Annotated in this window: 53 protein-coding genes and 1 pseudogene (1 of these 54 only partly in view); 29 read left to right on the forward strand and 25 right to left on the reverse strand. The window is 67.6% G+C overall.

Annotated elements, in window-relative coordinates; genetic code table 11:
• Positions 1–32: 32 nt before the first annotated feature.
• Both VQ067_RS05005 and VQ067_RS05010 read left to right on the forward strand, forming a co-directional pair.
• Positions 33–464 (forward strand): hypothetical protein, encoded by a 432-nt coding sequence (locus VQ067_RS05005; RefSeq protein ID WP_003114329.1) that lies wholly within the window; start codon positions 33–35, stop codon positions 462–464.
• Positions 465–536: 72 nt separating this feature from the next.
• Complete coding sequence (locus VQ067_RS05010; RefSeq protein WP_003093163.1) at positions 537–1,298, forward strand: YdcF family protein; 762 nt, start codon at positions 537–539, stop codon at positions 1,296–1,298.
• A 49-nt stretch (positions 1,299–1,347) separates the two neighbouring features.
• On the opposite strand, the gene lnt is transcribed toward VQ067_RS05010, so the two are convergent.
• From lnt to miaB, 5 genes are all read right to left on the reverse strand, one after another.
• Positions 1,348–2,883: an apolipoprotein N-acyltransferase gene (gene lnt, locus VQ067_RS05015; protein WP_009313380.1), complete on the reverse strand. Its 1,536-nt coding sequence runs from the start codon at positions 2,881–2,883 to the stop codon at positions 1,348–1,350.
• Between the two features lie 185 nt (positions 2,884–3,068).
• Complete coding sequence (locus tag VQ067_RS05020; protein WP_003093161.1) at positions 3,069–3,908, reverse strand: HlyC/CorC family transporter; 840 nt, start codon at positions 3,906–3,908, stop codon at positions 3,069–3,071.
• Positions 3,905–4,387, reverse strand: coding sequence for an rRNA maturation RNase YbeY (gene ybeY / locus VQ067_RS05025; protein ID WP_003093160.1), 483 nt, complete (start codon positions 4,385–4,387; stop codon positions 3,905–3,907). The genes VQ067_RS05020 and ybeY overlap by 4 nt, the downstream gene beginning before the upstream one ends.
• The gene (locus VQ067_RS05030; RefSeq protein ID WP_003111486.1) at positions 4,377–5,399 is read right to left on the reverse strand and encodes a PhoH family protein; all 1,023 of its coding nucleotides are present in this window, start codon (positions 5,397–5,399) and stop codon (positions 4,377–4,379) included. The genes ybeY and VQ067_RS05030 overlap by 11 nt, the downstream gene beginning before the upstream one ends.
• 168 nt (positions 5,400–5,567) lie before the next feature.
• Positions 5,568–6,908, reverse strand: coding sequence for a tRNA (N6-isopentenyl adenosine(37)-C2)-methylthiotransferase MiaB (gene miaB / locus VQ067_RS05035; RefSeq protein WP_003093158.1), 1,341 nt, complete (start codon positions 6,906–6,908; stop codon positions 5,568–5,570).
• 128 nt (positions 6,909–7,036) lie between these two features.
• Between miaB and VQ067_RS05040 the strand changes: the two genes are divergently transcribed.
• Positions 7,037–7,369, forward strand: a complete 333-nt coding sequence (locus VQ067_RS05040; protein ID WP_003093157.1) for a DUF1820 family protein — start codon at positions 7,037–7,039, stop codon at positions 7,367–7,369.
• Positions 7,370–7,384: 15 nt separating this feature from the next.
• Here VQ067_RS05040 and VQ067_RS05045 read toward each other — a convergent pair whose 3' ends face one another.
• The 4 genes from VQ067_RS05045 to VQ067_RS05060 all read right to left on the reverse strand — a co-directional run bounded on the left by VQ067_RS05045 (position 7,385) and on the right by VQ067_RS05060 (position 10,900).
• Complete coding sequence (locus VQ067_RS05045) at positions 7,385–7,933, reverse strand: tetratricopeptide repeat protein (protein ID WP_003093155.1); 549 nt, start codon at positions 7,931–7,933, stop codon at positions 7,385–7,387.
• Positions 7,934–8,141: 208 nt separating this feature from the next.
• The gene (gene hemL / locus VQ067_RS05050; RefSeq protein WP_003093150.1) at positions 8,142–9,425 is read right to left on the reverse strand and encodes a glutamate-1-semialdehyde 2,1-aminomutase; all 1,284 of its coding nucleotides are present in this window, start codon (positions 9,423–9,425) and stop codon (positions 8,142–8,144) included.
• Between the two features lie 37 nt (positions 9,426–9,462).
• Complete coding sequence (thiE, locus tag VQ067_RS05055; RefSeq protein WP_023085572.1) at positions 9,463–10,092, reverse strand: thiamine phosphate synthase; 630 nt, start codon at positions 10,090–10,092, stop codon at positions 9,463–9,465.
• A 10-nt stretch (positions 10,093–10,102) separates the two neighbouring features.
• Positions 10,103–10,900, reverse strand: coding sequence for a hydroxymethylpyrimidine/phosphomethylpyrimidine kinase (locus VQ067_RS05060; RefSeq protein WP_003100335.1), 798 nt, complete (start codon positions 10,898–10,900; stop codon positions 10,103–10,105).
• 210 nt (positions 10,901–11,110) lie between these two features.
• On the opposite strand from VQ067_RS05060, the gene ladS reads away from it, so the two are divergent.
• The 6 genes from ladS (at position 11,111) to VQ067_RS05090 (ending at position 18,611) form a co-directional block, all read left to right on the forward strand.
• A complete protein-coding gene (ladS, locus tag VQ067_RS05065; RefSeq protein ID WP_003093145.1) occupies positions 11,111–13,498 on the forward strand; it encodes a hybrid sensor histidine kinase/response regulator LadS in 2,388 nt (795 codons plus the stop codon).
• 105 nt (positions 13,499–13,603) lie between these two features.
• A complete protein-coding gene (locus VQ067_RS05070; protein ID WP_003093144.1) occupies positions 13,604–14,251 on the forward strand; it encodes a TetR/AcrR family transcriptional regulator in 648 nt (215 codons plus the stop codon).
• Positions 14,248–15,897: an acyl-CoA dehydrogenase family protein gene (locus tag VQ067_RS05075; RefSeq protein ID WP_003122024.1), complete on the forward strand. Its 1,650-nt coding sequence runs from the start codon at positions 14,248–14,250 to the stop codon at positions 15,895–15,897. The genes VQ067_RS05070 and VQ067_RS05075 overlap by 4 nt, the downstream gene beginning before the upstream one ends.
• 11 nt (positions 15,898–15,908) lie before the next feature.
• Complete coding sequence (locus tag VQ067_RS05080; RefSeq protein WP_003118262.1) at positions 15,909–16,340, forward strand: PaaI family thioesterase; 432 nt, start codon at positions 15,909–15,911, stop codon at positions 16,338–16,340.
• 54 nt (positions 16,341–16,394) lie between these two features.
• Entirely contained in the window at positions 16,395–17,894 is a 1,500-nt protein-coding gene (amn, locus tag VQ067_RS05085; protein WP_003119204.1) for an AMP nucleosidase, read from the forward strand.
• A 150-nt stretch (positions 17,895–18,044) separates the two neighbouring features.
• Complete coding sequence (locus VQ067_RS05090) at positions 18,045–18,611, forward strand: SEC-C metal-binding domain-containing protein (protein WP_023083995.1); 567 nt, start codon at positions 18,045–18,047, stop codon at positions 18,609–18,611.
• On the opposite strand, the gene VQ067_RS05095 is transcribed toward VQ067_RS05090, so the two are convergent.
• Positions 18,569–19,654, reverse strand: a complete 1,086-nt coding sequence (locus VQ067_RS05095; RefSeq protein WP_003106059.1) for an MBL fold metallo-hydrolase — start codon at positions 19,652–19,654, stop codon at positions 18,569–18,571. The genes VQ067_RS05090 and VQ067_RS05095 overlap by 43 nt on opposite strands.
• A gap of 138 nt (positions 19,655–19,792) precedes the next feature.
• Here VQ067_RS05095 and VQ067_RS05100 point away from each other — a divergent pair, with 138 nt between their 5' ends.
• A complete protein-coding gene (locus tag VQ067_RS05100) occupies positions 19,793–20,362 on the forward strand; it encodes a pseudouridine synthase (RefSeq protein ID WP_003114324.1) in 570 nt (189 codons plus the stop codon).
• A gap of 33 nt (positions 20,363–20,395) precedes the next feature.
• On the opposite strand, the gene VQ067_RS05105 is transcribed toward VQ067_RS05100, so the two are convergent.
• The 3 genes from VQ067_RS05105 to VQ067_RS05115 all read right to left on the reverse strand — a co-directional run bounded on the left by VQ067_RS05105 (position 20,396) and on the right by VQ067_RS05115 (position 21,779).
• A complete protein-coding gene (locus VQ067_RS05105) occupies positions 20,396–20,788 on the reverse strand; it encodes a globin (protein WP_033991272.1) in 393 nt (130 codons plus the stop codon).
• Positions 20,789–20,888: 100 nt separating this feature from the next.
• Complete coding sequence (locus VQ067_RS05110) at positions 20,889–21,098, reverse strand: DUF2788 domain-containing protein (RefSeq protein ID WP_003093125.1); 210 nt, start codon at positions 21,096–21,098, stop codon at positions 20,889–20,891.
• 201 nt (positions 21,099–21,299) lie between these two features.
• Positions 21,300–21,779, reverse strand: a complete 480-nt coding sequence (locus tag VQ067_RS05115) for an Lrp/AsnC family transcriptional regulator (protein ID WP_003106063.1) — start codon at positions 21,777–21,779, stop codon at positions 21,300–21,302.
• Positions 21,780–22,256: 477 nt separating this feature from the next.
• On the opposite strand from VQ067_RS05115, the gene VQ067_RS05120 reads away from it, so the two are divergent.
• Entirely contained in the window at positions 22,257–22,940 is a 684-nt protein-coding gene (locus tag VQ067_RS05120; protein ID WP_052150398.1) for a DUF6515 family protein, read from the forward strand.
• Here the strand turns inward: VQ067_RS05120 and fieF are convergent.
• Both fieF and VQ067_RS05130 read right to left on the reverse strand, forming a co-directional pair.
• Positions 22,933–23,829, reverse strand: coding sequence for a CDF family cation-efflux transporter FieF (gene fieF / locus VQ067_RS05125; protein WP_033991267.1), 897 nt, complete (start codon positions 23,827–23,829; stop codon positions 22,933–22,935). The two genes, VQ067_RS05120 and fieF, sit on opposite strands and share 8 nt — an antisense overlap.
• Positions 23,830–23,917: 88 nt before the next feature.
• The gene (locus tag VQ067_RS05130) at positions 23,918–24,334 is read right to left on the reverse strand and encodes a hypothetical protein (RefSeq protein ID WP_003093116.1); all 417 of its coding nucleotides are present in this window, start codon (positions 24,332–24,334) and stop codon (positions 23,918–23,920) included.
• 141 nt (positions 24,335–24,475) lie between these two features.
• On the opposite strand from VQ067_RS05130, the gene hrpB reads away from it, so the two are divergent.
• A complete protein-coding gene (hrpB, locus tag VQ067_RS05135) occupies positions 24,476–26,992 on the forward strand; it encodes an ATP-dependent helicase HrpB (protein ID WP_033991266.1) in 2,517 nt (838 codons plus the stop codon).
• 10 nt (positions 26,993–27,002) lie between these two features.
• Here the strand turns inward: hrpB and VQ067_RS05140 are convergent, their stop codons facing one another.
• The 3 genes from VQ067_RS05140 to VQ067_RS05150 form a co-directional block, all read right to left on the reverse strand.
• Complete coding sequence (locus VQ067_RS05140; RefSeq protein ID WP_003093113.1) at positions 27,003–27,410, reverse strand: hypothetical protein; 408 nt, start codon at positions 27,408–27,410, stop codon at positions 27,003–27,005.
• Positions 27,411–27,433: 23 nt separating this feature from the next.
• Positions 27,434–28,168 (reverse strand): substrate-binding periplasmic protein, encoded by a 735-nt coding sequence (locus VQ067_RS05145; RefSeq protein ID WP_015502380.1) that lies wholly within the window; start codon positions 28,166–28,168, stop codon positions 27,434–27,436.
• 89 nt (positions 28,169–28,257) lie between these two features.
• Positions 28,258–29,397: an endonuclease/exonuclease/phosphatase family protein gene (locus VQ067_RS05150; protein ID WP_003110387.1), complete on the reverse strand. Its 1,140-nt coding sequence runs from the start codon at positions 29,395–29,397 to the stop codon at positions 28,258–28,260.
• A 61-nt stretch (positions 29,398–29,458) separates the two neighbouring features.
• On the opposite strand from VQ067_RS05150, the gene VQ067_RS05155 reads away from it, so the two are divergent.
• Entirely contained in the window at positions 29,459–30,295 is an 837-nt protein-coding gene (locus tag VQ067_RS05155; RefSeq protein ID WP_003093110.1) for an SDR family oxidoreductase, read from the forward strand.
• A 6-nt stretch (positions 30,296–30,301) separates the two neighbouring features.
• Here VQ067_RS05155 and VQ067_RS05160 read toward each other — a convergent pair whose 3' ends face one another.
• The 4 genes from VQ067_RS05160 to VQ067_RS05175 form a co-directional block, all read right to left on the reverse strand.
• A complete protein-coding gene (locus VQ067_RS05160) occupies positions 30,302–30,736 on the reverse strand; it encodes a VOC family protein (protein WP_003137714.1) in 435 nt (144 codons plus the stop codon).
• Between the two features lie 66 nt (positions 30,737–30,802).
• Positions 30,803–31,459 (reverse strand): hypothetical protein, encoded by a 657-nt coding sequence (locus tag VQ067_RS05165; protein WP_003093108.1) that lies wholly within the window; start codon positions 31,457–31,459, stop codon positions 30,803–30,805.
• Between the two features lie 83 nt (positions 31,460–31,542).
• Positions 31,543–32,637, reverse strand: a complete 1,095-nt coding sequence (gene sfnG / locus VQ067_RS05170) for a dimethylsulfone monooxygenase SfnG (protein ID WP_003137716.1) — start codon at positions 32,635–32,637, stop codon at positions 31,543–31,545.
• A 157-nt stretch (positions 32,638–32,794) separates the two neighbouring features.
• Positions 32,795–33,376 (reverse strand): cysteine hydrolase family protein, encoded by a 582-nt coding sequence (locus tag VQ067_RS05175; protein ID WP_003137718.1) that lies wholly within the window; start codon positions 33,374–33,376, stop codon positions 32,795–32,797.
• Between the two features lie 99 nt (positions 33,377–33,475).
• Here VQ067_RS05175 and VQ067_RS05180 point away from each other — a divergent pair, with 99 nt between their 5' ends.
• The 3 genes from VQ067_RS05180 to VQ067_RS05190 all read left to right on the forward strand — a co-directional run bounded on the left by VQ067_RS05180 (position 33,476) and on the right by VQ067_RS05190 (position 36,188).
• On the forward strand, positions 33,476–34,192 hold the full coding sequence (locus VQ067_RS05180) for a DUF2076 domain-containing protein (RefSeq protein WP_016254299.1): 717 nt from the start codon (positions 33,476–33,478) through the stop codon (positions 34,190–34,192).
• Positions 34,193–34,257: 65 nt separating this feature from the next.
• Entirely contained in the window at positions 34,258–34,761 is a 504-nt protein-coding gene (locus VQ067_RS05185; protein ID WP_003093104.1) for a LabA-like NYN domain-containing protein, read from the forward strand.
• Between the two features lie 77 nt (positions 34,762–34,838).
• Entirely contained in the window at positions 34,839–36,188 is a 1,350-nt protein-coding gene (locus VQ067_RS05190; RefSeq protein WP_003118269.1) for a DEAD/DEAH box helicase, read from the forward strand.
• A 22-nt stretch (positions 36,189–36,210) separates the two neighbouring features.
• Here the strand turns inward: VQ067_RS05190 and VQ067_RS05195 are convergent, their stop codons facing one another.
• Both VQ067_RS05195 and VQ067_RS05200 read right to left on the reverse strand, forming a co-directional pair.
• Positions 36,211–37,452: a TIGR03862 family flavoprotein gene (locus VQ067_RS05195; protein WP_003110392.1), complete on the reverse strand. Its 1,242-nt coding sequence runs from the start codon at positions 37,450–37,452 to the stop codon at positions 36,211–36,213.
• 292 nt (positions 37,453–37,744) lie between these two features.
• On the reverse strand, positions 37,745–38,374 hold the full coding sequence (locus tag VQ067_RS05200; RefSeq protein WP_003093094.1) for a response regulator transcription factor: 630 nt from the start codon (positions 38,372–38,374) through the stop codon (positions 37,745–37,747).
• Between the two features lie 281 nt (positions 38,375–38,655).
• On the opposite strand from VQ067_RS05200, the gene rocR reads away from it, so the two are divergent.
• The 7 genes and pseudogenes from rocR (at position 38,656) to VQ067_RS05235 (ending at position 48,077) form a co-directional block, all read left to right on the forward strand.
• The gene (rocR, locus tag VQ067_RS05205) at positions 38,656–39,834 is read left to right on the forward strand and encodes a two-component system response regulator cyclic di-GMP-specific phosphodiesterase RocR (protein ID WP_003106013.1); all 1,179 of its coding nucleotides are present in this window, start codon (positions 38,656–38,658) and stop codon (positions 39,832–39,834) included.
• Positions 39,835–39,935: 101 nt separating this feature from the next.
• On the forward strand, positions 39,936–43,574 hold the full coding sequence (locus VQ067_RS05210; RefSeq protein WP_060853376.1) for a transporter substrate-binding domain-containing protein: 3,639 nt from the start codon (positions 39,936–39,938) through the stop codon (positions 43,572–43,574).
• Positions 43,575–43,788: 214 nt separating this feature from the next.
• A complete protein-coding gene (locus tag VQ067_RS05215; protein WP_003110394.1) occupies positions 43,789–44,379 on the forward strand; it encodes a GNAT family N-acetyltransferase in 591 nt (196 codons plus the stop codon).
• Between the two features lie 26 nt (positions 44,380–44,405).
• On the forward strand, positions 44,406–44,984 hold the full coding sequence (locus VQ067_RS05220; protein ID WP_003110395.1) for a GNAT family N-acetyltransferase: 579 nt from the start codon (positions 44,406–44,408) through the stop codon (positions 44,982–44,984).
• 2 nt (positions 44,985–44,986) lie between these two features.
• Positions 44,987–46,581: pseudogene (locus VQ067_RS05225) on the forward strand (SagB/ThcOx family dehydrogenase).
• A gap of 33 nt (positions 46,582–46,614) precedes the next feature.
• Entirely contained in the window at positions 46,615–47,484 is an 870-nt protein-coding gene (gene tesB, locus VQ067_RS05230; RefSeq protein ID WP_003093084.1) for an acyl-CoA thioesterase II, read from the forward strand.
• Positions 47,481–48,077, forward strand: coding sequence for an HAD family hydrolase (locus tag VQ067_RS05235; protein ID WP_003107576.1), 597 nt, complete (start codon positions 47,481–47,483; stop codon positions 48,075–48,077). The genes tesB and VQ067_RS05235 overlap by 4 nt, the downstream gene beginning before the upstream one ends.
• A 123-nt stretch (positions 48,078–48,200) precedes the next feature.
• Here the strand turns inward: VQ067_RS05235 and VQ067_RS05240 are convergent, their stop codons facing one another.
• The gene (locus VQ067_RS05240; protein ID WP_223198316.1) at positions 48,201–48,527 is read right to left on the reverse strand and encodes an HU family DNA-binding protein; all 327 of its coding nucleotides are present in this window, start codon (positions 48,525–48,527) and stop codon (positions 48,201–48,203) included.
• A 324-nt stretch (positions 48,528–48,851) separates the two neighbouring features.
• Between VQ067_RS05240 and VQ067_RS05245 the strand changes: the two genes are divergently transcribed.
• The 6 genes from VQ067_RS05245 to VQ067_RS05270 form a co-directional block, all read left to right on the forward strand.
• The gene (locus VQ067_RS05245) at positions 48,852–49,772 is read left to right on the forward strand and encodes an acyl-CoA dehydrogenase (RefSeq protein WP_074241126.1); all 921 of its coding nucleotides are present in this window, start codon (positions 48,852–48,854) and stop codon (positions 49,770–49,772) included.
• A gap of 204 nt (positions 49,773–49,976) precedes the next feature.
• Positions 49,977–50,990 (forward strand): taurine ABC transporter substrate-binding protein, encoded by a 1,014-nt coding sequence (gene tauA, locus VQ067_RS05250; RefSeq protein ID WP_033991258.1) that lies wholly within the window; start codon positions 49,977–49,979, stop codon positions 50,988–50,990.
• Positions 50,991–51,054: 64 nt separating this feature from the next.
• Complete coding sequence (locus VQ067_RS05255) at positions 51,055–51,846, forward strand: taurine ABC transporter ATP-binding protein (RefSeq protein WP_015649523.1); 792 nt, start codon at positions 51,055–51,057, stop codon at positions 51,844–51,846.
• Positions 51,836–52,654 (forward strand): ABC transporter permease subunit, encoded by an 819-nt coding sequence (locus tag VQ067_RS05260; protein ID WP_003114312.1) that lies wholly within the window; start codon positions 51,836–51,838, stop codon positions 52,652–52,654. The genes VQ067_RS05255 and VQ067_RS05260 overlap by 11 nt, the downstream gene beginning before the upstream one ends.
• A gap of 106 nt (positions 52,655–52,760) precedes the next feature.
• Positions 52,761–53,594, forward strand: a complete 834-nt coding sequence (tauD, locus tag VQ067_RS05265; RefSeq protein WP_023100829.1) for a taurine dioxygenase — start codon at positions 52,761–52,763, stop codon at positions 53,592–53,594.
• 162 nt (positions 53,595–53,756) lie between these two features.
• Positions 53,757–55,283, forward strand: partial view of an OPT family oligopeptide transporter gene (locus VQ067_RS05270; RefSeq protein WP_003132610.1) — the 5' portion only. 510 nt of this gene lie beyond the right edge of the window; only the first 1,527 of its 2,037 coding nucleotides appear in the window; the start codon lies at positions 53,757–53,759; its stop codon lies beyond the right edge, outside the window.

The raw sequence follows: 55,283 nt of genomic DNA on the forward strand, positions 1-55,283 counted from the left end.
TGGCTGCCCAGTGGTACCTTCAGAGGTGTTCGATGGCTGAGCTGCAACGCGCGAGTGTGACGGGAGGTGGGCTGTACGAGAGGCTGCTGCAGCGTCTCGCCCTGGCTCTGGATGAAGCGGATACGGCCGAGCGCCTGCGTGACGAGCATCCCACGGAGCTTGAGTTGCGTGGTTTGAGCGAAGCGGAGATGGGGCTGATACGCGCCTATCTCGACCAGGACCTGCACTGGTTGCGCGGCTGGCATGCGGCCGCCGAGGAGCTGGCGCTGCTCGAGCGCCAGCCCGGCAGGACACCCCGGCCGCCCCGGCCGCAACCGCCGGCGCCGCGTCGGCACGTCTCGTTGAAACAGCGGCAACTGCTCTGTGCGCTCTGCGGTGCGCCGGTGCAGTGGAGCAAGGGGCATGGCGTGTTGCCGTGCGGCCATTGCGGCTCGCAACTGTTCCGTTCGGGCAACGGCCGCTAGGGTCTCCTTCCGGGAAGTTTCGCCAGGCGTCGCGCAATCCTTTAGATTGCCTCTTCCGACAGGGAGGGGGCGATGCCGATCCGTTATTTCTTCAAGCAACTGCTGCTGCCGCCGGGCGGCCTGTTGCTGCTGCTGTTTTTCGCTTTCTGGTGGCGCACCAGCCGACCGCGGCTGGCGCGGCTGTGCGGTGTCTGCGGGTTCTTCGGTCTGTGGCTGATGAGCATGCCGCTCAGCGTGGAGTGGATGGGGCGCTGGCTCGAAAGCGAACCGGCCCTACTGGCGGAGGATCTGCCGGGCCTGGCGCAGCGCGCCGACGCCATCGTCATCCTCGGTGCCGGCCGGCAGACCAACGACCCGGCCTGGGGCGACGATGCGCCGAGCCTGCTGGCGGCCGAGCGGCTGCGCTATGCCGCGCGGCTGGCCAAGACCTCGGCGCTGCCGGTACTGATCAGCGGCGGGTTGCATTACGGACGCCCGCCCAGCGAGGCGGCGCTGATGGCCAATGCCCTGCTGCAGGACTTCGGCGTGCCGACGCGCTGGCAGGAAGGTCTCAGCCGTACCACCTGGGAAAACGCCACCCTGAGCGCCCCGCAGTTGCGCGAGGCCGGCGTGCGCCGGGTGGTGCTGGTGACCCAGGCCTGGCACATGCAGCGGGCACGCTGGAGCTTCGAGCGCCAGGGGTTCGAGGTGATCCCGGCGCCGGTCGGCTTCCTCGGCGGGGCCAACCTGCGGCCCTTCGGCGGCTGGCTGCCGGAAGCGCAGGCCTTCTGGCAGAGCGGCATGCTGCTGAACGAGGCGATCGGCCTGGTCGGCTATCGCCTGTTCTACCGCTGAGACGCAACCGGCGCCGCAGGGGCGCCGGTCTATCCAGGAGGGGCTGGCTTCAGCCGAACAGGCGTCGCTCCTGCGGGCGCAACTGGCGGCCGAGCAGAGCCCATAGCAGCAGCACGCCGGCCAGCCCGGCCAGCGGCCAGACGCGGTATTGCAGATAGGGCGTCAGGCCCTGCATGGGAATCACCTCGCCGCGCAGGATGCCCTGCTGGAACTGCGGGATCTGCCGGACGATCCGGCCATAGGGATCGATCAGGCCGGTGACGCCGTTGTTGGTCGCGCGGATCATCCAGCGACCGCTTTCCAGGGCGCGCATCTGTGCCATCTGCAGGTGCTGCAACGGGCCTATGGAAGTGCCGAACCAGGTGTCGTTGCTCACTGTCAGCAACACCTGGCTCTGCGCCGCGAGCGCGGCGGCGAACTCCGGGTAGACCACTTCGTAGCAGATGTACGGGGCGATCTCGTAGCCCTTGGCCTTGAGCAGCGGCTGGTCGGCCGGGCCGCGAGCGAAGTCGGACATCGGCAGGTCGAAGAAGGCGATCAGGCCGCGCAGCAGGTCCTGCAGCGGCACGTACTCGCCGAACGGCACCAGCTTCTGCTTGAGGTAGGTGCCCGTGCCTTCGCCGACCACGGTGATGCCGTTGAAGTAGCGACTCTTGCCGTCGGCGAGACGTTCGCGCACCGGGACCCCGGTGATCAGCGCGGCGTTCTTCTCGTCGGCGACCTGGCCCATGGCGCCGAGGTAGCCGCTGGCCATGTCCTGGAGAATCGGCACCGCGGTTTCCGGCCAGACGATCAGGTCGACGTCCTGCTGCGGCAGGCTCAGGTCGCGGTAGAGGTCGAGTTGTGCGCGGACCTGATTCGGGTCCCATTTCAGCTCCTGGGCGATGTTGCCCTGGATCGCCACGACCTTCAGCGGTTCGCCGGCCGAATGGGTCCAGGCGTGGCCCTTGAGATAGAGGCCGGCCGCCCACGGGCCGAGCAGCAGGACCAGCCCCAGAAGCAGGCTGGCACCGTGCGGGAAGAGGCGCGGCAGGTTCACCAGCAGGGCCGCGCTGAGGGCGATGACGAAGGAGGACAGCCATACGCCGCCCACCGGCACCAGCCCGGCCAGCGGTCCCTGCAACTGGCTATAGCCGGCGTAGAGCCAGGGGAAACCGGTAAGGAACCAACTGCGGAACAGCTCCAGTGCCAGCCACAGGGCGGCGAACGCCAGGGCGTCGCCCAGCGGCGCGTTGTCGCGGCGCAGGCAGCGCGCCCACAGCCAGGCCGGCAGGGCGAAGAAGAAGGCGACGCCGGCGGTGAAGCCGAGCATGAGGAAGCTCGCCAGCGGCACCGAGGCGGCGCCGTAGTCATGGATACTGACGTAGATCCAGCTGGTGCCGGCGCCGAACGCGCCGAAACCGTACCACCAGCCGCGCCACAGGGCGGACTTGCCGGGAAGGCCGCGCAAGCCGAGATAGAGCAGGGCGATCGAGAGGATCGCCAGCGGCCAGTAGTCGAAGGGCGCCAGGGCCAGGGGTGTGAGCGCGCCTGCGGCGAGTGCCAGCAGGTGTCCGGGCCAGCCGGGACGAGAAATCCAACGCATCGAATGTCCTTAGAGCCTGTTCAATGTCCGACTGCGCAGACCGGGGCCGCCTTCGGCTGCCGGACGGCAACGTCCGCGGCGACAGGGGAGTCTGGCGCAAGGCGCAAGAGTAAAGGAGGGGCTGGCGAGACGCCAGAAGGACGGCGCGGGAAGATGCCCCCTCCGCCGCGGCGGAGGGGGCGCGCTCAGTTCTGCAGGGGAGACAGGCGCAGCAGATGGACGCGGCGGCTGTCGGCGTTGAGTACGCGGAAACGGAACTCGCCCAGCTCGACCACTTCGTTGCGCTTGGGCAGGTGGCCGAAGGCGCTCATCACCAGGCCGCCCACGGTATCGAATTCCTCGTCGGAGAATTCCGAGCCGAAGAAGTCGTTGAAGGCGTCCACGGGGGTCAGCGCCTTGACGATGAAATCGCCGCTGGGCAGCGGCTTGATGTAGCTGTCCTCCTCGACGTCGTGCTCGTCCTCGATATCACCGACGATCTGTTCCAGCACGTCCTCGATGGTCACCAGGCCGGCCACGCCGCCGTATTCGTCGATGACGATGGCCATGTGGTTGCGGTTGGCGCGGAATTCGCGGAGCAGCACGTTGAGGCGCTTGGATTCGGGGACGAAGGTAGCCGGACGCAGCAGTTCCTTGATGTCGAAGGGACGCTCGTCGTTGTGCAGGATCAGTGGCAGGAGGTCCTTGGCCAGCAGTACGCCCATGACGTCGTCGAGGCTTTCGCCGACCACCGGGTAGCGCGAGTGGGCGGCTTCGATGATGGCCGGAAGGAATTCCTTCGGCGTCTGGGTCGAGCGGATGCTCATCATCTGCGAGCGCGGCACCATGATGTCGCGCACCTGCAGGTCGGCGACCTGGATCGCCCCCTCGACGATGGACAGCGCCTCGCTGTCCAGCAGCTTGTTGTCGTGGGCATCGCGCAGCAGCTCGAGTAGCTCCTGGCGGTTTCTCGGCTCGTGGGCAAAAGCCTGGGTGATCTTGTCCAGCCAGGACTTGTGCCCGTTGCTCGATCGGTCTTCGCTCATTTTTCCTTGCTCGGTGGCTCTTCGTCGTCGCAGGCGTACGGATCGGGATGTCCCAGTTCCGCCAGCAATTCACGTTCCAGTGTTTCCATTTCTTCCGCTTCGGCGTCGTCGATGTGGTCGTAGCCGAGCAGGTGCAGGCAGCCGTGGATCACCAGGTGGGCCCAGTGGGCCTGCAACGGCTTGCGCTGTTCCAGGGCTTCGCGGGCGACCACCGGGGCGCAGATCACCAGGTCGCCGAGCAGCGGGATATCGAGAAGCTCGTCCGGGACATCGGCGGGGAAGGACAGCACGTTGGTCGCGTAGTCCTTGTGCCGGTAGGTGCTGTTCAGTTCCAGGCCTTCGGCCTCGTCCACCAGGCGGATGGTCAGCTCCGACTCCGGACGCTGGCGTAGGGCCAGTTCGCACCAGGCGCGGAACTGTGCTTCGGAGGGCAGGTCCGGGGCGGCGCTGGCGACCTGCAGGTCGAGCTCAAGCGGCATCGTGACCGCCCTTGCCCGTTCCCTCGACCGGCCGCACCTGGCCTTGCTGGCGGTTCTCATGGCGCTCGTAGGCTTCGACGATACGCTGCACCAGCGGGTGGCGGACCACATCCTTGGGCTTGAAATGGGTGAAGCTGATGCCGGGGACGTCCTGCAGGACCTCGATCACGTGCTTGAGGCCGGAGCGGGTGCCGCGGGGCAGGTCGACCTGGGTGACGTCGCCGGTGATCACCGCGGTGGAGCCGAAGCCGATCCGGGTGAGGAACATCTTCATCTGCTCGACTGTGGTGTTCTGGCTCTCGTCGAGGATGATGAAGCTGTTGTTCAGCGTGCGCCCGCGCATGTAGGCCAGCGGCGCGACCTCGATGACGTTGCGCTCGATCAGCTTGGCCACGTGTTCGAAGCCGAGCATCTCGTAGAGCGCGTCGTAGAGCGGGCGCAGGTAGGGGTCGATCTTCTGCGACAGGTCGCCGGGAAGGAAACCGAGCTTCTCGCCGGCCTCGACCGCCGGGCGCACCAGCAGGATGCGGCGGATCTGCTCGCGCTCCAGGGCGTCGACGGCGCAGGCCACGGCGAGGTAGGTCTTGCCGGTGCCAGCCGGACCGATGCCGAAGTTGATGTCGTGGTCGAGGATCGCCTTGACGTAGCGCTGCTGGTTGGCGCCGCGCGGGCGGATGTGCGCCTTGCGCGACTTCAGGGTGACCTGCGGCGCGCTCTGCAATTCCTCGAGGTCTTCCAGGCCGGACTCCTGCAGGTACAGGTGCACGGTGTCGGGAGTGAGATCGGTGCCGTTCTGCGCCTCGCGGTAGAGACGCTGCAGCAGGCGTTCGGCGACCTTGGTCCGGCGCGGTTCGCCGGCCAGTTCGAACTGGTTGCCGCGGTTGCGGATCTCGATGTCGAGGCGTTTCTCGATCTGGTGGAGATGCTCGTCGAACTGCCCGCAAAGTGTCGCGAAGCTGCGGGCGTCGAACGGCTCGAGGATAAAGCGATGAAGTTCCTGGGGGGCGTTCAAGGTGTTCTGTCGTACTCGCCAGTGGCTGATTGATAGGGAAGAGAATAACCGCTGGATATCGTCGCGCAAAGTTGCCGTATCGCGGCGGCGCTTTCCCGGTTCCCGCTGAAACGTTGGTGCACCGTGGCGGCGGGAAGGTTCAGCGAGCCCGCCGTACGGTCGTCGGCCTCAATGCAGGGTGCTGTCGATCAGGGTACCGCGCAGCGAGTGCGGCAGCGCGTCGTCGATGTGCACCTGGGCGAACTGGCCGATCAGGCGTGGATTGTCGCAGCGGAAGTTGACGATCCGGTTGTTCTCGGTGCGCCCCTGGAGCATGCCCGGGTCCTTCTTCGAGAAGTCGGTGACCAGGATCCGCTGGGTGCTGCCGACCATGCGCCGGCTGATCTCGTAGCCTTGCTGGTGGATGCGGCTCTGGAGGATCTGCAGGCGCTGTTTCTTCACTTCTTCCGGCAGGTCGTCGGCGAGGTCGGCGGCGGGCGTGCCGGGCCGCGCGCTGTAGATGAAGGAGAAGGAGAAGTCGAAGCCGACGTCCTCCACCAGCTTCATGGTCTGCTCGAAGTCCTTCTCGGTTTCGCCGGGGAAACCGACGATGAAGTCGGAGCTGATGCAGATGTCCGGTACCGCGGCCTTCAGCTTGCGGATACGCGACTTGTATTCCAGCACGGTATGGTTGCGCTTCATCGCCGCCAGCACGCGGTCGGAGCCCGACTGCACCGGCAGGTGGATGAATTTCACCAGCTCCGGCACCTCGGCGTGGGCCTGGATCAGCGCGTCGGAGAATTCCAGCGGGTGCGAGGTGGTATAGCGGATGCGTTCGATACCGTCGACGGCGGCGACCACCCGCAGCAGTTCGGCGAAGTCGGCCAGGCGGCCATCGTGGGTCAGGCCGCGGAAGCCGTTGACGTTCTGTCCCAGCAGGGTGACTTCGCGGACGCCGTTCTCGGCCAGGTGGATCACTTCGGCGATCACGTCGTCGAATGGTCGGCTGACTTCCTCGCCGCGGGTGTAGGGCACCACGCAGAAGCTGCAGTACTTGCTGCAGCCTTCCATCACCGAGACGAAGGCGGTGGGGCCATCGACCCGCGGTTCCGGCAGGCGGTCGAATTTCTCGATTTCCGGGAAGGACACGTCGACCTGCGGCTTGCGCGTGCTGCGCGCGGCGTCGATCATTTCCGGCAGGCGGTGCAGGGTCTGCGGGCCGAAGACCACGTCGACATAGGGCGCGCGCTCACGGATCGCGGCGCCTTCCTGGCTGGCCACGCAGCCGCCGACGCCGATCACCAGGTCGGGATTCTGCTGCTTCAGCTCGCGCCACATGCCGAGCTTGGAAAACACCTTTTCCTGGGCCTTCTCGCGGATCGAGCAGGTATTGAGCAGGATGACGTCGGCCTCGGCGGCGTTTTCGGTCACCTCGAGGGCTTGGTGTTCACCGAGCAGGTCCGCCATTCGCGACGAGTCGTACTCGTTCATCTGGCAGCCGTGGGTTTCGATGAAAAGCTTCTTGGCCATGCGCTTCGTCGGACAGTTCGAAAAGGACCGCGCATTATAGAGGGCGGGGCCCCCGGTTCCTAGCGTTGCTGGCCGAAAGGCTGTGCTATGATTCGCGCCCTTCATTTTCCGGCATTGCTTTCCCCGCCATGAACAAGCGCGAAAACCCCATCTACAAGGTGATTTTCCTCAACCAGGGCCAGGTCTTCGAGATGTATGCCAAGCAGATCTACCAGAGCGATCTGTGGGGCTTCCTGGAAATCGAGGAGTTCGTCTTCGGCGAGCGCACCCAGGTGGTGGTGGACCCCAGCGAGGAGAAGCTCAAGGCGCAGTTCGAAGGCGTTCTGCGCAGCTTCGTGCCGATGCACGCGATCGTCCGCATCGACGAGGTCGAGCGCCTGGGTACGCCGAAGATCAGCGAGGCCAAGGGCGCGGGCAACGTCATGCCGTTCCCCATGCCGATGCCCGGCAAGAGCGACTGATTCGCGAAAGGGACGTCAGGGCAGCGGCGCGAAGGGCGTGACGCCGCCGGCAGTCTGCAGTTCGATCAGGTAGTTGCGGAAGATCTGCCCCAGCACCCGGGTGGCGATGTCCAGTTCGTCGCGGTTCATCTGCTCGGCTACCAGGTCGGCGCTGTCCAGGGCGTCCTCGGCGCCGTTCACCGCTGCCATCTTCAGCACGATGTAGGCCTGTACGTTGTTCGCCGGAACCCCTTCGCCACGGAAGAACATGGTGCCGAGGTGGTACTGGGCCTGGGCATGGCCCTGTAGAGAAGCTTTCTCGAACCAGTTGAGGGCGGCCTGGAGGTCGCGCGGGATGCGCTCGCCGTCGTAGAAGAATTCGCCCAGTTCGTATTGCGCCTCGGCGTCGCCGCCATTGGCGACCTGCTGGCAGGCGGCGAGCGCCTGTTGCAATTCTTCGGGAACGGTGTTCAGCGCGCAGCGGCCGGTCGCTGGAATCAGCAACGAGTTGCCTCCCGCCTGCGCGAGCAGCGGCTGGAGGATCAACAGGCAACCCAGGGCGAGGGTGCGGCCGGTACGGAACATGAGGGGAAGACACCTCCTGGATCGGGGCGGGCAAGGGCTGCCCGGCCAACGAAATGCGCTGACCCTCACATTATGAAATAAGCCGACGCCTCCTTACAAAGTCTTTACTGTCTTTTCGGGAACTTTGTCGGCGCGTTTATGCATTTCGGCTAGGAAGGCGTTCCGGCGGGGTGGAGGGCGGCGCCCGGGAAGGGCGCCGCGAAGAGGGTCATTTCAGCGCGGCGAAGGCTTTTTCGGCGGCGTTCAGCGTGATTTCCAGCTCCTTGTCGCCATGGGCGATGGAGGTGAAGCCGGCCTCGAAGGCGCTAGGCGCAAGGTACACGCCACCGTCGAGCATCAGGTGGAAGAAGCGCTTGAAGCGTTCGACGTCGCTGGCCATCACGTCCTCGAAGGTGACGATGGCGTCGGCACCGCTGAAGTACAGGCCGAACATGCCGCCCGCCTGGGTGGTGACGAAGGGGATGCCGGCGGCGTCCGCGCGCTGTTGCAGGCCGTCGAGCATGCGCGTGGTGTAGGCGGTCAGTTCGTCGTGGAAACCGGGGCGGCTGATCAGGCGCAGGGTGGTCAGCCCGGCGGCCATCGCCAGCGGGTTGCCCGAGAGCGTGCCGGCCTGGTAGACCGGGCCCAGTGGGGAAATCTGCTGCATGATCTCGCGCTTGCCGCCGAAGGCGCCCACCGGCATGCCGCCGCCGATGATCTTGCCGAAGGTCGACAGGTCCGGGGTGACCCCGTAGTAGGCCTGGGCGCCGCCGAGGGCGACACGGAAGCCGGTCATCACTTCGTCGAAGATCAGCACCACGCCGTGTTCGTCGCAGGCTTCACGCAGGCCTTCGAGGAAGCCCGGCGCCGGCGGCACGCAGTTCATGTTGCCGGCAACCGGCTCGACGATGATGCAGGCGACCTCCTTGCCGACTTCGCCCAGGGTCTTGCGCACCGCCTCGATGTCGTTGAACGGCAGGGTCAGGGTGTGCTTGGCGAAGGCCGCCGGAACGCCCGGGGAGTTCGGCACGCCGAAGGTCAGGGCGCCGGAGCCGGCCTTCACCAGCAGGCTGTCGGAGTGGCCGTGGTAGCAGCCTTCGAACTTGATGATGCTGTCGCGCCCGGTGTAGCCGCGGGCCAGACGGATGGCGCTCATGGTCGCCTCGGTGCCGGAGCTGACCATGCGCACCATCTCCATCGACGGCACCATGGAGCAGACCAGGTCGGCCATTTCCACTTCCAGCGCGGTCGGCGCGCCATAGGACAGACCGTGGTCGAGCTGCCGGCGCACCGCGTCGAGCACGTCCGGATGGCTGTGGCCGAGGATCATCGGGCCCCAGGAGCCGACATAGTCCACGTAGCGCTTGTCGTCCTCGTCCAGTACATAGGCGCCTTCGGCGTGCTTGAAGAACAGCGGGGTGCCGCCGACGCTCTTGAAGGCGCGCACCGGGGAGTTGACCCCGCCGGGAATGTGTTTCTGGGCGTTGTTGAACAGCGTTTCGGAACGGGACATGGCTAGCTCTCTATCTCTCGGGCGAGGCGCGGAGGCGTCAGGCAGGTTCGAACAGGGCGCTGAAGGCGCGGGCGCGGCGTTCCACCTCGGCGGCGGACGCGGCGGCGAACAGCGCATGGATCACGGCGACCAGATCGACGCCGCGGGCGATCAGACCGGGCGCGGTATCGAGGCTGATGCCGCCGATGGCGGTGATCGGCAGGTGCAGGCGCGGCCGGGCCTGGTCGAGCAGTTCGACGCTGGCGGCGGGGGCGCCGGGTTTGGTGCTGGAATTGAAGAAGCGGCCGAAGGCGACGTAGCTGGCGCCCTCGGCCACCGCCTGCTCGGCCAGTTCCAGTTGGGCGTGGCAGGTGGCGCCGATGATCGCCTGGCGGCCGAGCAGGGCGCGCGCCGCCGACAGCGAACCGTCGGTCTGGCCGAGGTGCAGGCCGACGCCCAGGCGCGCGGCGAGTTCGGCGTCGTCGTTGACGATCAGCTGCGCGCCGTAGCGTTCGCAGAGTTCGCGCAGGCTTTCCGCCTCGCGCAGGCGCCGCGCCTGGTCGCTGGATTTGTCGCGGTATTGCAGCAGGCGCGCGCCGCCGCGTAGCGCGGCTTCGACGTAGGGCAGCAGGCGGCCGTCGTCCAGTAGCTGGCTATCGGTGATGGCGTACAGGCCGCGCAGTTTCATCGGCTGGCTCTCAGTGACAGAAGTCGGTGGGCAGGCGGCGCGGCACGTATTGGCCGTGGCCCGGACTCTCGGCGTCGCGCAGGGTCCGCCAGGTGTAGTCGAGGGCGCTCTGTACGGCGCCGTGCAGCGCTTCGCCGAGGGCGATGCGACCGGCCAGGGCGCTGGCCAGGGTGCAGCCGGAGCCATGGTAGCTGCCGGGCAGGCGCTGGCAGGTGAAGGTGCGGCGGCTGCCGTCGCGGCTGTACAGGCGATTGTGCACTTCGCTTTCGTCGCCGTGTCCGCCGGTGATCAACAGGTGCTCGCAGTGTTCCAGCAGGCGCTCGGCGCACTGGTCGGCGCTGCCCTCGGGCAGGTCGGCGAGCAGGCGCGCTTCCGGCAGGTTCGGCGTGGCGATGGTGGCGCGCGGCAGCAGCCGCTCGCGCATGGCGAAGCCGACGTCGCCCTTGCCCAGCGCACCGCCGCCGCCGGCGCGCAGCACCGGATCGCAGACCACCGGCAAGTGCGGGTGGGCGGCGAGGATCTCGGCCACCGTGTCGACCATCTCCAGCGAACCGAGCATACCCAGCTTGACCGCCGCGACGGGCAGGTCGGCGAGTACGGCGTTGGCCTGGGCCAGCACCCACTCGCGGTCGAGGACGCGGAAGTCGCTGACGTTGACGGTGTCCTGCACGGTCAGCGCGGTGACCGCCGGGGCGGCGTGGCAGCCCTGGGCGAGCAGGGCTTCGATGTCGGCTTGCAGTCCGGCGCCACCACTGGGGTCGTGACCGGACAGGCAGAGCACTACGGGGCGGGAAGTCGGTGTTTTCATGGCGCGTGAGCTTACCACTAAAAGCGCTTCGTGGCGGCTGCGCGGACGACCTTTCGGGCGCCGCGCCCGGGCCCTGCGTGACACGTCCCGGGCCTGACGTGGCGTGGCGTGTGCTAAAGTTCGGCGAATATTCATACAACGCTCGCCAAGGGCGGACCATGACGAGGGAGGTGGGGCTCCCGGTCCGTTCGAGGAGCACTGCGGGGCATCATGCGGCACTGGCTGATTCTCTTTCTTCTTGCGTTGCCGTGCCTGGCGGGTGCGGTGAGCTTCAACGAGCAGGTCGAGCGCCTGCCGCTGGGGCAGTCCATCGACGTGTTCGAGGACGTGCGCGGTAGCGCCGATATCAACGACATCACCTCGCGGGCCATCGACAGCAGCTTCCGCCGCCATGACAAGGACGTGCTCAATGCCGGCTATTCGCGCTCGGTGTTCTGGTTGCGCCTGGACCTGGACTACCGGCCGGTCGCCTCCAGCGATCCGCGCACCTGGCTGCTGGAGCTGGCCTATCCGCCGCTGGACAAGCTCGACCTCTACCTGCCCGATGGCCAGGGCGGCTACCGCCTCGCCCAGCGCACCGGCGACACATTGCCGTTCGCCAGTCGGCCGATCCGGCAGAACAACTACCTGTTCGAACTCGGCCTCGAGCCGAACAAGCCGCAGCGTGTCTACCTGCGGCTGGAAAGCCAGGGGTCGATCCAGGCGCCGCTGACCCTGTGGTCGCCCAAGGCCTACCTGGAGGAGCAGCCCGAACGCATCTATGTGCTCGGCATCATCTATGGCGTGCTGCTGGTGATGCTGATCTACAACCTGTTCATCTTCCTCAGCGTCCGCGATACCAGCTATCTCTACTACATCCTCTATATCGCTTCCTTCGGGCTCTACCAGGTCTCGGTGAACGGCGCCGGCATCGAGTACTTCTGGCCCGACAGCCCCTGGTGGGCGAACGCCGCCACGCCATTCCTGATCGGTTCGGCGGCGCTGTTCGGCTGCCAGTTCGCGCGCAGCTTCCTGCATACCCGCGACCACAGCGTGTGGGTCGACCGCGGCCTGCTGGCGCTGATGGCGGTCGGCGCGCTGGTCATGCTGATGGCGCTGACCATGAGCTACGCCGTGGCCCTGCGCCTGGCCACCTACCTGGCGCTGGCCTTCACCGGCCTGATCTTCGCCGCCGGCATCCTCGCCTGGCTGCGCGGCATGCGCGTGGCGCGCTATTTCATCATCGCCTGGACCGCCTTCCTTCTCGGCGGCATCGTCAATACCCTGATGGTCCTCGGCTACCTGCCGAACATGTTCCTCACCATGTATGCCAGCCAGATCGGTTCGGCGCTGGAGGTGGGCTTGCTGTCGCTGGCGCTGGCCGACCGGATCAACGCGATGAAGGAGGAGCGCGCGCGAATCCTCCAGGAGTCCAGCCGCAAGCTGGAAGCGCTGAACCAGGAACTGGCCAACAGCAACCGCCTGAAGGACGAGTTCCTCGCCACCGTCACCCACGAACTGCGCACCCCGATGAGCGGGGTGATCGGTTCGCTGGAGCTGATGCAGACGGTGCCGATGGACGTCGAACTCGCCGAGTACCAGCGCACCGCCGCCGGTTCGGCGCGGGACATGATGCGGATGGTCAACGACATCCTCGCCCTCATCGAACTGCAGGCCGGCAAGCTCTACCCGCGCCGCGAGCCGTTCAGCCTGCGCGGCCTGTTCGACAGCCTGCGCGCGCAGTACGCGCCGCGCGCCGAGGAGAAGGGCCTGCGCTTCGCCCTGCAACTGGACGACAGCCTGCCGGACACCCTCGAAGGCGATGCCGGCAAGCTGGCCCAGGCGCTGGGCTACCTGGTCGACAACGCGATCAAGTTCACCGCCAGGGGCAGCGTCACCCTGCGCGTCGCCGCCGGGCGTACTCATGACGGGGTGGCGCTGCGGGTGGAAGTGATCGACACCGGCATCGGTTTCGACATGGCCGCCGGCAGCGACCTCTACCAGCGTTTCGTCCAGGCCGACAGCTCGTTGACCCGTGGCTACGGAGGCCTCGGCATCGGCCTGGCGCTGTGCCGCAAGCTGGTGGAACTGCTTGGCGGCGAGCTGACCCACGAGTCCCGGCCGGGACAGGGCAGCCGCTTCCTCCTGCGCCTGCAACTGACCCAGCCGGCCCAGGGCCTGGCGCCGCCGCCGCGGCGCGCCGGCGGGCAGGCGGTGCGGCGTCCCGAGGAGTGCACGGTGCTGGTGGTGGAGGACAACGCCATCAACCAGTTGGTGACTCGCGGCATGCTGCTCAAGCTCGGCTACCGGGTGCGCACCGCCGACAACGGTAGCGAAGCCCTGGAGTTGCTGGCGCGCGAGCGGCCGGACGGCGTACTGCTCGACTGCCAGATGCCGGTGATGGACGGCTTCGCCACCTGTCGGGCGATCCGCGCGCTGCCCGGCTGCGCGGAACTGCCGGTGCTGGCGTTGACCGCCCACAGCCACAGCGGCGATCGCGAGCGCTGCCTGGCGGCGGGCATGAGCGACTACATGGCCAAGCCGGTCAAGTTCGAAGAGTTGCAGACCCTGCTGCACGATTGGCTGCTGTGCCAGCCGATCGTCACCAAGTCCGCCTGAAGCCGTTCCGCGGCTGGCTGAAATGCCGGCCTGCGCGACCTGTATGTCTCTTTAGGCAAAGCCTGAAGCGTGATTCACTGGGAAAAAGTGAATCCGGATTCAGTCATGGTCTATCGTGTCACCGAACGCCGCCTGCAACGCGATTCCGCGCTGCGCGAGCGCATCCTCCAGCTAGGCCTGCGGCGTGTCGCGGAGGGCGGTTTCGCCGCGCTGACCATGCAGGCCCTGGCCGACGACGCGGGGATCGCCACCGGCAGCCTGTACCGCCACTTCCGGGGCAAGGGCGAGCTGGCGGCGGAAATCTTCCGCCGCGCCAGCCAGCGTGAGGTCGATGCCCTGGCCGTGGTCCTGCGCGGTCCCGGCGCGCCCGCCTGGCGCCTGGCCGAGGGCTTGCGGCGCTTTGCGGCGCGCGCCTGGAGCAGCCAGCGGCTGGCCTTCGCCCTGATCGCCGAGCCGGTGGATCCTGAAGTCGACGAGCAGCGCCTGCGCTATCGCGAGGCCTACGCCGCACTGTTCGTCGAACTGCTCGAGGAGGGCCGGCGCAGTGGCGCATTCCAGCTTTCCCTGGTGCCGCTTGCCGCGGCCTGCCTGGTCGGGGCCATCGCCGAGGCGCTGGTCGGCCCCTTGTCTCCCCCGGCACGCGCCGCTCGCGACAGCGGCCAGCCGGAACCGAGTCTGGAGCCGGTGAGTACGGCTCTGGTGAACTTCTGCCTGCGCGCGGTGGGCGCGCCTGTCTGCGAGGAACCCTCATGAACCTGCACCAGTACGCCGAAACCCACGAAGTGACCAACCAGGTACCGTCGCTGGATGGTGCCAACCTCTACCGCCTCGACCTGCCTCTCCAGGAGTGGGTGCGTCGCTACCAGGGCGGCTGGGCCGAGGAGCGCCTGCAGCGCTACGGCGAGCTGGCCGGCGGCCCGCTGATGGCGGCCGGCTTCCTGGCCAACCAGCACAAGCCGGAGTTCCATAGCCACGACCGCTACGGCAACCGCGTCGACCTGGTGGAGTTCCACCCCGCCTACCACGAGCTGATGCGCGCCGCCATCGAACACGAACTGCCCTCGCTGCCCTGGACCGACCCGCGCCCCGGCGCCCAGGTGGCGCGGGCCGGGCTGTCCTACCTGCACAGCCAGGCGGAGGCCGGCACCGGTTGCCCGTTGACCATGACCTACGCCAGCGTGCCGGCGATTCGCCTGCAGGCGGACCTGGCCGAGAAATGGCTGCCGAAGATCCTCTCCCGCGAGTACGACCCGCGCAACGTGCCGATGGAGCAGAAGGCGGGCGTCACCATCGGCATGGCGATGACCGAGAAGCAGGGCGGCACCGACGTCCGCGCCAATACCACGCGGGCCTACCCGGTGGGGATTCCCGGGCCGGGGCAGGCCTACGAACTGGTCGGGCACAAGTGGTTCTGCTCGGCGCCGATGTGCGACGCCTTCCTCACCCTGGCCTACACCGACAAGGGCCTGACCTGCTTCCTGCTGCCGCGCCACCGGCCGGACGGCAGCCGCAACCAGTTCTACATCCAGCGCCTGAAGGACAAGCTGGGCAACTGGTCGAACGCCTCCAGCGAAATCGAGTATCGCGGCGCCCTGGCCTGGATGGTCGGCGAAGAGGGCCGTGGCGTGCCGACCATCATCGAGATGGTCGCCATGACCCGCTTCGACTGCATGATCGGCTCCAGCGCACTGATGCGTCAGGCGTTGACCCAGGCCGCCCACCACTGTGCCTACCGCAAGGTCGGCGGGCGGGTGCTGGCCGAGCAACCGCTGATGCAGAACGTGCTCGCCGACCTGGCCCTGGAAAGCGAGGCGGCGCTGGCCCTGACCCTGCGCATGGGGCATGCCCTGGACCGTGCCCACGACGAGCAGGAGGAGAAGTTCGCCCGCCTGGTCACCGCGGTGGGCAAGTACTGGATCTGCAAGCGCGCCCCGGCGATGATCAACGAAGCCTCCGAATGCATGGGCGGTGCCGGCTACGTCGAGGAAACCATCCTGCCGCGGCTGTACCGCGAGGCCCCGGTGAACTCGATCTGGGAAGGTTCCGGCAACGTGCAGTGCCTGGACGTGCTGCGTGCCCTGTCGAAGGAGCCGGGGGTGCTCGACGCGCTGTTCGCCGAACTGGGCGACGGCCATGGCGACGCCCGTCTCGCCGCGCACATCGGCAACCTCAAGGCGGCCTTCGCCGACACCGCCGACATCCAGTACCGCGCCCGCCAGCTCACCGAGGACGTGGCGATCGCCCTGCAGGCCAAGCTGTTGCTGGAAGCCGGCAACTCCGCGGTGTCCGACGCCTTCATCGGCAGTCGCCTGGGGGACGGCGGGCGGGTCTACGGCACCCTCCCGCGCGGCGTCGAGGTCGAGGCGCTGTTGGCTCGCGCCACCCCGCACCTGGCCTGAGGCGCGCCGCGATGCAGGCGCATCCGCGCTACCGGGAGCTGGTCGAGCAGGGCTTCGCCGCGGCCAGTTTCGTCGGCGACCTCGGCATCCGTCCGCTGGACTGCGGGCCGGGTTGGGTCGAAGCGGGGCTGGACATCCTGCCCCGCCACGCCCAGCAGAACGGCTTCATCCATGCCGGGGTCCAGGCGACCCTGGCCGACCATGCCGCCGGGGCCGCCGCTGCGACCCTGGTGGAGGAGGGGCAGACGGTGCTGACCCTGGAGTTCAAGCTCAACCTGTTGCGCCCGGCGCTTTGCCAGCGCCTGTTGTGTCGCGCCGAGGTGCTCAAGGCCGGGCGCCAGGTGACGGTGGTCGAGGCCGAGGTGTTCGCCGAGCGGGACGGTCGGCGGCGCCTGTTCAGCAAGGCCACCGTGACCATGGCGGTGGTGGCGCTGGCCGAATGAGGTAACGGGAGAAAAGCGCTGTGTTTTCCTGTCGGTACAGGCAAGATGTTTTCCATGCGAACCGACAGGAAGCCCACCATGAGTATCGATTCCGACGACGGGTTCGTCGTCGCCCGCACGGCCGAGGAGGCCGTCGACCGTCTTGCCGAGCTGCACCGCCAGGCCACCGCGGCGCTGAGCCAGGCGCTCAAGCGCTACATCAAGGAGCGCATCGAGCCGAGCGAGGCCGAGCGGCAGAACTTCCACTACCCGCAACTGCGCATCGGCTACCGCTGCCAGGGCGAGGTGCCGTCCACCACCCGCGCCTACGCCAAGGTCCAGGTGCCGGGCGAATACAGCGTCACCGTCACCCACCCCGACGCCTTCCGCAAGTACCTGCTGGAACAGTTGCGTCCGCTGATGGACGATTTCACCGTGCAGGTGCAGGTCGGCCCGAGCCAACAGGACATCCCCTATCCCTACGTGGTCGAGCAGGGCGATGAGCTGGCCGGCTCCGGGGTGACCGCCGCCGAGCTGGCGCGGGTGTTCCCCAGCACCGACCTGTCCGCCGCTTCCGACGACATCGCCGACGGCCTCTACGAATGGGAACGCGCTGACCAGTTGCCGCTGGCGCTGTTCGACGCCGCGCGGGTGGACTTCTCCCTGCGCCGCCTGGTGCACTACACCGGCAGCGACTGGCGCCACGTGCAGCCGTGGATCCTGCTGACCAACTACCACCGCTACGTCGACCAGTTCATCCGCCTCGGCCTGACCCGCCTGCGCGAGGACCCGCGCTTCGTGCGCATGGTCCTGCCGGGCAACGTGATCATCGAGCGCGGGATGGACGAAGGCGAGGCCAACGCCATCGTCGCCGGGGTGGTCTGGCACCGCTACCAGATGCCGGCCTACCACCTGATCGCCGCCGATGGCGACGGCATCACCCTGGTCAACATCGGGGTCGGCCCGTCCAACGCGAAGAACATCACCGACCACCTGGCGGTGTTGCGTCCGCACTGCTGGCTGATGATCGGCCACTGCGGCGGCCTGCGGCAGTCGCAGACCATCGGCGACTACGTGCTGGCGCACGCCTACATGCGCCGCGACGGCATCCTCGACCGCGCGCTGCCGCCGCACATCCCGATCCCGGCGCTGGCCGAGGTCCAGGTCGCCTTGCAGGAAGCCGCCGCCGAAGTCACCGGCGAGCGCGGCGAGTCGCTCAAGCGACGCTTGCGCACCGGCACCGTGCTCACCTACGACGACCGCAACTGGGAGCTGCGCTGGGCCCAGGAGCGGCCACTGATCAACCTGGCGCGGGCCATCGCGGTGGATATGGAGAGCGGCACCATCGCCGCCCAGGGCTACCGCCTGCGGGTGCCCTACGGCACGTTGCTGTGCGTCTCGGACAAGCCGCTGCACAGCGAGATCAAGCTGCCCGGCTCGGCCAACGCCTTCTACGAGCGCGCGGTGAACCAGCACCTGAGGATCGGCATCGCCGCCCTCGACCTGTTGCGCAGCCAGCTCAACTCGCTGCACTCGCGCAAGCTGCGGAGTTTCGACGAGCCGCCGTTCCGTTGATCGGACGCGCCCCGGTTTCCGCGCGGAAACCGGGGCGCGCTTCTACGCCTCGCGGCGCCGAGGCCCTACAATGACGGCCCTTCGCCCTGCGTGGAACCGCGGCGCCTTCTGCCGGTCGGAACGACCACGCCTGCCATCGATGTGAGCCCCATGCCGTTCAGCGCCCCCACTCATCTCAGCAACCCGCTCCGTCGCTTCGCCCGCCGCCTGGTGCCCGATGCCGCGCCAGAAGTGGCAGCGCCGTTGCCGATGCCGGAAAGCCTGGCCGGCGAACCGTGGTTCTCGGTCGGTCGGGCGGTCGAAGCCCTCGGCGGCGAGCGGGTCGACGGCTGGATCCTGGAAGAATGGCGCGGCCTGGCCCTGCGCGCGCGTTTCAGCGCTTGCTGGCGCGATCCGCGCGGCAACCTGTGGAATGTCCTGCCGCAGGCGGGCGCCATCGCTTTCCTGGCCGACCCGCAGCGGCGCTACGAAGGCGTGCCGCTGGCCGACCAGTACCAGGCGCTCAGCCGCGATGTCCTGCTGGAAGACTACCTCGGCCTGCGGCGCCAACTGGCCCGCGCCGGCCTGGACGACGAGGCCCGCGAGCGCCTGGCCGGGATGGCCGCGCGCCTGGAAAGCTGGCTGGCCCTGGGCGGCCGTGGCGACCAGGCTTGTCCGTGCGGCAGCGGCAAGCGCTACCGCAACTGCTGCTCCCGCCTGGTGGCCTCGGCCTCCTGAGCGACGTTGCGCGGTGCGACGCGCCACTGCTCGCCGGGTTTCGGCGTGCCGAAGGTCGCCGGGTCCACGCCTTGGCTGCGCAGCGCCGCCTGGAGCGCCTTGGGCGGGTCGTCCTGCTGTTCGTCGGTGAGATTGAAGGTACCGAAGTGGATGGCCATGCTGGTCTGCGCCTGCAGCGTGCGATGGGCCTGCACCGCGTCGTCGGGATTCATGTGGTGGTCGCGCATGAACCAGCGCGGCTCGTAGGCGCCGATCGGCAGGGCGGCGAAGCGCATCGCCCCGAAGCGCTGGTTGATCAGCCCGAACTCCGGGCCGAGCCCGGTATCGCCGGGAAACAGCAGCGGGCCGTCCGGCGAGTCGATGACGAAGCCGAGCCAGAGCGTGCGGTTGGTGTCGCTGCGGGTGCGCGACGACCAGTGCTGCACCGGTACGCCATGCAGCGTCAGGCCAGCGCCCAGCGGCACGGCCTGCCACCAGTCGATCTCCACGACGTCGGCGAAACCTGTCTGGCGGATCAGCCCGGCGTTGCCCAGGCCGCTGACCACCTTGGCCGTCGGCCAGCGCCGGTGGAGCTGGCGCAGGGTTTCCAGGTCGAGGTGGTCGTAGTGGTTGTGGCTCACCAGCACCAGGTCGATCGGCGGCAACTGGTCGAGCGTCAACCCGGGCGGATGGTGGCGCTTCGGGCCGATGAAGGCGAGCGGGCTGACCCGTTGCGACCAGACCGGGTCGGTGAGGATGTTCAGGCCGCGGTGCTGGATCAGCAGGGTGGCGTGGTTGATGTAGGTGACCCGCAGTTCTTCGCCGCGGGCGCGCTCGTTCACCCTTGGCGGCGTTGCCGTCGGCGGCAGGGCGACCCACGGGCGTTGCGGCGGGCGGTTCCACTGCCACTTGAGCAGGTCGCGCAGGCTCTTGTGCGCGGTCGGCTGGATATTGCGGAAACGTTCGCCGTCGAAATGGTCCGAAGGCGGACCCTGATAGGCGCTGCCAGCGCAGCCGGCCAGGGTCAGCAGGCTGATCAGCCAGGTGGGACGCAGGGAGGGCATGAGGGGATGCTCTTGCGGTCAGGCTCTCGGACAACCTAGCATGCCGCCCGGTACCCCGATCAAGCCAACTCGTTTCCAGTCATGTCCCGTCCCCCGCGTCCTTCCCCGCGTCATCCCGTCCGCCCTGCGCCACGCCGGGTGGCCAAGGCGCCGCCGAGCGAGCCGAAGCTGCTGCTGTTCAACAAGCCGTTCGACGTACTGACCCAGTTCAACGACGAGCAAGGGCGCTCGACCCTCAAGGACTTCATCCCGGTGCCGGGCGTGTATCCGGCCGGGCGCCTGGACCGCGACAGCGAGGGCCTGTTGCTGCTGACCAACGACGGTCGCCTGCAGGCGCGCATCGCCGACCCCCGGCACAAGCTGCCGAAGACCTACTGGGTGCAGGTCGAAGGCACGCCGGACGAGGAGCAATTGCGGCGCCTGCGCGAGGGCGTGACGCTCAACGACGGCCCGACGCTGCCCGCCGAGGCGCGTCTGCTGGATGAGCCGACGTTGTGGGAGCGGGTGCCGCCGGTGCGTTTTCGCAAGTCGGTGCCGACCCACTGGCTGGAACTGGTGATTCGCGAGGGGCGCAATCGCCAGGTACGGCGGATGACGGCGGCGGTGGGCTTGCCGACGCTGCGGCTGGTGCGGGTGCGGATCGGCCCCTGGAGCCTGGACGGCCTGGGCCTCGGGGAATGGCGGGAAGTGCCGGCGCGGCTGGACTGACGAGAGGGGCGTCGTCCAGCGGGCGCGGAACGATCAGTAGTACGACTTGATCACGGCGATGCCGCGACCCATCACGTCGCGCCAGGCGTCGCGGGTCTCGGCGTCGCAGTCGCGGTCGTGATCGGCGACCGCCATCAGCAGGGCGTCCAGCCACAGGTCGTAGAGTTCCGGGCGGATATCCAGCGCGGCGCGCGAATGGCTGGCGCCGAGTGCGCGCAGCTTGCTGTCGGACATGCCGCGGGCGTACATCACCAGGTTCATGATCCCGGCACGCAGCAGGTGTTTCTGCGCAGTCATGTCGGTGGTGGCGAACTTGGCGCGAATCTGCGGGGAACTGGCAAGGAAATGCCGGTAGAAATCATCGAAGAATCCGGTGCTGGCACAGCAGCGTCCATAACTCTGCATGACGCGGTCGGCGGCGTTCATGGCGACTCCCTTGTTCTAGGCAATGGCAAGGCGAGCCGGCCCCGTTGGCCGGGGCCGGCGGATGATTACGAGTGGTTGGATGACGCGCGTGGCGCCGGGGTTACATGCCCGCGCCTTCGAGGCTGCCGATGACCAGGCCCTTGATGATGAAGCCCAGTACGCCCAGGCCGAGGGCGAAGAACAGGATCAGGGTTCCGAACTTGCCGGCTTTCGACTTCTTCGCCAGGTCCCACACGATGAAAGCCATGAACAGGATAAGCACGGTCACCAGACCGGTCATCATCCACTCTTCGAACAGTTCGGGATCCATTGGCAACCTCCGGATTTTCAAGCAAACGAAGTCCGGCTCGCGGTCGGACGGAGCGTGCCATGGGGGGCGGGCAAGGCGTTTATCGTTCTACGAGCAGGCTGCTCTTTATATGCGGGGGCCACGCGGGCATGACAACTGAAACAGGCTGCCGATTATACGGCATGCCGCCTGTTCCGTGTCATGTCCCAGGTCTCGCTACGATCAATCGCGCAGGTGCTCCAGCGGCAGTTCGGTACTCGCCAGCACCTGGTTGAGGACGAAGCTGGAGCGCACGCTGGAGACCCCCTCGATGCGCGTCAGGGTACCCAGCAGGAGCTTCTGGTAGTGGTCCATGTCCGGCACCACGACCTTCAACTGGTAGTCCGCGTCCATCCCGGTGACCAGGCTGCACTCCAGCACTTCCGGGCATTTTCCGATGACTTCCTGAAAATGTTCGAAGCGTTCCGGGGTGTGTCGATCCATGCCTATGAGGACGAAGGCGGTGAGGCTCAGGCCGAGCTTCTTGCGGTCCAGCAAGGCTACCTGGCGGACGATGTAGCCGTCGTCCTCGAGCTGCTTGACCCGTCGCGAACAGGGCGATGGCGACAGGCCTATCCGTTCTGCCAGTTCCTGGTTGGAGATGCGTGCGTCGCGCTGGAGTTCTTCGAGGATACGCAGGTCGTAGCGGTCGAGTTTGTTCATGGCGAGGATTTCTTTCAGGTTGATTGCCATCGGCAAGGTGAATTTGAGTGATTTATTGCGCAATCAAGGTTCTGGTGAGCAATATTAGCAATCATTGGTCGCGCCTGGCGACGTATTCTTTTACCCAGATTCACGGCCCGGACATCTCGTCCATCACGGCTCGCCCAATCAGGCCAGCCGTGGCCGCCGACCCTACAGGGTTGCGCCGGCCTCCGGGTTGCACACCGCCCAGAAGGTGGAGTGAGGTGAGCCGTCGCCAACAGCGCCGAGCCAGGACAGTTACCCCAGAAGGGAGGTCGACGGGCCTCCCTTTTTCTTTGCTCGCGATCCGGCCCGTGCCGCGCTTTTACCCATTCTTTACCCGGCGTTTACCCACCCTTGGCGGAAAACGGCGGAAAGTCGTTCCCGGGATCATTCGAACGTGGCCGGGCGACCAGGCCCGGGGCGAGGCAGACGATGAACGGTGGATGGTGGCGAATGCTCGGGGTGGGCGCTCTCTCGCTGAGCCTGTGCGTCCAGGCGCAGGCTGACGACGGCCGAGGGGGACGCGGCGGACCCGGCGGCGAGCGCGGTGTTGCCCACGGACAACCGGGACCTGGCCGCGGCGAAGCGTACGGCGGCAGTTGGGGACCGCATCCCGACTGGCGTCCGGGCCGGGTGGTGGAGGCCTTGCCGCGCGGACACCTGCGGGTGCCCTATCGCGGCGGCGAGTATTTCTTCGACGACGGCTACTGGTACCGACCCGACGGCCCGCGCTATGTGCTGGTCGTGCCGCCCCGCGGGGTGCGCGTCCGCAGCCTGCCGCCCTATGCGGAGCAGGTCTGGCTGGGCGGCGTGCTGTACTTCCTTGCCGCCGGCACTTACTACCTGTGGCATGCCGACACTCGCGAGTACGAAGTGGTCAGCCCGCCGCCGCGGGCAGCGGGACCCGTTTATCCGGTCAGCGGGCCGGCCGCCAGCTACGACGTGGTGGCCTACCCCGCGCGCGGCCAGGGGCCCGACCAGCAGGGCCGCGACCGCTACGAGTGCCACCGCTGGGCGGTGGGCGAGAGCGGCTTCGACCCGGCGGGGGCGACCTACGCGCCGGCCGCCGAGGTCGCCAACGGCTACCGCCGGGCCATGGCCGCCTGCCTGAGCGGGCGCGGCTACAGCGTCAACTGACGGTTTCCTTGCCGACCACTTCCTGCGGGTCGGCATGGATCAGCACCTCGGCCTTCGGGTATTCGCGCTTGATCGCCAGCACTGCGCGGTCGGTCAGGGCGTGGGCCACCGACAGGCTCAGCTCGCCGGGCAGTTCGAGGTGCAACTGGACGAACCAGTGGTTGCCGGAAATCCGCGTGCGCACGTCGTGCGCGCCGAGCACTCCCGGCACGCTGCAGGCGAGTTCGCGCATGCGCTCGCTGATGTCGGTAGGCAGTTCCCGGTCCATCAGGATCGACACCGACTCGCGAGCGATCTGCAGAGCGCTCCAGAGGATGTACAGGGCGATGCCCAGGCCGAACAGGCCGTCGCTCTGTGGCCAGCCGTAGCGGGCCAGGAGCAGTGCCACGAGGATGCTGGCGTTGAGCAGCAGGTCCGAGCGGTAGTGCAGCGAGTCGGCGCGTATCGCGGTGGAACCGGTGCGGCGGATGACGTGGGTCTGGAAGGCCAGGAGAAGGGCCGTGAGCAGCAGCGACAGAAGCATCACCGCGATGCCCCAGGTGGCCGCGCCGAGGGGCTGCGGGTCGCGCAATTGCTCGACCGCCTGGATAGCCACCAGCACCGCGCTGGCACCGATGAACATGGCCTGGGCCAGGCCGGCCAGGGCCTCGGCCTTGCCGTGGCCGTAGCGGTGGTCGTCGTCGGCCGGGCGTAGCGAATAGTGCACCGCCAGCAGGTTGAGCAGCGAGGCGGCACTGTCCAGCAGGGAGTCGGTGAGGCCGGCGAGCAGGCTCACCGAACCGCTCAGCCACCAGGCAATGGCCTTGCCGATGACCAGGGTGACGGCGACACCGAGCGAGGCCAGGGTGGCCAGGCACAGCAGGCGGGCGTGGGGGGAATCGGGACTCATGGGGCGCTTCTGTCAGGAGGGACGGCGCCACTGTAAACCAACCGGGCGGCGACCGGGCACTGACGCACGGTCGCGCTCGGAGGGCGGATCAGGCGGCCGGCTTCAGGCCATAGGCCGCCAGTTGCTCGACGCTGCCGCTGTGGCGGATGAGGCGCGGGTCGTCGAGCGGCAGTTCACGGCCGATCTCGCGTTCGAGGATGGCCTTGAGCTTGCGGTTGTCGACCTTGCCGTCCGCGCCGACGGCATCCTTGAGCACTTCCGGGGCGACCGAGTACTTGGCGTCGGGCAGGTAGATGGCGCCGGTGGCGAAGTCGACGCCGAAGGCGATCAGGCCGGGGATGATATAGAACAGCAGGCCGATGGCGTCGAAGGCGACGATGGCCGGATCGATGCGACCGTCGATCTGGCCGCGTCGCTCGGGGTAGAACAGCGTACCGCAGGCCGACAACTGGCTCAGCAGGGCTGCACTGAGAACGGCACAGGAAACGCGGGTGGCAAGGCGCATGTATGACCTCCGGGTGAACATGACGGCGAACTATAGCAATCGACCAGCGTTCGGCAATCTTCTGCCGCGACGATGACGATAAGACCGTCGAAAGCGCCTGCCGGTTCGCCGGTATACTTCGTCGGTCAGTCCGGAGCCAGCATGATTTCCCTACCCATCGACGCCGTTGTTCCCGCCCTGCGCCAGGCCCTTGGCGCACAACACCAGGCCGTCCTGGAAGCCCCGCCGGGTGCCGGCAAGACCACCCGGGTGCCGCTGGCCCTGCTCGACGAGCCCTGGCTCGCCGGCCAACGCATCCTCATGCTCGAACCGCGACGCCTGGCGGCGCGGGCCGCGGCCGAGCGGCTGGCCGCCGAGCTGGGCGAAAAGGTCGGCGAGACCGTCGGCTACCGGATCCGCCTGGAGAGCAGGGTCGGCCCGAAGACCCGCATCGAAGTGGTCACCGAGGGTATCCTTGCCCGTCGCCTGCAAGACGACCCGGCGCTGGACGGTGTCGGCCTGGTGATCTTCGACGAATTCCACGAGCGCAGCCTGGATGCCGACCTGGCCCTGGCGCTGACTCTCAATGGCCGCGAACTGTTGCGCGACGAGCCGCCGCTGAAAGTGCTGGTGATGTCGGCGACCCTGGAGGGCGAGCGTCTTGCGGCGCTGCTCGGCGAAGCGCCGGTGGTGCGCAGCGAGGGCCGCATGTTCCCGGTGGATATCCGCTGGGGACGGGCGGCGCAACCCGGCGAGTTCATCGAGCCGCGGGTGCAGCAGGCGGTGCTCCAGGCGCTGGCGGAGGAAAGCGGCAGCGTGCTGGTCTTTCTTCCCGGCCAGGCCGAGATCCGCCGCGTTCACGAAGGCTTGCGCGAGGCCCTTGGCGGTCGCCCCGAGGTGCTGCTCTGCCCGCTGCATGGCGAGCTCGACCTCGCCGCCCAGCGCGCCGCCATCGAGCCGGCGTCGCGGGGCACGCGCAAGGTGGTGCTGGCGACCAACATCGCCGAGACCAGCCTGACCATCGACGGCGTACGGGTGGTGATCGACGCCGGCCTGGCGCGGGTGCCGCGCTTCGATCCGGGTAGCGGCATGACCCGCCTGGAGACCCAGCGCATCTCCCGCGCCTCCGCTACCCAGCGTGCCGGCCGCGCAGGGCGCCTGGAGCCGGGCGTATGCTACCGCTTGTGGTCGGAGAGCCAGCATGAGCAGTTGCCTGCCTACGGCACGGCGGAAATCCTCCAGGCCGATCTGGCCGGGCTGGCCCTGCAACTGGCGCGCTGGGGCGTGGCGCCGGAGGAGCTGGCCTGGCTCGACGCGCCGCCCGCGGCGGCCTACGCCCAGGCCCGCGAGCTGCTCGGGCGGCTGGGGGCGCTGAACGCCAGCGGCGCGTTGAGTGCCCATGGCCAGGCGATGGCCGAATTGCCGACCCATCCGCGCATTGCCCACCTGCTGCTGCGCGGCCAGGCCCTCGGCCTTGGCGAACTGGCTTGCGACGTAGCGGCGCTGCTCGGCGAACGTGACATACAGCGTGGCGGCGGCGCCGACCTGCACAGCCGTCTCGCCCTGCTCGCCGGCGAGGCCCGCACTGGCGCCTCGCGCGGCGCGGTACAGCGCGCCCGGCAACTGGCCCGGCAGTTCCGCGGTTACCTGCGCGGCGCCGCCAGCGAGGCGGTCGTCGATCCCGGTCATCCGCGTTGGCTGGGTTGCCTGCTGGCCTTCGCCTATCCCGACCGCATCGCTCGCCAGCGCCGCGCCGGTGGCGGCGACTACCGGCTGGCCAATGGACGCGCTGCGCAGTTCGGCGAACCGGACAGCCTGATGAAGCAGCCCTGGCTGGTGATCGCCGATCTGGGCAGCCGCCAGGGCCAGCGCGAAGAGCGGATCTACCTGGCCGCCGAACTCGATCCGAGGTTGTTCGATACGGTCCTGGCGGAGCAGGTCAGCCAGCGCGACGAGCTGCAGTGGGACGAGCGCGAAGGCGTGCTGCGCGCCGAGCGCCAGCGCCGGGTCGGCGAACTGGTGCTGTCCAGCGAGGCGCTACCCGGCCTCGACGAAGCGGCGCGCAGCCAGGCGCTGCTCGGCCTGGTCCGGCGCAAGGGCCTGGAGTTGTTGCCCTGGACCCCGGAACTGCGCCAGTGGCAGGCGCGCATCGGCTTGCTGCGCCGGCTGGACCTGGAAGACAAGGGCGAGAGCGAGTGGCCGGACGTCAGCGACGCCGCGTTGCTGGAACGGTTGGAGGGATGGTTGCCGGCCTATCTCGGCAAGGTCACCCGCCTGGCTCACTTCGCCAACCTCGACCTGGCTTCGATCCTCGCCGGGCTGTTGCCCTGGCCATTACCGCAGCGTCTCGACGAGTGGGCGCCGAAAACCCTGGAAGTCCCCTCCGGCTCGCGCATCCGCCTGGACTACAGCGAAACCCCGCCGATCCTCGCGGTGCGCCTGCAGGAACTGTTCGGCCTCGGCGACACTCCGCGCATCGCCCAGGGCCGCCTGGCAGTGAAGCTGCACCTGCTGTCACCCGCGCATCGCCCGGTGCAGGTGACCCAGGACCTGGCGAACTTCTGGCGCAGCACCTATGCGGAAGTCAAGAAGGACCTGAAGGGACGCTATCCGAAGCATTATTGGCCGGACGACCCGCTGGTGGCCGAGGCCACTGCCCGGGCCAAGCCACGCAAGTAGTCGACGGCGCTCAGAGCACCCGGGTCAGGTCGTCGTCGAGGAAGTGCCGGAAACTCAGGCGCTGGCCGTCGGCGAAGTCGAAGTGGCTGTCCAGGGTCGGGCCGTTGAGGACGAACTCCAGGGCCAGCAGGCGCACACCGACCAGGCCGCGCTGCCGGCCGAGGTCGTGCAGGCGGTACTCGCCCGGGCCTTCGTCGTTCTCGCAGGGCCGCGGCGCTTCGCCGCTGCGCCAGAACACCGTCTCGCCCTCGAAGTAGAGGCGATACCAGCGTTGCTCGAACTGCAGGTAGACCACGTTCACCGGATCGGCCGGACGGCCTTCCCACCACCATTCCTGGATCAGCAGCGACTGGCAGACCTGTCCGCGCAGGGCGGGCTGTTCGCCGTTGATCGTGCAGCAGGGGATGGCGGTATGCATCGGGCTCCTCCTCCGGGGTCGGTTCACAGCAGGGACAGGTCGGCGCCGTCGCTCCGCAACTGGTCGTAGGCCTGGTCCAGGCGGTCGCGCAGCGCTTCGGCGCCGGGAATGTGGCGCGAGACGATCATCCGCAGCGGCAGGCGGTACAGTTCCTGGCTCGCCAACGCCTGGCGGCTGGCCGCTTCCACCGGCGCCTGGTAGTCGAGCAGGTAGTCGCCGCGCCCGAGTTCGAGCATGCGCAAGGCGGCGTGGTGGGTGCCGGTGCGGTACAGGCGCAGGTGCAGGTTGGGGTCCTGGATGAAGTCGGTGACCGGTTTCCAGTAGCTGTAGCCGCTGATCAGGATCAGCCGGCGTCCGGCCAGGTCCTGGGGAACCCGCGGTGCCGGCTGGTGCGCCGGGTAGTACAGGTTCAGGCTGACGTGGCCGAGCACGCGCCGCGCCTGGAGGGTGTCGGCGGCCAGCTCCGGCTTGGCCGCGCCGGCCCACAGCGCCACGCTGCCGTCCTGCAGCCCCAGGTACAGGCGCGCGCTGGGCAGGGCACGGAACGCCGGACGATAGCCGGCCCGCTCCAGCAGCAGGCGGACCAGGCGGGCGCCGGAACCGGCGGCGTGGCCATCCCGGGCGGTATAGATGTAGGGGGGGAATTCGTAGTAGCCGACGTTCAACGACGGCCTTGCGTCCTGCGCATGGAGCTGCGGGGCGGCCAGCAGGGCGAACGCCAGCAGCGCGAGCAGGGGCGTTGTGTTGCGTAGGGGCATGGTGTGCGGCCTTGCCGTTTTTTGTTGTTATGAATGGGGGCGAAGCATGCGGCGCGCCGGGCCGCTTGTCCAGCCCGGCGCGCGCCCGGTCAATGGGGCAGCAGGAAGCGCGCGGCGAGCGGCAGGTGGTTGGAGATCTGCAGCGTATCGCTGCGCCGGACCCGGGCATCGAGACGGGTCAGCGAGGGGCTGTGGAACAGGTAGTCGAGGGTCCGATCCGGCCCCTGGACCCGTGGGTCGTTGGGGAAGTGCGTGTACCAGCGAACCTGGTCGACGCCACTGGCCTCTTCCAGCGACGGCACCATCGGGAAGCGCCCGCTCAGGACGGCCAGCTCGCTGTCTTCCCGGTAGGGCGCGCGCAGCGGCGCCAGCAGGTAGGGATACTGGCCGGGCGGCAGCAGGTTGAGGTCGCCGCCGAGCAGCCAGGGCGTGCGCCTGGCCTGCAGTTCGTCGAGCAGCGTACGGGTGGTCTCGACCTGGCGCTCGAGGGTGTCGTCGTTCGCCTGCGGGCGGTCGAAGCGGGCGTTGAGCACGGCCAGCTCGCCGCCGCCGTCGATCGGCAGGTGGCTGACCAGGATCGCCGGGCGCGGCCCGAACAGGCGGTCGAACAGCCCGCCATCGCGTGGCGGCAACTGGCGCCGCTCGGCGCTATCGATGCGATAGCGGCTCAGGGTGGCCTGCTTGCGGCCGACGCTGCCGAAGATGTGCGGCGTCGGCACGAAGGCCGACTTCCACTCGTAGGCCTGGGCGCTGCAATGGTAGAGATCGTTGATGCGCTCCTGGATCAGCGCCAGTTGGTCCTGATCGTCGGTGGCGCTGGAGCCGTCGTCGATCTCCTGGAGCAGGACCAGGTCCGGCTGCTCGTCGCGGATCACCCGGACCACCTCGTCGAGGGTGAACGCCAGGTCTTCGGCGGTGGGGCGCTGGTCCGGGCCGGTGGCATCCGGCAGGTCGTCCCAGAAGACGTAGCGCTTGCCGGCCAGGTACTGGATGTTCCAGGTCATCACCTTCAGGGCCTGCCCCGGCTTCAGCGCCGGCGCGGCGCCCTGGCAATGCAGGGGCGCGGCTTCGCGATCGGCGGGTTGCCAGCTCAGCAGGTAGCTGGCGAGCAGGGCACCGCCGACCAGCAGGAGCAGGCCGACGAACAGCAGGTTGCGTAGACGGGGCAGTGACATCGCAATCGAGACTATGCTGGAAAGGACCAGAGCATAGAGCTTGCCGCCGCGCATTTCACCCTTGCAGGTCGAATTGACGCAAGGGTTCGCGTTTTTTCGAGCGGGAGGGTATCGCATGCCGCGCAAGGTATTCAGCAGCCAGGCCTACCGCCACAAGGTGGTGCTGGTCAGTGGTGGTTGTTCTGGCATCGGTCGCGCGCTGGCGCTGCGTTTCGCCCGGGCCGGTGCGCGACTGGCGATCCTCGACCTCGACCAGGCGGCGCTGGACAGCCTGGTGCAGCACCTGCGCGACCATCTCGGCGGCGAGGCGCTCGGCCTGCGCTGCGACGTCGCCGACGCCGATGCGGTGGAGCGTGCCGTGGCGCTGGCGGTGGAGCGCTTCGGCGGCATCGACGTGCTGGTCAACAACGCCGGCATCACCCACCGCGGTACCTTCGCCGAAACCGGCCTGGGGGTTTTCCGCAAGGTCATGGCGGTGAACTTCTTCGGCGCCGTGCATTGCACCCGCGCGGCGCTGCCGAGCCTGCTCGAACGGCGCGGGCAGATCGTCGTGCTCAGTTCGCTGACCGGTTTCGCCCCGTTGCTCTACCGCAGCGCCTACAACGCCAGCAAGCATGCCTTGCACGGTCTGTTCGACACCCTGCGGATGGAGCTGGAAGGCACCGGCGTCAGCGTGACCCTGGCCTGCCCGGGATTCACCGCCACCGACCTGCGCAAGAATGCGCTGGTCGGCGATGGCTCGGTGACTCGCCAGCCGGTGCAAGTGCTGGGCAGCCAGGTGGCATCGCCGGTGGAGGTCGCCGAGGCGATCTTCCAGGGCGCCGCGCGGCGCCGGCGCCTGCTGGTGCTGTCCAACGTCAACTGGCGGGCGCGGCTGCTGGCGCGCTTCTTTCCGCGTCTCTTCGAAAAGCTGCTGGTGCCGCGCCTGTCGGGACTCAAGCCGCAACCCTGACGGCGCTCAGTGGGCGTGGTCGTGGGCGTCGAAGCCCTGGCTCATGTCCCAGTAGGAGGCCTCGACCTTGTGCCCGTCGAGGTCGCGGATGAAACACCCGTAGTAGGGCTCGCCGTAAAGCGGACGCGGGCCCGGCGCGCCCTCGTCGTCTGCGCCGGCGGCCAGGGCCGCGGCGTGGAAGGCGTCGACCTGGGCCTTGCTGTCGGCGAAGAGGCCGACGTGGCTGCCGTTGCCGACGCTGGCGGGACGGCCGTCGATCGGCGCCTGCACCCAGAACTCCGGATAGAGCTTGCCGTAGGCCACGGCGCCGGGGTATTCGAGGATCACCTTGCAGCCGAGGGCGGCCATCACCGCGTCGTAGAAGGCTCGGGCACGGGGAAAGTCGTTGGTGCCGATGGACAGGTGGGAAATGCAGCTGGGGTTGGCCGATTCGTCGCTCATGGTCCGTTCCTCGAGGCAGGGCTCGTCAAGCATAGGCCAGCGCGGCGAATCGGCGCGCGGCGCCGTTCACATCCCGTTGCGTGGCGCCGGACCGAGGCTGTAGATGCGGAAGGCGACGATGGTCAACAGCAGCTGGAAGAACCCGCTGAGCGTATGCAGGGCGACCCGCAGCACGACGGCGTCGCCGGCCGAATCGGCGAGCCAGGCTTCCAGGCTCCAGACCGGCAGCAGGATCACCAGCGAACAGGCGAGGATCAGGAAGAATCGCCCACGGGTGAACTCGAAGCTTTCCCGCAGCGCCTGCAGCGGACTACGGCCGCGCAGCACCAGGCAGAATTCGGCGAAGGCCAGCTTCACCATGACGAAGATGCCCGGCAGGATCAGCAGCGACAGGCCGAGCACGATCAGCAGCGAAGTCAGCGCCGCGAGTAGCGCGAAGGCTGGCCACAGGCGCAGCGCGGCGCTCCACAGCTGGCCGACGCGAGGCCGCTCGTCGCGCCCGCGCGCGTCCATGAACAGGATCAGGGCTGCGGTGTAGAGCGGGTAGAAGAGCAGTCCGGCGACCAGGCTCCAGGCGCCCATCTGCTGGGGGCCGACGGCTTCGTCGATCTGCTGCTGGAGCAGGCTTTCGAGGAATATCCAGGGCAGGCAGAGCGGCACCAGGGTGGTCAGGTGGCGGGTGAAGAAGAACCAGGCGTCACGCAGCGGCAGCAGAGGATTCATCGCGGGTCGGCAGATCGGATACGAGCCCGCGACTCTAACCCAGCCGGCCGCCGAGGCCAACGCCTGGCGGCCGCCGTTGCCGATCAGGCCGCTTCGCGGGCCTGGGCCTGCTCCAGTTCGCGGACCAGCGGCAACACGTGCTTGCCGAAATACTCCACTTCTTCGTGGAAGTGCAGGAAGGCCGACAGCACCAGGTCGACCCCGGCCGCCTTCAGCGCGACGATGCGTTCGGCGATCTGCCGTGGCGTGCCGATCAGGTTGGTCTTGAAGCCGTCGTTGTATTGCACCAGGTCTTCGAAGGTGGATTTGGCCCAGTTGCCATCGCCCTCCGGCGAGGCCTTGCCGGCCTGTTTCACCGCGTCGCCGAAGGCGTTCACCGCCTCGTAGTCGGCCTTGGCGATGATCTCGTCGAGCACCGCCCGCGCTTCCTCCTCGGTGTCGCGGGCAATGATGAAGGCGTTCACTCCGACCTTGACCGAATGGCCGTTGGCCGCCGCCTTGGCGCGGATGTCCTCGACCTGGGCGCGGATGCCGTCGATGCTGTTGCCGTTGGTGAAGTACCAGTCGGACACGCGCGAGGCCATGTCCCGCGCCGCCCGCGAGCTGCCGCCCTGGAAGATTTCCGGGTGCGGCTGCTGGATCGGCTTGGGTTTCAGGGTGTAGTCGTGGAAACGATAGAAATCGCCCTTGAAGGTGAAGTTTTCCTCGGTCCAGATGCCTTTCAGCACGCGGATGAACTCTTCGGAGCGCCGATAGCGTTCGTCGTGCTCCAGCCAGGGTTCGCCGATGCCGGTGAACTCTCCCTTGAACCAGCCGCTGACGATGTTCACCGCGACCCGGCCATTGGTCAGTTGGTCGATCGTCGCCAGTTGCTTGGCCACGACCGCAGGATGCCAGGGGCCAGGCAGGATCGCCGCGATCACCTTGAGCTTCTCGGTGGCCGCCAGCAGGGCGTGGCTGATGGCCACCGACTCGTGCTGGTACTCGGCGCCGTAGCCGGCGGTGAAGCGGATCTGCGAGAGGGCGTAGTCGAAGCCGTTGCGTTCCGCCAACTGGGCCAGCTTGCGGTTGTAGTCGATGTCCCAGCTGGTGCGCTGCTCGATCTTGCTCACCACCAGGCCGCCGCTGACGTTGGGGACCCAGTAGGCGAAGTGGATCGGCTGTTGCTCTTGGCTCATCGGGGGTATCTCCGGGTAGGGGCGTGGTCCGGTGTCTATGAAGGAACCGTGCCATCCCGGATTCATGTTTTCGAATCAATGGCTTATGGGGGATATGGCGGAGGCGGCCTGTCTTCTGCCGGACAGCCCTGTTGTCCCGCTGTTGCCCGGCAGACAGTCAGGCCGGCAAGCGCTGCAACAGTTCGGCGGCGCGCAGTACCACGGCGTACTCGCCGTGCAGGTTGGCCAACGCCATCGCATGTACCTCGTCGGCGCTGCGCGGGGTGCCATGGAAATCGGGCTTGGCGAAGGTGAAGCAGGCGTCGGCCACTACCCAGGTCTGGAAGCCGAGGTTGCCGGCGCTTCGTGCGCTGGCTTCCACCGAGTTCTCCGTGGCTACCCCGACGAGCGCCACCTGGCGGATGTCGCGGACATGGAGCCAGCGTTGCAGGCCGCTGTTGATGAAGGCGTCGGGAACGTTCTTCTCGAACACCGCCTCGTCGTCGCGCGGCGCCAGCGCTGGCTGGAACTCCACGCCGGGCTGGCCGGGCGCGAAGGGCGAGCCGGGCTGCCGGGAAATGTGCCGGACGTGCACCACCGGCCAGCCGGCGGCGCGCCAGGCGGCAAGCAGTTCGACGATGCGCGCCTCGGCGCCGGGATTGTTGCGCGGCGGCAGGTCGTGGCGCTGCATGCCGCGTTGCAGGTCGACGATCAGCAGGGCGACCTGGGGCCGTGCGGAGCGCTGGGCGTGGTCATTCATCGGGAATTCACCGGAGGAACTTGAGATCGTGCAGGGTGCTCCAATATTTCCCTTTGGTGCAATCCATCCTTCCTTCTCGAAATGCAGTCGAGGCGTGCGATGAAATCCGATGAGAAAACCCTGATCGACGGCCTGTTCAGCCGCCTGCGCGAGGCCGAGGGGCAGTCCGCTCCGCGTGACGCCGAGGCCGAGGCGCAGATCAACCAGCACCTGGTGCGGCAGCCGGCGGCGCCGTACTACATGGCGCAGGTGGTGCTGATCCAGGAAGCCGCGCTGAAGCGCCTCGACCAACGGGTGAAGGAGCTCGAGGCGCAGGTCGCCCAGTTGCAGCAGAGCCGTCCGAGCAGCGGCGGCTTCCTCTCCGGCCTGTTCGGTGGCGGCGCGCGCGACGAGCCGGCGCCGAGCCAACCGGGGCGCCCGGCGGGCTGGGGCGAGACGCGTTTCTCCAATCCGGCGGCGGGGGCCGGCGACATGCGTCCGGGTATGGCGCCCGCCGCGTCGGCCGCGCCTTCGCGGGCCAGCGGTTTTCTCGGCGGCGCGTTGCAGACGGCCGCCGGGGTCGCTGGCGGGATGCTGGTGGCCGACCTGCTCACCGGCATGTTCCGCCACAGCCAACCGCAGGAAATCGTCGAGGTGATCCAGGACGTCCCGGTGGATAACCTCGACGCCAGTCAGTTTGCCGATCCCGAGCCGGCAACCGAGCGCTTCGCCGATAGCGACTATCCCGCCGACGGCGGTTTCGCCGATGGCGATTTCAGCGATAGCGACTTCAACGACGACTCCAGCTTCCTCGGCGACGACGATTTGTTCACCTGACCGTTAGGGTTGCGGGCCGTGGGCTGCGATAATGGTGGCCCACTGCCGTCGTTCCGGAGTTCCCCTTGAGTCGTCCCGAGTCGCCCGCGGCGAAGAAGATCGCTGTCTTCGCCGATGTGCAGAACCTCTACTACACCGTGCGCCAGGCCTACGGCTGCCATCTCAACTACGCCGCCCTGTGGGCAGACATCGCTCGCGGCGGGAGCATCGTCGAGGCCTATGCCTACGCCATCGACCGCGGCGACCCGCGTCAGCAACAGTTCCAGCAGATTCTGCGCAACCTCGGTTTCACGGTGAAGCTGAAGCCCTACATCCAGCGTGCCGACGGCTCGGCCAAGGGTGACTGGGATGTCGGCATCACCATCGACGTACTGGATGCCGCGCCACGGGTGGACGAAGTGGTGCTGCTGTCCGGTGACGGCGACTTCGATCTGCTGCTGGAGAAGGTCATCCGCGCCCACGGCGTCGTGGCTACGGCCTACGGGGTGCCTGGCCTGACCGCCAACGCGCTGATCCGAGCGGCGTCGCGCTACGTGCCGATCGAGGGCGGACTGCTGCTCAAGGGCTGACCGGCCGCGCTCCAGAGGACGATGGGAGACGGCGAATCCGCTAGAATGCCGTCCGTTTCCTTTTTTCCGAGTCGCTCATGACGTTCGCTTCCCTCGGTCTGCTCGACCCCCTGCTCAAGGCCCTCGAAGGGCTCGGCCACGGCACGCCTACGCCGATCCAGGCCCAAGCCATACCCCCGGCGCTCAAGGGCCGCGACCTGCTCGCCGCAGCACAGACCGGCACCGGCAAGACCGCCGGTTTCGCCCTGCCGTTGCTGCAGCGGCTGACCCTAGAGGGGCCGCAGGTCGCTGCGAACTCGGTGCGTGCACTGGTCCTGGTTCCGACCCGCGAACTGGCCGAGCAGGTCCACGCCAGCGTCCGCGACTACGGCCAGCACCTGCCGCTGCGTACCGCGGTGGCCTACGGTGGGGTCAGCATCAACCCGCAGATGATGAAGCTGCGCAAGGGAGTGGATATCCTCGTCGCCACTCCCGGGCGGCTGCTCGACCTGTATCGGCAGAACGCGGTGAAGTTCGCCCAGCTCCAGGCGTTGGTGCTGGACGAAGCCGATCGCATGCTCGACCTCGGTTTCGCCCGCGAGCTGGACGAACTGTTCGCCGCGCTGCCGCGCAAGCGCCAGACCCTGCTGTTTTCCGCGACCTTCTCCGACGCCATCCGCACGCTGGCCCGTGAACTGCTGCGCGACCCGCTGTCCATCGAGGTCAGTCCGCGCAATACCGCGGCGAAGAGCGTCAGGCAATGGCTGGTGCCGGTGGACAAGAAGCGCAAGGCCGAGCTGTTCTGCCACCTGTTGCAGGCCAATCGCTGGCGCCAGGCGCTGGTCTTCGCCAAGACCCGCAAGAGCGTCGAGGAACTGGTCGGACTGTTGCAGCGGCAGGGTATCGCCGCCGACTCGATCCATGGCGACAAGCCGCAGCCGGCGCGGCTGCGCGCCTTGCAGCGGTTCAAGGCCGGCGAGGTAGACCTGCTGGTAGCCACCGACGTGGCCGCGCGTGGCCTGGATATCGAGGAAATGCCGCTGGTGGTCAACTTCGACCTGCCGATCGTCGCCGAGGACTACGTGCATCGCATCGGCCGTACCGGCCGTGCCGGGGCCTCCGGCCAGGCGGTGTCACTGGTCTGCGCCGACGAAGTGGAGCTGCTGGCGGCGATCGAGACACTGATCGGGCAGACCCTGCAGCGCCGCGAGGAGCCCGACTTCGCGCCGGAACACCGGGTGCCGCAGACCGCGCCGGGCGGCGTGGTGCTGAAGAAACCGAAGAAGCCGAAGAAACCCAAGGCCGCGGAGAGCGCCGGCAAGCCCGGCAAGATCCACTTGGGCAGTTGGTTCGACAGCAGCGCGCCGACGGTCAAGGCGGTGCGCAAGGCGCCGGGCTTCGGCGCGGGCGCGGCGGGCAAGCCGAAGAAGCGGCCGTCCGGCAAATAGCGAGGCGCTGGCGTACCGGTCTCTAGCGCCTGCCGCGCAACCAGGCCAGCGCGCCGAGTCCGGCCACGCGCCCGCTGGCGAAGCAGGCGGTCAACAGGTAGCCGCCGGTGGGCGCCTCCCAGTCGAGCATTTCCCCGGCGCAGAACACGCCGGGCAAGCCAGCGAGCATCAGGTTGCGGTCGAGCGCCTCGAAGCGCACGCCGCCGGCGCTGCTGATCGCTTCGTCCAGCGGACGCGGGCGCAGCAGCGTCAGCGGCAGGCGCTTGATCGCCGCCGCCAGGCGGGCCGGCTCGGCATAGGTGGCGGCGGGGGTGAGTTCACGCAGGAGGCCGGCCCGAACCCCATCGATGCCCAACTGGCTGCGCAGGTGATTGGCCATCGACCTGGAGCCGCGCGGGCGAGCCAGGGCTGCCTCGATCTGCTCGCGACGCCTGTTCGGCAACAGGTCCAGCCATACTTCGGCCGATCCCTGTGCCTCGATCCGTTCGCGGATGGCGGCGGAGAGGGCATAGACCAGGCTGCCCTCGATACCGTCGCGGGTCACGACGAATTCGCCCTGGCGCGGCGTTTCGCCCGCCAGTCCCATGGCCACCGGTTTGACCGGAGCGCCGGAGAACTTGTCGCGAAACAGCTCGCTCCAGCCGCCGATCTCGAAACCGCAATTGCTTGGCCGCAGGGGCTCGACCTCGACGCCGCGGGCCCGCAGCAGGGGCACCCAGGCGCCGTCGGAGCCCAGGCGCTGCCAACTGCCGCCACCGAGCGCCAGGATCACGGCGTCGGCGCGTATCGACAGGCGCTCGGCGGCGCTCTGGATGTCCAGCGTACCGTCCGCGTTCCAGCCCAGCCAACGGCAGCGGGTGTGGATGAGCACGCCTTGCTCGCGCAGGCGCTTGAGCCAGGCACGGAGCAACGGCGCGGCCTTCATGTCGGAGGGGAACACCCGGCCGGAACTGCCGACGAAGGTGTCGATACCCAGGCCGTGGATCCAGGCGCGCAACGCATCCGCGTCGAATTCGCCGAGCAGTGCGGCGATTTCCTTCTGGCGCCTGCCATAGCGGCCGAGGAATTGTTCCCTGGCCTCGGCATGGGTGATGTTCATGCCGCCGACGCCCGCGAGGAGGAATTTCCGGCCGACCGAGGGCATGGCGTCGAACACTTCCGTGCGTACGCCCGCCTGGCTCAGGACCTCCGCGGCCATCAGGCCTGCGGGACCGCCGCCGACGATGGCGACCTGGGGGGAAGGGGAGGATGCTTGACTGGGCATGTGGACGACGAGCGAGACCTGGGGAAACCGGCGTGCAGTGTAACCGAGGCGAAGACCGCCTCCGAGCCTTGTCGATGCCACCTGGTCCGCTCGCCGTGCGCCTGGTCAGGAACTGATCAACCGTCGCAAGGCCAGGCACGATGCGCTGCACGGAGCGTTTTTCGCACCTTATCCACAGGCGGTTCCACATGCTTTGTGGAAATCCGCCGATGCTCGTGGCGTGGCAGGAACGGCTTCCGGCCGCGCTTGCTCGAAGGTGCCTAGGCCTGGGCTTCGACAGCGAAGCGCCAGGTCAGTGGATCAGCGAATTGCGCTTGGCGAACTCTGCGAGGTCGACCAGCGAACCCAGGCCGAGCTTCTGCAGCAGGCGGGTCTTGTAGGTGCTGACGGTCTTGTTGCTGAGGAACAGCTTCTCGCCGATGGCCTTGTTCGAATAGCCCATGGCGAGATGCTGGAGGACGATCATCTCGCGGTCGGAGAGCAGGCCGATAAGCTCGCTTTCGGAAATGCGCTCCGGCGGGGTGCCGAGGGTATCGAACGTGAGCGAAGGAAAGAACGTGTAGCCAGCGATCACGGCGTTCAGGGCGTTGATCAGGTTGTTCAGGTCTTCTTCCTTGTTGACGAACCCACGGGCGCCGACCTGGATACAGCGCTTGCAGAACGCCTCTGCGGATTGTGAAGTGAGTACCAGCACCTGGGTGCGCAGTTCCAGCGACTTGATCCGCGAGATCACGGTCAGGCCGTCGAGCTTGGGAATGCCGATGTCGAGAATCACCACGTCCGGTTCGTGCTCCCGGACCAACTGGATGGCATCCACGCCATTGTCCGTCTCGGCCACCACCTGCAAACCATGCTTTTCCAGCAGGACGCGCACGGCGAGGCGGATGACGGGGTGGTCGTCGACGATCAGGACGGTATGCATAAATTCGATTTACCTTGAGGGACCGGGGCAGGGTCGGGATTCGATTTCCCGGGCGCTGCCGCCGGTGGTCATCCATGTTGGGCGCTAGGCCGAGATCGCCGTCCAGAATAGCCTGTTGAGGCGGGGCGATTCGGTTTTTCATGTGGAACCATGCTAATCCAACCGAACCTCCAAATCAGTAGGAAAATTCCCACAAAACATGGGGACTTGTCCCATAGGTCTAGTAAGGGAAACACAGCAGTATATCGCCGGTATTTCCTGGAAACCCTGTGTGGACCGTGATGAATGATTTGAATGTTCTGGTGTTGGAGGATGAGCCTTTTCAGCGCCTGGTAGCCGTCACAGCCCTGAAGAAAGTGGTGCCCGGATCGATCCTCGAGGCGGCGGACGGCAAGGAGGCGGTGGCGATCCTGGAGTCCTGCGGACACGTCGACATCGCCATCTGCGACCTGCAGATGAGCGGCATGGACGGCCTGGCATTCCTTCGCCACGCAAGCCTGAGCGGCAAGGTTCATTCGGTGATCCTCAGCAGCGAGGTGGATCCCATCCTGCGCCAGGCCACCATTTCGATGATCGAGTGCCTGGGCCTCAATTTTCTCGGCGACCTCGGCAAGCCATTCAGCCTGGAGCGGATCACCGCCCTGTTGACCCGCTACAACGCTCGTCGCCAGGACCTGCCGCGACAGATCGAAGTCGCCGAGCTGCCCTCCGTGGCGGACGTGGTGCGCGGCCTCGACAACGGCGAGTTCGAAGCCTACTACCAGCCCAAGGTGGCCCTGGATGGCGGCGGCCTGATCGGCGCCGAGGTCCTGGCACGCTGGAACCACCCGCATCTCGGCGTACTGCCGCCGTCGCATTTCCTCTATGTGATGGAAACCTACAACCTGGTCGACAAGCTGTTCTGGCAACTGTTCAGCCAGGGTCTGGCGACGCGCAGGAAGCTGGCGCAGTTGGGGCAGCCGATCAACCTGGCGTTCAACGTCCATCCTTCGCAACTGGGTTCGCGTGCGCTGGCCGAGAACATCTCGGCGTTGCTGACCGAGTTCCACCTGCCGCCCAGTTCGGTGATGTTCGAGATCACCGAGACCGGGTTGATCAGCGCTCCTGCCAGCAGCCTGGAGAACCTCGTGCGTCTGCGGATCATGGGCTGCGGCCTGGCGATGGACGATTTCGGCGCCGGCTATTCGTCCCTCGACCGGCTCTGCGAGTTTCCCTTCAGCCAGATCAAGCTGGACAGAACCTTCGTCCAGAAGATGAAGACCCAGCCCAGGAGTTGCGCCGTCATCAGCAGTGTCGTGGCGTTGGCGCAGGCGCTGGGAATTTCCCTGGTGGTGGAAGGGGTGGAGAGCGACGAACAACGGGTACGCCTGATCGAACTCGGTTGCTCCATAGCCCAGGGCTACCTGTTCGCCAGGCCGATGCCGGAACAGCACTTTCTCGACTATTGCTCCGGATCCTGACGCCGCCGCCCTGGCCTCGGCTGCCGCTAGCCGAACGCCGGGCCTCGCGCCGGACGCGTTTCCTTTCCATACAACTGCCGGCCCTGCCGCACAGACCTTTCATGCGATCAAAACTATTCCTGCTGTTCTTCTGCCTGCTGCTGTCGGGCGGACGCCTGTTCGCCATCGAAGCGCATCCGTCCCTGACGCTGTTCAGCCAGTTGCGCATCGAGCACGAGGACATGGCGATCGCCGAGGACGACTGGGCCTGGCTGCGCCACAAGGGTCACCTGAGGCTCGGCGCGGCGCTGGACGAGACCTCGCCCTTCAACGTCCGGCTCGACGACGAGAACTACGAAGGCATAACGGCGGACGTCGCCACGCTGGTCGGGCAGTTGCTCGGCATGCGCATCAAGGTCGTGAGCTTCGATACCCATGCGGATGCCGTGGCGGCGCTCGCTGCCGGAAAGATCGACCTGCTTGGCAGCCATTACAGCTCGGCGGGCGATTCCTCCCTGGTGCTCAGCCAACCCTATGCCCGTGATCGATTGGCGGTGTTCAAGCGGATGGGGGAAAAGCGCAACTCGCCGGAGGATCTCGCCGGACTCAGCGTGGCGGTGGCCCGGGAGCATGTCGGGGAATTGCGCCAGCGTTTCCCGCGGGCGCGTTTCGTGGTCTTCGGCAGCCATGACGAGGCCGTTGCCGCGGTAGCTTTCGGACATACCGACCTGTATCTCGACGATGTGCTCAGCGCCTACCACCGGATCAATCGATCCTATTACGGCTACGTGAGGTTCGAGCGGTTTGCCGATGCTCGCCTGGAAGGGGGCTACGGCTTCCTCCTTCGTCGCGGCGACACGAACCTGTTGCGCGTCGTCAACTCGGCGATCGGTGCGATCAACCAGGACCGTCTCGAAAGCATCGCCAGGCGCTGGGTCGGCAGCGGTTCCCTGCCAACGGGCCAGCGTATCGCGCTGACGCCGCAGGAGAGTCGCTGGATCGCTCGCCACCCGGTGGTGCGGTTGGTCATCAACGACGACCTGGCGCCGCTGGCCTTCTTCAATTCCGACGAGACCTTCTCGGGCATCGCCTCCGACCTGCTGGACATGATTTCCCGCCGCACCGGCCTGCATTTCCAGGTCACGCCTCGCAGTGGCGGCTTCCCCGAGCAGATCGGCGTATTGGCCAGGAAGGAGGCGGACCTGGCGATCATGAGCCGCAGCAGCAAGCGCGAGGAAATGCTGCGTTTCACCCGCTCGTTCCTGTCCACCTCGTACGTCCTCGTCACCCGGGCGGACGACAAGGGACGCGCGGAGAGCCCCGGAAGCCTCGACGGCAAGCGCATAGCGATTCCCGCCGGCCATGTGGGCATGCAACAGGTGCGCGAGCGCTATCCGCAGGCCACGATGGTGGAGGTCGGCGTCGCGCTGGATGCCATGAACCTGGTCTACGAAGGACGGGCCGATGCGGCGGTGGTGCCGCTGGTCACCGCTCGCTACTACATCGTCCGGTTGTTCCGCGAGAGGCTGGCGATCGCCGACCTGGTTCCCATCGGTGCGGCCACCGCCCACTTCGCCGTTCGCCGAGGCGACGCCGAACTCCAGTCGATTCTCGACAAGGCCTTGCTGAGCATCTCGCCAGACGACCTGAGCGATATCGTCAATCGCTGGCGCTCGCCGCCGGGAATGAGCGGCCAGACCTGGGTCGACTACATCCTGGTGATCACCGAGATCCTGGCGATCGCAGCGGCCTTGCTGCTGTTCTGCCTGGGCTGGGTCACTTATCAGCGCCGGCAGATCAGGGCGCGCGCGCGGGTCGAACAGGCGCTCAGCGACCAGTTGCGGTTCGTCGAGGCCCTGACCGACTGCATGCCCCCGCCGCTGTATGTGCGCGATGTCAACGGACGGATGCTGTCTTGCAACCGCAGCTACTTGCAGAGCGTCGGCCTGAGTTCCGATGAGGTGATGAACCGCACCGTGCTCGAGCTGCCCATGGAAAACTTCGAGACCGCTCCGGAGTTCCATCGCAGCTACCTGATGGCCATGCGCGAGGGCAGGATCATCGAGGCGGTCTACCCGGTGGCGCTGGGCGGCCGGGAGCGCTGGATCGACCACTGGATCCAGCCGTTCCGCGATTCCAGCGGGACCATCCGCGGTGTCATCTGTGGCTGGCTGGACATCACCGAGCACCGCCAGTTGATCGATGAGCTGGAAGAGGCGAAGAACCTGGCCGACGAAGCGAGCCGGGCCAAGACCACCTTCCTGGCGACCATGAGCCACGAGATACGCACGCCGATGAATGCGGTGATCGGCATCCTCGAACTGGCGCTCAAGCGTGCCGAGACCGGTCGGGTGGACCGTTCCAGCATCGAGATCGCCTATGCCTCGGCGAAGAGCCTGCTGGAGCTGATCGGCGATATTCTCGACATCGCCCGCATCGAGTCAGGTCGCCTCAGCCTGTCGCCGAAACGGGCCAACCTGCGCGAGCTGGTGGAATCGGTGGCACGGGTATTCGAAGGCCTGGCCCGGCAAAAGCGCCTGAGCCTGGTGCTGGAGATCGATTCGAGCATCAACGGCGACGTACTGCTGGATGCCATGCGCTTCAAGCAGATCCTCTCCAACCTGGTCAGCAACGCGATCAAGTTCACCGACGAGGGCTCGATCCGCATCCGCATCGATGGCCGCCAGGTGGAGCCGTCGCTGTTGCAGGTCAATCTCTGTGTGGAAGACACCGGCATCGGTATTTCCCTGGGCGACCAGCAACAGTTGTTCCGGCCTTTCGCCCAGGTCAACCGCAACCTGCAGAACACCGAGGGCACCGGGCTCGGCCTGGTGATCTCGCGCTCGCTGTGCGAAATGATGGGAGGGCGCCTGGTGATGAGCAGCGAGCTGGGGCAGGGGACGCGGATCGACGTCGAGCTGCGCCTGCAAGTGCTGGAACCGATCGTCGAGAGCGTGCGGGCGATCCCGCTCGGCAATCGCCAGGCGCGGCGGTTGCAGGTCCTGGTGGTGGACGATCATGCGGTCAACCGGCAGATCCTCCATCAACAGCTGAGCTTCCTCGGCCACGACGTAGAGGAGGCGGAAAACGGCCTGAGCGCTCTCAACCTGTGGCATGGGCAACCGTTCGACATGGTCATCACCGACTGTCACATGCCGCTGATGAGCGGCTCCGACCTCGCCCGCTCGATCCGCCAGGAGGAGCGCGAGAATGGCGAGGAACCGGTGGTCATCATCGGCCTCACCGCGGACGCCCAGCCGGAGGAGATCGAGCGCTGCATCCAGGCTGGAATGAACGAGTGCCTGATCAAGCCCATCGGCCTCGATGTTCTCGAGGAGCGTCTTCTGGCCCTGGGCTTCGCCGACGACGACCTGCCCGTCACCATCGACGCCGAACCCGTCGCGATACCGTCGGCCCCCCGTCTCTACGACCTGGATTCCCTGCATGCGCTGACCGGCGGCGAGCCGACGATGCTCAGGCGGCTACTCGATGAACTGCTGACCAGCAACCGCAAGGACCTGGAGACCCTCGAGGGACTGGTGCAACGCCAGGAGACCGGCGAACTGGCCGAGCTGGCGCATCGGATCAAGGGCGCGGCGAGGGTGGTGCGTGGCGAGCAACTGGTGGAAAGCTGCCGGCGCCTCGAGGATGCCTGCCTCAGCCCGAACGCCTCGTTCGCCTGGGTGGAGGAGTGCGCCGTTGGGGTGAAACTGGCGATCCTCGCCCTGGACGAGAGTCTGGTGGAAGAGTGCACGGATTGACGTGGCTTGCGCCCGTTGCCCGGGCGGTAAACCAATCGTCATCGCTTTGCCCGAGGATCGGGCATGTCCAGGCGCGGAAAAGACTACACTCCGGTTGGGTAGCCTTTTCCGCGAAGCCTGACCAAAGATCGGAATACCGCCCTCGCGGGCACCCCAGCCGATTCCTGCGGTCAGATAGTCCTTCTGGAGTGCGTTGAACGAAAGGAACCAAGCGATGGCCGACCTGACCAGCCTGAGCATCGAGCATCTGCGCTCGCCACGGCTGTATACCCACCGTCTGATCCTGCGGCCCTGGCTGGTGCAGGACCGAGCCAGGTTCGCCGAGCTGAATGCCGACCCGCGGGTGATGGAGTTCTTTCCGTCCTGCCTGGATCGCGCCCAGAGCGACGCGTTGCTGCGCCGCATCGACGCGCACTTCGCCGAGCACGGTTTTGGCTGGTGGGCGCTGCAGGTCAAGGGCGGCGATCCTTTCATCGGCTACGTGGGGCTGGAGGTCGTGGACTTCGATGCGCCCTTCGTACCCGCGGTGGCCATCGGCTGGCGTCTCGCCGCCGAGCATTGGGCGGAGGGCTTCGCCCACGAGGCGGCCGAGGCGGCGCTGAGCTACGCCTTCGATACCCTTGGCCTGGACCAGGTGGTGGCTTTCACCGTACCGGCCAACGAGAACTCCCTGGGACTGATGGAGCGCCTGGGGATGCATCGCGATCCCACCGACGACTTCGAGCATCCCGACCTGCCTCCCGGCCACCGCTTGCGGCATCATGTGCTGTACCGGTTGACGCGCGAGGACTGGCTTCGCAGATGAGTCGGCCGTTTCCGAAAAGGCCTCCCATGAACGCGAACCTTCCCCCTTCCGCCATTTCCGAACTGCATGGCCCGCGCCTGCTGCTGCGCGCCTGGCGCGACAGCGACCGCGAGGCGTTCGCCGAGATGTGCGCCGATCCGCAGGTAATGGAGTTCTTCCCCAGTGTGCTCGACCGCGCGCAGAGCGACGCCTTGGTCGATCGCGTCCAGGCGCATTTTGCCGAGCGTGGCTACGGGCCCTGGGCCCTGGAGCTACCGGGCGAGGCGGCGTTCATCGGATTCACCGGCCTGTTCGACGTGACCATGGACGTGCACTTCGCCCCGACCGTGGAGATCGGCTGGCGCCTGGCGCCCGCCTACTGGGGCCGTGGATTCGCCCGCGAAGCGGCGGAAACCGCCTTGGACTTCGCCTTCGAGCGGCTGCGCCTGCCCGAGGTGGTGGCCTTCACCACGCCGCCCAACCGCCGCTCCTGGGGCTTGATGGAGCGCCTGGGCATGCGTCGCGATCCGGCCGAGGATTTCGACCACCCACTCCTGGCAGCGGATCACCCGATGCGCCGGCATATCCTCTATCGCGTCGACGCGGCCCGCTGGGCGGAGCGGTGAACATGGGCGACGGCGGCGGCGAGGTGCTCTCCTACCATCGCCTCAGCATGCATCGCCCGGAGCGCTACGCTCCCGGTCCCGGCGGACTGGACTGGGCGACCCAGCCGGCGCCGTTCCGCCAGTACCGGGGCTGCCGGCAAGTCGAACTGCTGCATCGGCCGCTGGAGGAGTCGCCACCCTACGACGGGGTGTTTTCCGGGCCGGCGGCCGCGCCCTCCCGGCTCGATCGCCGCAGCCTCTCGCAGATGCTCTACGACGGATTGGCGCTGTCGGCCTGGAAGGAGGCCGGCGGCACTCGCTGGGCGCTACGGGTCAATCCGTCGAGCGGCAACCTGCATCCCACCGAAGCCTACCTGCTGCTTCCCGGCGGTACCCTGGAGCCGGCGCCACTGCTCGCCCACTACCGTCCCGACAAACATGCCCTGGAGGTGCGCGGCGAACTGCCGGCGCCGCTGGCTTCGCTGCTGGATGACTGCTTGCCGGCCGGCGGCTGCCTCCTGGCATTGACCAGCGTGCCCTGGCGCGAGGCCTGGAAATACGGTGAGCGAGCCTATCGCTACTGCCAGCATGACCTCGGCCACGCGCTGGCCTGCCTCTCGATCGCCGCGGCGATCCAGGGCTGGGAGATGCGCCTGCTGCGCGGCGTCGCCGAAAGCGCACTGGACGGCCTGTTCGGCCTTGACCGGGACGGCTTCGCCGAGTGCGAGAGCGTCGACGCACTGTTCTGGATCGGGCCGGCGCTCACGCAGGAGCCTTCCCTTTCGCCGCGCCTGTGCGAAGGGCTGGCGGCCCTGCCATTGGCCGGCGCACCGAACCGGCTGTCGCGGGAGTACCGGGACTGGCCGGAGTTGCAGCGGATACATGGGCTATGCCGGGCGCCGCGCCTGCCGGCACGCCCGTGGAGGGTCGCACCGGGCGTGCCCGGCAACGACAACCCCGGCCTGCCGCTGCGACCGCTGCTGCATCGGCGGCGTAGCGCGCAGCGCATGGACGGGCGCGCCGGCATCGATGTCGAACTGCTGCGGGCCTGGCTGCGCAGGCTGCTGCCGGAGCGCTCGCCGGTGCCTTTCGCGGTCACCGGTGAGGCCGCGCGGGTCGATCTACTGCTGTTCGTCCATCGCGTCCGGGGCCTGGTGCCGGGGTTGTACTGGCTGGATCGCAGCGGCCTGCGGCGGCCGCCGATGCGCGAGGACTTCCTCTGGCAGCGCGTCGATCCGGAGTTGCCGCTGTACCTGTTGCAGGAAGGCGATGCGCGCGCGCTGTCGGCGTATCTCTCCTGCCAGCAGGACATCGCCGGCGACGGCTGCGTCCGCTCGCCATGCTCGCACATCTCGGCGCGGCGCTCGAAGAAGGCCCCTGGTGCTATCCGCGGCTGTACTGGGAATGCGGGCAGCTCGGCCAGTTGCTCTACCTCGAGGCGGAGGCCGCTGGGCTGTCTGGGACGGGTATCGGCTGCTACTACGACCCCCTGGTGCATGAGCTGCTTGGACTAACGGATGAGTCCATGGCCAGTCTCTACCATTTCACCCTCGGCCGCGCGGTGTGGGACACTCGTCTTTGCAACATGCCCGCGTACCCGGCCTTGCGCCGCGACTAGCCCGTCGACAGCCCGAATTCGAGGAAACACCCCATGACCCAGATACTGGACAACCTGGTGGCTTTGCTGAGCCTGGAACCCATCGAGGAGAACCTGTTCCGGGGCATGAGCCAGGATCTCGGCTTCCGCCAGCTCTATGGCGGCCAGGTCCTGGGCCAGGCACTGTCGGCGGCCAGCCAGACGGTGGAGGACGATCGCCACGTACACTCCATGCACGGCTACTTCCTGCGTCCCGGTGACGCCAGCATGCCGGTGGTCTACCAGGTGGACCGGGTGCGCGACGGCGGCAGCTTCAGCACCCGCCGGGTCACCGCGATCCAGAAAGGCCAGCCGATCTTCACCCTGAGCAGCTCCTTCCAGTACGACGAGGAAGGCTTCCACCACCAGATCGAGATGCCCGAGGTGGTCGGCCCGGATAACCTGCCTTCGGAGCTGGAGCTGACCCGCCAGCGCGCCGAGCGGATTCCCGAGCGCATCCGCGACAAGCTGCTGTATCCGAAGCCCATCGAGATTCGTCCGGTCACCCAGCACGACCCCTACGACCCGCAGCCCGACGAACCGGTGAAGTACCTCTGGTTCCGTGCCGACGGCAAGCTGCCGGACGTCCCGGCGCTGCACAAGTACCTGCTGGCTTACGCCTCGGACTTCGGCTTCCTTACCACCTCGATGCAGCCCCATGCCGTTTCGGTGTGGCAGAAGACCATGCAGGTCGCCAGCCTCGACCACGCCCTGTGGTTCCACCGCGACCTGCGCGCGGACGAGTGGCTGCTCTACGCCATCGACAGCCCCTGGGCCGGCAACGCACGCGGTTTCGTGCGCGGCAGCATCTTCAACCAGAGCGGCCAGCTGGTCGCCTCGTCGAGCCAGGAAGGCCTGATCCGCAAGCGTGAGGACTGGGCGTGAGGCTGGCCGACATCCGCCACTGGGTGTTCGACATGGACGGCACCCTGACCCGGGCCGTGCACGACTTCCCGGCGATCCGCCGAGCGCTGGACATCCCCGAGCAGGACGACATCCTGCTGCACCTCGCCGCCCTGCCCGAGGCCGAGGCGGCGGCCAAGCACGCCTGGCTGCTCGAACACGAGCGCGCCCTGGCCGAGGCCGCGCGGCCGGCGCCGGGCGCACTGGAACTGGTGCGCGAGTTGCAGCGGCGCGGCGTGCGCCTGGGCATCCTGACCCGCAACGACCACCAGTTGGCGCTGATCACCCTCGAAGCGATCGGCCTGGGCGGCTGCTTCCCCACCGAGCACATCCTCGGGCGCGGCGAGGCGCGGCCCAAGCCGGACCCTGATGGCTTGCTGCGCATCGCCCGACGCTGGAACGTGACGCCGGCGGAGCTGGTGATGGTCGGCGACTACCGTTTCGACCTCGACTGCGGACGCGCCGCGGGTAGTCGCACGGTGCTGGTCAACCTGCCGGAAAACCCCTGGCCGGAGCTGGCCGACTGGCACGCTGCCGATTGCCATGCGTTGCTCGAGCAACTGCAAACGCCGTAGGAATATCCGGCGGAAAACCTCGAGGGCGGCAGCGCCAGCGGCTCCCCGAAAACGAAAAAAGCGCAGGAGGCCAGGCTCCTGCGCTTTTTTCCTGCGCATCCGTGCGGGATGCGGCGGCCGTTATCAGCCGTTGATCGCGTCGGTCAGCGCCTTGGCCGGAACGAACTTGGCTACACGCTTGGCAGCGATCTCGATCGCCTTGCCGGTCTGCGGGTTGCGGCCGGTGCGCGCGGGACGCTCGGAGACCTTCAGCTTGCCGATACCCGGCAGGGTGATTTCGCCATCGTTCTCCAGGGCGTCCTTGACGATCTCGGCGAGCTGGTCGAGCGCGCTGCGAACGGTGGTCTTCTGCGCGTCGATGGCTTCGGCGATGTCCTGGATCAGTTGGTCTTTGGTCAGTGCCATGGTGGTGTAGCTCCTTGGTAAAAGACTGCGCGAGGGGCCTCGCACAGAAACGGGCGTGATTTTAAACAGCTTGGCGCGAATAAGGTTCCCTTTTCTCCGCTTATTTGTTTCCTCGCACGACGCGCATGACAGAGCCGTTACAGAGGTTTTCGCGGCTGTCCGGAATGATGCCGGCGTCGGTTGCCCGACGCATCCTCATGGTTCTGCCAGGGGCGCATGCCTCCGGTTCTTAGTTAAGGATTATTGGTTATTTATGAGTTAGGGTTTCATCCATTAGGGTTATAAGCAGGACATCCCGTCCCTTTCCATCACCGGAGCCTGCTTACCTCGCGCCAACGCCTGGCCCTCGCTCCCCGTTCGAGGTGCCGCATGAGCGAAGCCCGGCTCCACTCGCCCGACCCCAGGACACCGCGACCCATGGCCGGTTGGGCGGCAAGCCTGCGCGACAGTGGACTGCTGGCGCTGGCAGTGCCGCGCGTGTTCGCCGGCATGGAGCGGGGCTGGGGGGAAATCTTCGCTGGCGTCCGCCACCTGGCCGAGCAGGAACTCGAGCTGGCACGGCGCCTGGCCCTGCATCATCTGCAGATCGCTTCGATTCGCCTGCTGGGTAGTCCTGAACAGCAGTGCCGCCTGTTGCCGGCCAGCGTCGAGCGCCGCTGGCTGTGGAGCGAGGCGGTCGATCTGCGGCGCGCCCAGCCCGAAGCGCAGGAGCACTGGCGGGGCGGTTTCCTGGTGGGTGGACGGGGTAGCGATTGCTTCGCCGTGGAAGACGTGGATCGCTTGCTGATCTCAGCCTGGCACGCGCCCTCCCGCGCTCACCTGATCGCTGTCGCCGAAACGGGGCGGGCAGGCATCGACATCTCCGGCCTCGCCGATGGCTCGGGGCTGTTCCTGCCCGCCGGGCAGCGGCTGCATTGCCAGCGGCTGCGGCTGCATCCCGAGGACATCCTGGTGCCGCCCGGCCTGCCGCCGACCCCGTGCGGGCAACTGCGCGAAGGCTTGACCCGATTGGCCCAGGCCAACCTCGACCTGGGCCAGGCTGCGCGGGTGCCGGGCGACGTGGCGGGGCAGGGAGAGGCGCCGCGTCTCCTCGCCCTCGCGCTGCGTCTTGTCGAACTGGCGGCGGAGTCCTTCCAGACGGCATTCGCCCGCGGCGGCGCGCTGACATTCCGCGAAAGCGCGGCGGCGTCGCTGCTGGCGAGCGAGGCGGAGGCGGTGGCCCGCGCCGGGCTGCTCGCCTGCCTGCGCCGACAGGCCCTGGAAGCCCGTGTGCTGGGCGCGGCCCTGTAGGGACGGGGGCATGGAGCAAGGGCGGAAGGGCATCCGGGTGCGCATTCGCGCTCATAAACTAATTCCAAAATATTATTTATATCGCTTTTTTTATATCTGTAATCTGCATCGCACCGGACCACCGGACTCGCTGTCGCCACCCATTGCCCGTCCCTGGTCCGTTCTCCTCCGGAGCGCGGCACCGTTGCCTCCGAGGTTCGCCCGATGAAACGCCCGAATTCCCTGCACCGCCTGGTGGCAGCCCTGGCCTTTGCCAGCCTTTCCGTCGCCGCCCAGGCCGCCGACATCACGGTCGGCTACCAGACCGGCATCGACCCGACCAAGGTGCCCCAGGCCGATGGCCTGTACGAGAAAGCCATCGGCGAGAAGATCGACTGGCGCCGCTTCAACAGCGGTCCGGAAGTGATCGCCGCGCTCGCCTCCGGAGACCTGCAACTCGGCAACATCGGGTCCAGCCCGCTGGCAGCGGCGACCTCGCGGAAGCTGCCGATCGTCGCCTTCATCGTTTCCGCGCAGATCAACGCCGCCGAGGCGCTGGTGGTGCGCAATGGAAGCGGGATCGGGAAACCCGAGGACCTGACCGGCAAGACCATCGCTACCCCGTTCGTTTCAACCTCCCACTACAGCCTGCTCGGCGCCCTCAAGCACTGGCAGATCGATCCGTCCAAGGTGAAGATCGTCAACCTCAACCCGGCCGAGATCGCTGCCGCCTGGCGTCGCGGCGACATCGACGGGGCCTTCGTCTGGTCGCCGGCGCTGGGCGAGATCAAGAAAAGCGGCAAGGTCCTCACCGACGCCGCCGAAGTCGGCCAGTGGGGTGCGCCGACATTCGAGGTGTGGGTGGCGCGCAAGGACTTCGCCGAGAAGCATCCTGAAATCGTCGCCCGCTTCGCCCGCGTCAGCCTCGATTCCTTCGCCGACTACAACGCGCACAAGGCCGAATGGACCGCCGACTCCGAGCCGGTGAAGAAGATCGCCCGGCTGACCGGCGCCGATCCCAGGGACGTCCCCGAACTGCTGGCCGGCTCGACCTTCCCGGAAAGCCAGGCGCAACTGTCCGCCGACCTGCTCGGCGGCGGCACCGCCAAGGCTATCGCCGGCACTGCCGAATTCCTCAAGGAACAGAAGCGCGTGCCGGCCGTCCTCGGCGACTACTCGCCCTACGTCAGCGCCGACTTCGTGCGCCAGGCGGAGCAGGTCCAGGTCGGCCAGCGCTGAATTCCGCGACTCCGCTCCGGCCTGTCGAAGCGGAGGCTTTCTTACCCTACGGAGGGCAGAACACATGAGCCGTCTGACGGCCGAGGCGATCAGCCTCTCATTCGAACAGCGCGGCCAGCGCCGCGCCATCCTCCGCGATCTCAGCCTGGGCCTGGCCAAGGGCGAGTCGCTGGTGGTGCTGGGTCCTTCGGGCTGCGGCAAGTCGACACTGCTGAACATCCTCGCCGGTTTCCAGAAGCCGGACCAGGGACGCGTGCAGATCGACGGCCGGACACTCGAAGGGCCCGGCGGCGAGCGCGGCGTGGTGTTCCAGGACGACGCCCTGATGCCCTGGCTCAACGCCCTCGAAAACGTCGCCCTGGGCCTGCGCATCCGTGGCCTGGGCAAGGCCGAGCGCACCGCGCGGGCGCGCCAGGTCCTGCAACTGGTGGGCCTCCAGGAGTACGCCGAGCAGTCCGTCGCTCAGCTCTCCGGCGGCCAGCGGCAACGCCTCGGGCTGGCACGCGCGCTGGCGGTCGAGCCGGACTTCCTGCTGCTCGACGAGCCGTTCGGCGCGCTCGACGCGCTGACCCGCGAGCGCATGCAGGTGCTCCTGCTGGACCTGTGGAAGCAGACCGGCAAGGGCCTCTTCCTGATCACCCACAGCGTCGACGAAGCCCTGTTCCTGGCTACCGACCTGGTGGTGATGGACGGCCCGCCGGCGCGCATCGTCAAGCGCCTGCCGGTGGACTTCGCGCGGCGTTACGCCGCCGGCGAAACGGTGCGTTCGATCAAGGCTGATCCCGAGTTCGGCCGTTTGCGCCAGGCGTTGCTGGACGAATTCCTCGATGTCGCGGAGGCCGAACATGCCCACTGATACCCTCGGACTCGCCGTTGCCAATCCTGTCCCGCGCAAGCGCCGTCTGCCCGGCGACCGTCGGCGCTGGGCCGCCGGTGCCAGCGTGCTGGCCCTGGCCCTGCTGTGGTGGGCGGCGACCCGTTTCGGCTGGGTCGACGTGCTGTTCCTGCCGGCGCCCGAACAGCTCTTCGAAGCCCTGCAACGGCTATGGCAGGAGGGCTACCTCGATGCCAGCCTGCTGCAACACGTCGGCACCAGCCTGCTGCGGGTGCTCCTGGCGCTCGGCGCGGCGGTGCTGACGGCGATCCCGCTGGGCGTGCTGATGGGCCTCAATCCCTTGGCCGGAGCGGCCCTCGATCCGCTGGTGGAGTTCTACCGGCCGATCCCGCCGTTGGCCTACCTGCCGTTGATCGTCATCTGGTTCGGCATCGGCGAGCTGAGCAAGGTGCTGCTGATCTACCTGGCGCTGTTCGCGCCGCTGCTGATCGCTACCGCCGCCGGCGTGCGTCGCGTAGACCGATCGCGGGTGCAGGCGGTGCGCTGCCTGGGGGCCAGCCGCTGGCAGGTGGTGCGCTACGTGATCCTGCCGAGTGCCTTGCCGGAGGTCCTCACCGGCCTGCGCATCGCCCTCGGCGTCGGCTGGTCGACCCTGGTCGCCGCCGAGCTGATCGCGGCCAACCGAGGCCTCGGCTTCATGGTCCAGTCCGCCGCGCAATTCCTCGCCACCGACGTGGTGGTGGTCGGCATCCTGCTGATCGCCGCCATCGCCCTGGCCTTCGAACTGGGGCTGCGCTGGGTCCAGCGGCGCTTCGCCGCCTGGGGTTGAGCGCGAGAGTCCCGAGTCATTTCCGAACCGGCCTTCACTCACGCGGCGAAGGCCGGAGCGAGGGCGCGCAGGGCGCGCCCGCAACCTGCCCGACGAGTAGCACGACATGAGCCTGACCATCCAACCCATCAGCCCGGCCCTGGGCGCCATCGTTTCCGGCATCGACCTCGGCGCGCCGCTGGACGACACCGGCCAGCGGGCCATCGAGCAGGCCCTGCTCGAACACCAGGTGCTGTTCTTCCGCGACCAGTCGCTGGAACCCAGGAGCCAGGCGCGCTTCGCCGCCCGCTTCGGCGACCTGCACATCCATCCTATCTACCCCAGCGTGCCGGAGCAGCCGGAGGTCATCGTCCTCGACACCGCGGTCACCGACGTGCGCGACAATGCCATCTGGCACACTGACGTGACCTTCCTCGAGACCCCGGCGCTGGGAGCCGTGCTCGCCGCCAAGCAATTGCCGCCGTACGGCGGCGACACCCTCTGGGCGAGCAGCACGGCGGCCTACGAGGCGCTGTCGGCGCCGCTGCGGCGTCTGCTGGACGGCCTCACGGCGACCCACGACATCGGCAAGTCCTTCCCCCGCGAGCGCTTCGGCGTCACCGAGGCCGACCTGGCGCGCCTGGAGGAGGCCCGCCTGAAGAATCCGCCGCGCTCGCATCCGGTGGTGCGCACCCATCCGGTCACCGGGCGCAAGGGCCTGTTCGTCAGCGATGGCTTCACCACCCGCATCAACGAACTGGAGCCGGCCGAGAGCGATGCGCTGCTGACGTTCCTCTTCGCCCATGCCACGCGACCTGAATTCACCGTGCGCTGGCGCTGGCAGGAAAACGACGTGGCGTTCTGGGACAACCGCGTGACCCAGCACTACGCGGTGGACGATTACCGGCCACAGCGGCGGGTCATGCATCGCGCCACCATCCTCGGCGACAAGCCCTTCTGACGACGCCGCGCGCGGGCTTGCTCCGGCGGCCCGCGCCGGCAACTGTCCGTTCCGCCAGCTTTTCCTCTCGAAAAGGTCGCCTCTGCGACATTCGCTGTCGTGTCCCGGCGTGCCGCTCTCGCCTAAGCTTGGCGGGTCCAATTGTTTCGAGAGTTTTCATCCATGCAAGAACGCATCCCGGATGAGCTGACCCTGCCAGAGCTCACCCTGCGTGGCCTGATCCTCGGTGCGCTGATCACCGTGGTCTTCACCGCCTCCAACGTCTACCTCGGTCTAAAGGTCGGCCTGACCTTCGCCTCGTCGATCCCGGCGGCGGTGATCTCGATGGCCGTCCTGCGCTACTTCTCCGGCGCCAACATCCTCGAGAACAACATGGTGCAGACCCAGGCCTCGGCGGCCGGCACTCTGTCCTCGATCATCTTCATCCTTCCCGGCCTGCTGATGATCGGCTACTGGAGTGGCTTCCCGTTCTGGCAGACCGCGGCGATCTGCTCCATCGGCGGCATTCTCGGGGTGCTCTATACCATTCCGCTGCGCCGGGTGATGGTGGTGCAGAGCGAACTGCCGTATCCGGAAGGGGTGGCGGCGGCGGAAATCCTCCGGGTCGGCAGCGACGGCGCCGAGGACGAGGAAGACGCCCGCGCGCCGCGTGCCGCCGGTAACGCGCCGGGGCTCTACGACATCCTCGGCGGCGGCCTGGTGGCGGCGCTGTTCAGCCTCTGGAGCAGCGGCTTCAAGGTTCTCGCCGAAGGCTTCAGCGTCTGGCTCAGTGCCGGGCAGGCGGCGTTCCGCCTTTCCACCGGTTTTTCCCTGGCGCTGGTCGGTGCCGGCTACCTGATGGGCATCACCGCCGGCATCGCGATCCTCATCGGCGTGGTGATCTCCTGGGGCGTCGCGGTGCCGTTGCTGACCGTCAACAGCGTGCCGGCCGACGGCCAGAGCCTGTCGGACCTAGCCACCCAACTGTGGAGTTCGCAGGTGCGCTTCCTCGGCGCCGGCACCATCGGCGTGGCCGCGCTGTGGACCCTGGCGACCCTGTTCAAGCCGATGGTGCGGGGCGTCTGGGCCTCCCTCGGGGCAGTGCGCGGCAATAGCCAGGCGAACAGCCTGCGCACCGAGCTGGACATGCCGGCCAAGTGGATCCTGCTGATCGCCGGGATACTGCTGGTCTCGCTGTTCGTGGTCTTCAGCCACTTCCTCGGTGCCGCCGCGCCGGACATGGCCAGCCCGCAGTTCTGGAGCCTGGTGGCGGTATGCGTGGTGTTCGCCTTCTTCTTCGGCTTCCTGATCGCCGCCGCCTGCGGCTACATGGCCGGCCTGGTCGGTTCGTCGAGCAGTCCGATCTCGGGGATCGGGATCATCGCGGTCATCCTGGTGTCGTTGCTGATACTCGGCTTCGGCAGCATCGAGGGCGGCCTGCTGGACCGCCAGAACGGCAAGCTGGCGATCGCCCTGGCGCTGTTTACCACCTCGGTGGTGCTGGCCATCGCGGCGATCTCCAACGACAACCTGCAGGACCTCAAGACCGGCTACCTGGTCGGCGCCACGCCCTGGCGCCAGCAGGTCGCGCTGATCGTCGGCTGCATCGTCGGCGCGCTGGTGATCCCCCCGGTGCTGGAACTGCTCTACAGCGCCTACGGCTTCACCGGGGCCCTGCCGCGCGAGGGAATGGACCCCGGCCAGGCCCTG

Origin of the sequence: Pseudomonas sp. KBN12P06040 (assembly GCF_037574965.1) — a bacterium.
In the GTDB taxonomy this organism is placed as follows: domain Bacteria; phylum Pseudomonadota; class Gammaproteobacteria; order Pseudomonadales; family Pseudomonadaceae; genus Pseudomonas; species Pseudomonas aeruginosa.

Coding starts and splice junctions, on each gene's coding strand:
- VQ067_RS05160 (WP_003137714.1), bottom strand. CDS start 30,736: ATGAGCGACGAATCGGCCAACCCCAGCTGCATTTCCCACCTGTCCATC.
- miaB (WP_003093158.1), bottom strand. CDS start 6,908: ATGGCCAAGAAGCTTTTCATCGAAACCCACGGCTGCCAGATGAACGAG.
- VQ067_RS05105 (WP_033991272.1), bottom strand. CDS start 20,788: ATGAACGCCGCCGACCGCGTCATGCAGAGTTATGGACGCTGCTGTGCC.
- VQ067_RS05060 (WP_003100335.1), bottom strand. CDS start 10,900: ATGAAAACACCGACTTCCCGCCCCGTAGTGCTCTGCCTGTCCGGTCAC.
- VQ067_RS05190 (WP_003118269.1), top strand. CDS start 34,839: ATGACGTTCGCTTCCCTCGGTCTGCTCGACCCCCTGCTCAAGGCCCTC.
- VQ067_RS05020 (WP_003093161.1), bottom strand. CDS start 3,908: ATGAGCGAAGACCGATCGAGCAACGGGCACAAGTCCTGGCTGGACAAG.
- VQ067_RS05110 (WP_003093125.1), bottom strand. CDS start 21,098: ATGGATCCCGAACTGTTCGAAGAGTGGATGATGACCGGTCTGGTGACC.
- rocR (WP_003106013.1), top strand. CDS start 38,656: ATGAATGATTTGAATGTTCTGGTGTTGGAGGATGAGCCTTTTCAGCGC.
- VQ067_RS05155 (WP_003093110.1), top strand. CDS start 29,459: ATGCCGCGCAAGGTATTCAGCAGCCAGGCCTACCGCCACAAGGTGGTG.
- VQ067_RS05255 (WP_015649523.1), top strand. CDS start 51,055: ATGAGCCGTCTGACGGCCGAGGCGATCAGCCTCTCATTCGAACAGCGC.
- VQ067_RS05045 (WP_003093155.1), bottom strand. CDS start 7,933: ATGTTCCGTACCGGCCGCACCCTCGCCCTGGGTTGCCTGTTGATCCTC.
- tauD (WP_023100829.1), top strand. CDS start 52,761: ATGAGCCTGACCATCCAACCCATCAGCCCGGCCCTGGGCGCCATCGTT.
- VQ067_RS05090 (WP_023083995.1), top strand. CDS start 18,045: ATGCCGTTCAGCGCCCCCACTCATCTCAGCAACCCGCTCCGTCGCTTC.
- VQ067_RS05120 (WP_052150398.1), top strand. CDS start 22,257: ATGCTCGGGGTGGGCGCTCTCTCGCTGAGCCTGTGCGTCCAGGCGCAG.
- VQ067_RS05260 (WP_003114312.1), top strand. CDS start 51,836: ATGCCCACTGATACCCTCGGACTCGCCGTTGCCAATCCTGTCCCGCGC.
- tauA (WP_033991258.1), top strand. CDS start 49,977: ATGAAACGCCCGAATTCCCTGCACCGCCTGGTGGCAGCCCTGGCCTTT.
- VQ067_RS05215 (WP_003110394.1), top strand. CDS start 43,789: ATGGCCGACCTGACCAGCCTGAGCATCGAGCATCTGCGCTCGCCACGG.
- ladS (WP_003093145.1), top strand. CDS start 11,111: ATGCGGCACTGGCTGATTCTCTTTCTTCTTGCGTTGCCGTGCCTGGCG.
- VQ067_RS05130 (WP_003093116.1), bottom strand. CDS start 24,334: ATGCGCCTTGCCACCCGCGTTTCCTGTGCCGTTCTCAGTGCAGCCCTG.
- VQ067_RS05010 (WP_003093163.1), top strand. CDS start 537: ATGCCGATCCGTTATTTCTTCAAGCAACTGCTGCTGCCGCCGGGCGGC.
- VQ067_RS05070 (WP_003093144.1), top strand. CDS start 13,604: ATGGTCTATCGTGTCACCGAACGCCGCCTGCAACGCGATTCCGCGCTG.
- VQ067_RS05145 (WP_015502380.1), bottom strand. CDS start 28,168: ATGCCCCTACGCAACACAACGCCCCTGCTCGCGCTGCTGGCGTTCGCC.
- VQ067_RS05245 (WP_074241126.1), top strand. CDS start 48,852: ATGAGCGAAGCCCGGCTCCACTCGCCCGACCCCAGGACACCGCGACCC.
- VQ067_RS05040 (WP_003093157.1), top strand. CDS start 7,037: ATGAACAAGCGCGAAAACCCCATCTACAAGGTGATTTTCCTCAACCAG.
- sfnG (WP_003137716.1), bottom strand. CDS start 32,637: ATGAGCCAAGAGCAACAGCCGATCCACTTCGCCTACTGGGTCCCCAAC.
- lnt (WP_009313380.1), bottom strand. CDS start 2,883: ATGCGTTGGATTTCTCGTCCCGGCTGGCCCGGACACCTGCTGGCACTC.
- VQ067_RS05140 (WP_003093113.1), bottom strand. CDS start 27,410: ATGCATACCGCCATCCCCTGCTGCACGATCAACGGCGAACAGCCCGCC.
- hrpB (WP_033991266.1), top strand. CDS start 24,476: ATGATTTCCCTACCCATCGACGCCGTTGTTCCCGCCCTGCGCCAGGCC.
- VQ067_RS05210 (WP_060853376.1), top strand. CDS start 39,936: ATGCGATCAAAACTATTCCTGCTGTTCTTCTGCCTGCTGCTGTCGGGC.
- thiE (WP_023085572.1), bottom strand. CDS start 10,092: ATGAAACTGCGCGGCCTGTACGCCATCACCGATAGCCAGCTACTGGAC.
- VQ067_RS05150 (WP_003110387.1), bottom strand. CDS start 29,397: ATGCGCGGCGGCAAGCTCTATGCTCTGGTCCTTTCCAGCATAGTCTCG.
- VQ067_RS05095 (WP_003106059.1), bottom strand. CDS start 19,654: ATGCCCTCCCTGCGTCCCACCTGGCTGATCAGCCTGCTGACCCTGGCC.
- tesB (WP_003093084.1), top strand. CDS start 46,615: ATGACCCAGATACTGGACAACCTGGTGGCTTTGCTGAGCCTGGAACCC.
- VQ067_RS05220 (WP_003110395.1), top strand. CDS start 44,406: ATGAACGCGAACCTTCCCCCTTCCGCCATTTCCGAACTGCATGGCCCG.
- fieF (WP_033991267.1), bottom strand. CDS start 23,829: ATGAGTCCCGATTCCCCCCACGCCCGCCTGCTGTGCCTGGCCACCCTG.
- VQ067_RS05175 (WP_003137718.1), bottom strand. CDS start 33,376: ATGAATGACCACGCCCAGCGCTCCGCACGGCCCCAGGTCGCCCTGCTG.
- ybeY (WP_003093160.1), bottom strand. CDS start 4,387: ATGCCGCTTGAGCTCGACCTGCAGGTCGCCAGCGCCGCCCCGGACCTG.
- VQ067_RS05075 (WP_003122024.1), top strand. CDS start 14,248: ATGAACCTGCACCAGTACGCCGAAACCCACGAAGTGACCAACCAGGTA.
- VQ067_RS05195 (WP_003110392.1), bottom strand. CDS start 37,452: ATGCCCAGTCAAGCATCCTCCCCTTCCCCCCAGGTCGCCATCGTCGGC.
- VQ067_RS05165 (WP_003093108.1), bottom strand. CDS start 31,459: ATGAATCCTCTGCTGCCGCTGCGTGACGCCTGGTTCTTCTTCACCCGC.
- VQ067_RS05080 (WP_003118262.1), top strand. CDS start 15,909: ATGCAGGCGCATCCGCGCTACCGGGAGCTGGTCGAGCAGGGCTTCGCC.
- VQ067_RS05115 (WP_003106063.1), bottom strand. CDS start 21,779: ATGAACAAACTCGACCGCTACGACCTGCGTATCCTCGAAGAACTCCAG.
- VQ067_RS05005 (WP_003114329.1), top strand. CDS start 33: ATGGCTGAGCTGCAACGCGCGAGTGTGACGGGAGGTGGGCTGTACGAG.
- amn (WP_003119204.1), top strand. CDS start 16,395: ATGCGAACCGACAGGAAGCCCACCATGAGTATCGATTCCGACGACGGG.
- hemL (WP_003093150.1), bottom strand. CDS start 9,425: ATGTCCCGTTCCGAAACGCTGTTCAACAACGCCCAGAAACACATTCCC.
- VQ067_RS05200 (WP_003093094.1), bottom strand. CDS start 38,374: ATGCATACCGTCCTGATCGTCGACGACCACCCCGTCATCCGCCTCGCC.
- VQ067_RS05180 (WP_016254299.1), top strand. CDS start 33,476: ATGAAATCCGATGAGAAAACCCTGATCGACGGCCTGTTCAGCCGCCTG.